Raw genomic sequence first — 57076 nt, forward strand, 5'->3', positions numbered from 1 at the left:
GACGAGATCGCGGCTCGCGTCGATGACCTGCTCGTCCGGCTCAGGCTCGACCGGCTCGCCGAGGCGAACCCGTACACGTTGTCGGGCGGCGAGAAGCGGCGGCTCACGGTCGCTGCCACCCTCGCGACACGCCCCCGCGTGATCGTGCTCGATGAGCCGACGTTCGGTCAGGATGCCGTGACCTGGGCCGAACTCGTCGCGATCATCGCCGAGCTGAGAGACGATGGCACGGCCGTCGTCGTCGTCACGCACGACGCCGCGGTGCTCGACGCCCTGCACGCCCGACGCTTCGAGCTCGGGGCCTCGGCATGAGTGCGACCGTCGGCATCCGGAGTGGCCCGATCGCCAGCATCAATCCGGTCGCCAAGCTCGCGGCCGCCCTGCTGATCGCGGTGCCGCTCGTGCTGACGATCGATGCGGTCTCGGCGGCGACCGCGCTGACGCTCGAGCTCGTCCTGTTCGCCCTTTCGGGTCTGCGATGGCGCGAGTTCTGGGTGCGCACGCTTCCCGTCTGGATCGCCGCACCGCTGACGGCGGTCACGATCGCCCTGTACGGCGCACCATCCGGCGCCGTCCATTTTGAGTGGCTGTTCGTGAGAGTCAGCGACGGATCTCTCGAGCTGGCGCTCGCGACATTCTTCCGTGTTCTGGCGATCGCGCTGCCCGGAGTGGTGCTCTTCGTCACGGTCGACCCGACGGATCTCGCCGACGGTCTCGCGCAGCTCGTGCGCCTGCCCGCGCGGTTCGTGCTCGGGGCGCTCGCCGGGATGCGGCTGCTCGGGCTGTTGGGCGACGACTGGCGGGCGCTCGCCCTCGCGCGCCGGGCCCGCGGCGTCGCGGATGTCGGGCGGGTGCGACGCACGCTCGGGATGGCATTCGCCCTGTTCGTGCTTTCGATCCGGCGGGGGTCGAAGCTCGCGACAGCCATGGAAGCGCGAGGGTTCGGCGGGCACATCGTCGATGCGGACGGTCGGCCCGTGCCACGCACCTGGGCTCGGCCGTCGCGCTGGGGGGCCCCAGAATGGGTGCTGCTGGCGGCGGGAGCCGCGATCTCGGCCACCGCGATCTCGATCGCTGTGGCGACGGGCAGCTGGAACTTCATCCTCGGCCCCACCTGACCCCGCCCACCTGACCCCGCCCGCCTGACCTCGCGCGTCTGCCCGCCCGCTTGCGCGCGAGACTTCACCTCTGTCACGTACCGCGCCCTCATTGGTGACATAGCTGAAGTCTCGCGCGAGGGTGGGGGGACCGCGTGTCGCGTAGGCTGGAACTGGATGCCAGCGGTTCGAAGGAGAGCGCATGCAGATCGAGAGAGCCGGAGCCCTCGTCACGGGCGGGGCGAGCGGATTGGGACTTGCCACCGCGCGACGCCTCGCCGCGGGCGGTGCCCTCGTCACGATCCTGGATCTGCCGACATCGCGCGGCGCCGAGATCGCCGCTGAACTCGGCGGGGTGTTCGCGCCGGCCGATGTGACGAGCGTGCCCGAGGTTCGCGCGGCTGTGGCCGAGGCATCCGCTCTCGCTCCTCTGCGCGTCGTCGTCGCATGCGCGGGCATCGCGACCCCCGGCAAGGTGCTGGATCGCGAGGGCAGCCCAACGCCGCTCGAGGACTTCGAACGCGTCGTGCGGATCAACCTGGTGGGCACCTACAACGTCATCTCCCAGGCCGCGGCGGCGATGGTCGCCAACGAACCGACCGAGACGGACTCGGATGCCTCGGGTGAGCGTGGCGTGATCGTCACCACCGCGAGCGTGGCCGCGTTCGATGGGCAGATCGGCCAGCCGGCTTACGCGGCCAGCAAGGGCGGTGTGCACGCGATGACGCTGCCGATCGCGCGCGAGCTGGCCCGCTACGGCATCCGCGTCGTGACGATCGCCCCCGGCATTATGGAGACGCCGCTCCTGCAGGCCCTGCCCCAGGCCGCGCAGGATTCTCTCGGCGGTCAGGTGCCGTTCCCGGCTCGGCTGGGTAGGCCCGAAGAGTTCGCGGCACTCGTCGCGCACATCGCCGAAAACGGGTACTTGAACGGCGAGACCATCCGCCTCGACGGCGCGATCCGGATGGCACCCAAGTGAGTCTTGCCGCGCGTGCGTCCACAATTCAGTCCCGCCGCATGAGGCTCGAGCTCTCGTGCCCCGCTTTCCGGGGTTCCGCCCGGTGCCCCGCTCGAATTGAATGAATTGCGAACACCTCGGCAAGGAGACCCGCGCATGAGCGACTCGATCGTCTACACCCGCGACGGTGCGCTTGCGCGCTTGACCTTCAACCGTCCCGCGTCTCTCAACGCGATGGGGTTCGAGATGGGAACTCGCTGGCGCGATCTCGCGCGTGAGATCGCCGCCGACGCCACGGTTGGTGCCGTGATTCTGGATGCCGCGGGCCCGGCTTTCTGCGCCGGGGGTGACGTCGTAGAGATGGCGACCTCGGGCGCCAGCGGCGCCGACGTGACCGCGGCCGCGCACACCATCCACGAGGGCATCCGCGCGTTCGTCGAGTCGGACAAGCCCGTCGTCGCTGTCGTGCACGGCGCCGTCGCGGGCGGCGGTCTGGGCCTCATGCTGGCGGCGGATTACATCATCGCCGGCGAGCGCGCGCGCTTCGTCAGCAAGTACGCCAACATCGGCCTCACCCCCGACCTCTCCGTGTCGACCCTGCTGCCCGCCGCGATCGGCCAGACGCGCGCGCTCCGGATGCTGCTCGATGACCTCACGATCGACGCCGCGACGGCGCTCGACTGGGGGCTCGTGACCGAGGTCGCCGCCGACCCCGCCGCCCGAGGCGAAGAGATCGCCCGGTTCTGGCTCACCGGGGCAACCGCCGCCTTCGGCCAGGCCAAGCGACTCGTGCGTGCGGGTGCGCGACGGTCGTTCGCCGACAATCTCGACGACGAAGCACGCACGATCGGCGCCGCCTTCGACACCCCCGATGCGCGCGCTCGCGTGGCCGCGTTCGCCGCGGCATCCGTCCGTCCCCCCGCACACCCCGATGCTCGTCCAGCCGCCCCGAAGGAGACCCCGTGACCGAACAGAGCCTGGCCGGCAAAACCATCCTGATGTCCGGCGGCAGCCGGGGCATCGGACTCGCGATCGCGCTGCGCGCAGCAGCGGATGGCGCGAACATCGCGCTTCTCGCCAAGACCGACACCTCGCATCCGCACCTCGAGGGGACCGTGCACTCCGCCGCCGAGCGCATTCGCGAGGCCGGGGGACAGGCCCTTCCGATCGTCGGAGATGTGCGAAACGACGACGACATCACCGAGGCCGTGTTGAAGACGACGGGCGAGTTCGGCGGGATCGACATCGTCGTCAACAACGCCAGCGCGATCGACCTGTCGGGCTCGCTCGACCTCTCGCCGAAGAAGTACGACCTGATGCAAGACGTCAACGTCCGGGGCACGTTCATGCTCTCGCGTGCGGCAGTGCCCCTGCTGCGCGAGAGTGGCAACCCGCACATCCTGTCGTTGTCGCCCCCGCTCAACCCGTCGCCGCGCTGGCTCGGCGCCCACACGGGCTACACGCTGTCGAAGTTCGGGATGACGATGGTGACGCTGGGCCTCGCCGCCGAGTTCGCGCCCGACGGGATCGCGGCGAACACGCTCTGGCCGCGCACGACGATCGCGACCGCGGCGGTGCAGAACCTGCTCGGCGGAGACCGGGTCATGGCGGCGAGCCGTACGCCCGAGATCTATGCCGACGCCGCGTATCTTGTGCTCACGGCGCCGTCGCGCGAGAACACGGGCCGTTCGCTGATCGTAGAGGACGTGCTGGAAGAGAGCGGCGTCACCGACTTCTCGGGGTACGCAGCGGTGCCGGGTACACCGGATGACCGGCTGTTCCCCGACATCTTCCTCGACTGAACGACCGAGCGACCGACGATCGAGCGACTGAGGAACGGAGCCGCGCATGCCCGTCATGAGCGCCGGGATCCTGCTGTATCGGATCACGTCGGACGCCGACGGCTTCGAGGTCCTCATCGCCCACATGGGCGGGCCGTACTGGGCTCGCAAGACCGAGGGTGCGTGGTCGATTCCCAAGGGGGAGTTCGACCCCGATGTCGAGTCGGCGCTCGATGCAGCCCGCCGCGAGTTCGTGGAAGAGCTCGGCGTGGATGCGCCCGACGTCGCATATTCCGAACTCGGCACGTTCCCCTACGCCTCGGGTAAGCGCGTCGTCGTCTTCGTCGGGGACGGCTTGGGCTTCGCCCCTGCGACCTTCACCTACGGCACTTTCGAGCTCGAGTGGCCGCCGCGGTCGGGCCGCACCGTCGAGTTTCCCGAGGTCGACGATGTGCGGTGGACGAATGCGGATGCCGCCGCCGCCCTGCTCGTGAAGGGTCAGCGCCCGGCGCTCGAGGCGCTCGCGCGCCACCTCGGCGAGGTGTCCGGCACGGGGTGAAAAGGCTCAGCGCAGCCGCTTGCGCAGGAACACCTGCTGGATGCCGTCGTCGCCGTCGACTCGCTCGCTCTCGACGTACCCCTCGCGTTCGTAGAGGCGGAGGTTCGCCTCGCTGAGTGAACCCGTGAAAAGTTCCGCCTCGACGGCCCCCGCCGCGCTCCCCGCGGCCTCGACCGCCGCGAGCAGGCGCGAGCCGATGCCCCGACCCTGCATGTCTGGGGCGATCGCGAGTCGACCGATCAGGAACACCTCGCCGTCGCGTCGTGCGCGGACGGCACCGACCATGCGGGGGCCGAGGTGCGCCACGCATCCGTCGTTCTCGACCAACTCCGCCTCGACCTCGGCCAGCGTCTGGGTGAGGGGCGGCATGTTCGGAGTGCCGTAGATCAGCGCCTCCTGCACGAAGGCCGCGCGCTGCAGAGTGAGGACTTCGCCCGCGTCCTCGGGGCGTATCGGTCGGACCGTGACGTCTTCTTCCACCTTTTCCACGGTAGCGGTCCCGTAGCCTGGAAGCATGACTGCCCTTCCCCCCGACTCTCCCGTCCGCCCGACGGGGCCGGGTCCCGTGCGCCAGGTGCGCCCGGCGACCGAGGGGTGGCAGCAGCAGAAGGATGCCTCGGGCAAACCCCTGCTGCAGTTCGCGAGCCCCAAGCGGGGCAAACCTCCCGTGCACCTCGCCGACCTCACGCCCGAAGCCCGCGCCGAGCGCGCGAAAGAACTCGGGCTCCCGGGCTTCCGCGCCAAGCAGATCGCGGCGCACTACTTCCGGCACTACACGTCCGACCCGGCGTTGATGACGGACCTGCCCTCTGCCGGTCGCGAGGGGCTCGTCGCAGGCTTCCTGCCGCCGCTGTTGACCGAGGTGCGACGCCTGCAGACCGACGGTGGCGACACGATCAAGTTCCTGTGGAAGCTGCACGACGGCGCCCTGGTCGAGTCGGTGCTCATGCGCTACCCGGGCCGCATCACCCTGTGCGTCTCGTCGCAGGCGGGATGCGGGATGAACTGCCCCTTCTGCGCGACGGGTCAGGCGGGGCTGACGCGCAACATGTCGGCGGCCGAGATCGTCGAGCAGATCGTCCGCGCCAATGCGCTGATCGCGGCGGGTGAGCTCGGCGGGAAACGCTCCGACGATCACAGCATGGAGCGGGTCAGCAACATCGTCTTCATGGGGATGGGCGAGCCGCTCGCCAACTATGCACGGGTCATGCAGGCCGTTCGCGTGATGGTCGCGCAGCAGCCCGAGGGGCTGGGCATGAGTGCCCGCGGCATCACGGTCTCGACGGTTGGGCTTGTCCCGGCGATCCTGAAGCTCGCCGAGGAAGACATCCCCGTGACGTTCGCCCTGTCGCTGCACGCGCCCGACGATGTGCTGCGCAACGAGTTGATCCCGGTCAACTCGCGATGGAAGGTCGACGAGGCCCTCGACGCCGCGCGCAATTACTTCGAGAAGACCGGTCGCCGTGTGTCGATCGAGTACGCCCTGATCAAGGACATGAACGACCACGCGTGGCGCGCCGATCTGCTCGCCGACAAGCTCAACGCCCGCGGGCGCGGCTGGGTGCACGTCAACCCGATTCCGTTGAACCCGACGCCGGGGTCGATCTGGACCGCGTCCGAGAAGTCGGTTCAGAACGAGTTCGTCCGCCGGCTGAACGATGCGGGCATCCCGACGACGCTGCGCGACACCCGCGGCAAAGAGATCGACGGGGCCTGCGGTCAGCTCGTCGCGACCGTCGAAGACGAGGCCGCGGCGGCCGCTACTCCGTAGGCTGCCGCCCTTCATCTAGCCTTCGTAGCGAGGTTGAGCTTTGTGCGGTTGTCGGTCGCTTTCCAGCTCCCTGTCGACGCGCTGTGCTACGTTTGCAACATCAGACATCGCCCCCCTCTGAGCTTCGGCTCAAGGGGGCGATTTTCATTGTGCGGTATAGGTTGAGTTGTGGAGTACACCAAAGATTTCAAGGAACGCGACGAGCTGCTGAACCAGCTCGTCGAGCGTGGACTCGAGGTTCCGGACCCACAAGCGGCACTGCAGTTCCTGACTCGCGTCGGTTATTTCCTCTCTGGAGCGTACCGATACGTTCTGCGCGAGCTCCTGCCTCCTGAGCAGATCAATCCGAAGCTTCGGCAATTCCGGTCCGACCGGTACGTGGTCGGAGCCAGTTTCGGTCACGTCGTTCAGCTCGAGGCTTTCGACTTCAAACTCGCGCGCGTCTGCCTCGAGGGACTGCTGGATTTCGAAGTACGCGTCCGCGCGGCGATCGCCCATACGCTGGCGGCGCGCGACATCTCGGCACACACCCGCGTCGACTGCCTCGACGAGAGAATGTGCAGTCGGCCCGCGAAAAATGGTACGAAGTTCGAAGCCTGGATGAAGACGTGCGACGACGCCATCACAGCCGCGGCGGAAGACGAAGACTTCATCGCGCATCACTTGCTCAAGTATCCGGAGCAGCCGGTACCGATCTGGGCGCTCACGGAAGCTCTGAGCTTCGGGAAGCTGCCATTCCTCTTCGAGCTGATGAAGACTGAGGATGCCCGAGAGGTTGCCCGGTCCTTCGGGTTCGAGCACCCGCGCCCTTTCGGGGCGGTGCTGCGCATGATGGTGGATCTCCGCAACACCTGTGCACATGGCTCCAGATTGTTCAATCGGGCCTTCAAACGGTCTTTGTCGCTGAGGGTCCACGAGACGAAGGGTGATCTGCTCGATCACGTTGTGGGCGAAGACTTCACAACCTCGCCTAAGCCGCAGCAACGTGTCTACATCTACGCAGCGGTGCTTGCCTTCATGCTTCGCTCTCATACAGCCGGCACGAACTGGCGCATGACGTTCAAGACGCAGGCGAAGAAGCTGGATATCACGCTTCACGCTCCGGACGGCATGCTCCTCGTTTCGCGAGAGAGGAACATGGGGTTCCCGGCCGGATGGGAGCAATTGGAACTCTGGGGCAGCTCGTAGGACTGCCACGCGTAGTTACTCTCGCTCACGTCGCGTTCCACAGATCGCGGTAGAAGTCCATGCGGGCCGCGTCGGGTTTGATTCCGTAACCCTCGAGCACGGCCCACTCCCACCCCGGACCGAAGTTCCACTCCGTCGACATTGCCGCGACCGCGATGTCCGCCCAGCGGTCGCCGACGCCGAGGCGTCCGAGGTCGACGTGCGCGGTCGGGTCCCCCGTGTCCGCGAGCAGGGTGTTGGGAACGCATGCGTCGCCGTGGCATACGACCAGACGGTCGACCGCGGGGGCCTGTTCGAATCCCGGATCAAGCCGGATGCCTCGGCCCGCGGCATCCGCTCTCCGCTGTTCTACGTCCCAGCGCCACGGGCACTCCGCGACGGGGAGGCTGTCGTGGAGCATCCGGAGCCCGGCGCCGACCGCATGTGCCGCGATCGCCGGGCGAGCGATCCACCCGGGCGCCACCGCGCTCTGAGCCGCGATCGTGCGAGTGACAAGCCATTCGAAGTCCTCATCGATACCGTGCGCCACGACCTCAGGGACGCGGATGAAACGCCCGGCCCATGTGAGGCGCTCGGCCTCGTCTGCCATCGACTCTTCGGCGTTCAGGGGTCCGAATTTGATGTGCACATCGCCCGCGCGATACGTCGTTCCGCCGCGCTCGTTGAGCCATACGGCTCGCCCCTCGGCATCGCCCGCGAGGTGTCGCACCCGCGCGGGAACCAGGCCGGTCTCGTGGGGGATGGACATGTCCGCCTCGGGGTGTCGTGTGCGGGGCTAGCGTAGACGAATGGTCAATTATCGCTACCTCGGCAACTCCGGCTTCAAGGTCTCGGAAATCACGTACGGAAACTGGGTGACGCACGCGTCCCAGGTCGAGAACGCCGCCGCCATCGCCACGGTTCACAAAGCACTGGATCTCGGCATCACGACGTTCGACACGGCGGATGCGTACGCCAACACGGCTGCGGAAGAGGTGCTCGGTGAGGCGCTTAAGGGGCAGCGCCGCGCGTCGCTCGAGATCTTCACGAAGGTTTACTGGCCGACCGGCCCCATGGGCCCGAACGACTCGGGACTCAGCCGCAAGCACATCATGGACTCGATCGACGGGTCGCTCGACCGCCTCGGTGTCGACTACGTCGATCTGTACCAGGCGCACCGCTTCGACTACGAGACGCCGCTCGAAGAGACGATGCAGGCCTTCGCTGACATCGTGCGTCAGGGCAAGGCGCTCTACATCGGCGTTTCGGAGTGGACGGCGGACCAGCTGCGCGCGGGTCATGCCCTCGCGAAGGAGCTGAAGTTCCAGCTCGTCTCGAACCAGCCGCAGTACTCGGCGCTCTGGCGCGTTATCGAGGCCGACGTCATCCCGACATCGGAAGAGCTCGGGATGTCTCAGATCGTCTGGTCGCCAATGGCCCAAGGCGTGCTGAGCGGCAAGTATCTGCCGGGTCAGGACGTGCCCGCGGGTTCGCGCGCAACGGACGAGAAGAGCGGCGCGGGCTTCATCAAGCGGTTCCTCGACGACGACGTGCTGACCGCTGTACAGAAGCTCAAGCCGGTGGCCGAGCAGGCCGGGCTCACGATGCCGCAGCTCGCGATCGCCTGGGTTCTGCAGAACCCGAACGTTGCGGCGGCGCTCGTGGGGGCCTCGCGCCCCGAGCAGCTCGAGGACTCGGTCAAGGCGTCCGGAGTCGTCCTCGATGCCGACACGATGGCCGCGATCGACGCAGCCCTCGCCCCGGTGGCAGAGATGGACCCGGCCAAGACCCTTGAGGTCTCGCCGACGTCGCGCCCGAGCTAGCGAATTCGCTCAACGACCGGGCGATGGCGGCCTTGGTCGTTGAGCGAGCGTAGCGAGTCGAAACGCGGGTGGCGCGGGTTGTCGTTTCGTCTCGGTCGTTGGCCTCGCTCAACGACCGGGGCAGCCTGAACCGCGCGTCATCCCGCCGAGTTTGCCGGTTGCTGCCGAGCCTGCCCGTTGTTTGCGGTGACTAAGCGGCGGTCTCGGCGCCAACCGGCGGACTCGCGCGTAAGTCGTGCACTCGCGGGCGAGGCGCCGCGGGAAGCGGGGGTCAGCGGCCGTTCTTCGGGGCTAGCGACACATCGAGCACCGGGTGCAGCCCGCCGAGAGACGACCACGCGCTCTCGACACCCTTCGCGGCGTGCTCGGACGACCGCACCGCGCGTTCGTCAGCCCACGCGTTGAGCACGTGACCCGAGTGTCCGCGGACGTGCTCGAGCACGACATCCGGCATCCCGGCCGCACGGCGGGCGTCGCGAGCCGCGATCAACTGCTCGAGAATCTCGACGTTCTTCGTGGGCGCGCCGGTCGAGGTCTTCCAGCCCCGGCGTTTGTGCCCGTCCATCCACTTCGTGTACGTGTCGATCGCGTACTTCGAGTCCGCCTGCACGACGAGTTCGGCCACGTTCGGGTGATCCTCGATCGCCTTCAGCAGCCCGAGCAGTTCGCCGATGTTGTTGGTGCCCTCGCGGATGGAGCCGGACGCCCAGTGCCCGTCCTCGCCAACCCATGCCCAACCCGCGGGGCCGGGGTTGCCCTTGCACGCGCCGTCGGTCGCGACGATGTAGCGAGAGTGTTCAGTCACTCGGGCAAGGCTACCGGCGCTCAGGCACTCAGATACTCAGGCCGCCGGGGTTGCCGCCGCGGCCAGTCGGATCCAGGTTTCGACAACAGTGTCCGGGTTGAGCGAGATCGACTCGATTCCCTGTTCCACGAGCCATTCGGCGAGATCCGGATGGTCCGACGGGCCCTGGCCGCAGATCCCGACGTACTTGCCCCGCGCCAGGCAAGCCGTGATCGCCATCGACAGCATCTTCCGCACCGCCGGGTCGCGTTCGTCGAAGGTCGCCGCGACGAGCGAACTGTCGCGGTCGAGCCCGAGGGTGAGCTGCGTCATGTCGTTGGAGCCGATCGAGAAGCCGTCGAAGTAGTCGAGGAACTCATCCGCGAGCAGGGCGTTCGAGGGCAGCTCGCACATCATGATGACCTTGAGGTCGTTCTCTCCACGGCGCAGACCGTTCTCGGCCAGCAGCTCGACGACCGCATGCCCCTCGCCGACGGTGCGGACGAACGGCACCATGATCTGCACGTTCGTGAAGCCCATCTCGTCGCGCACGTGCCGGAGCGCCTCGCACTCCATGTCGAAGCAGGGACGGAAGTCGGGCGAGATGTACCGCGAGGCGCCGCGGTACCCGAGCATCGGGTTCTCCTCGTGCGGCTCGTAGCGGTCGCCGCCCAGCAGGTTGGCGTATTCGTTGGACTTGAAGTCGCTCAGGCGCACGATCACCGGCTCCGGCCAGAACGCCGCGGCGATCATCGAGATGCCCTCCGCCACACGCTGCACGAAGTAGTCGCGCGGCGTCGCATACGCCGCTGTTGCGGTGCCGATCTGCTCTTTCAGATCCGCCGGAAGGGTGTCGAACTCGAGCAGGGCTCGGGGATGGATGCCGATCTGCCGGTTGATGACGAACTCCAGCCGCGCGAGCCCGACACCGTCGTTCGGCAGCCGCGAGAACGAGAAGGCCTGGTCGGGCGTGCCGACGTTCATCATGATCTTCACCGGAGCCTTCGGCATTTGATCCAGATGCGTCAGCTGCTCTTCGAAGTCGAGCAGCCCGCGGTACACGAACCCCGTGTCGCCTTCCGCGCACGAGACCGTGACTTCGTCACCGTCGACGAGCAACCGCGTCGCGTCCCCCGTGCCGACGACCGCCGGGATGCCGAGCTCGCGCGCGATGATCGCCGCGTGGCAGGTGCGCCCGCCGCGATTGGTCACGATCGCGCTCGCGCGCTTCATGATCGGCTCCCAGTCGGGGTCTGTCATGTCGGCGACCAGCACGTCGCCGGTCTGGAACTCGTTCATCTGCGCGACGTCGCGCAGCACCCGCACGGGACCGGCGCCGATCCGCTGGCCGATGGCGCGGCCGGCGACCGCGACCTCACCCGAGTCGTTCAGCACGAAGCGACGGATGACTCCGACATCCGTCCGCGACACGACCGTCTCGGGACGAGCCTGCACGATGTACAGCCCGCCGTCGATGCCGTCCTTCGCCCACTCGATATCCATCGGGCGGCCGTAGTGCTGCTCGATCACGAGGGCGTGGCGGGCGAGCTCGGTGATGTCGTCGTCGCTGAGAGAGAAGCGGATGCGGTCGGCCTGCGGCACGTCGACGAACGCCGTGCTCGCGCCGGCGTGACGGTCATCGGTGTAGCGCATCGCGATGGCTTTCTCGCCGACGGAGCGCTTGAGGATCGCCGGGCGGCCCGCCGCCAGCGCGACCTTGGACACGTAGAACTCGTCAGGATTGACCGCGCCCTGCACGACAGCCTCGCCGAGTCCGTACGAGCTCGTCACGAAGACCGCGCCGTCGAACCCGGACTCGGTGTCGACGGTGAACATGACACCCGCGGCGCCGAGGTCCGAGCGCACCATCCGCTGCACGCCGGCCGAGAGGGCGACGTCGTGGTGCTCGTATCCGTGGTGCGCGCGGTAGGCGATCGCCCGGTCGTTGTAGAGCGACGCGAAGACGGAGCGGATGGCGCCCAGCACGTTGTCGATGCCCGAGATGTTGAGGAACGTCTCTTGCTGACCCGCGAAAGATGCATCGGGCAGATCCTCGGCGGTGGCGCTCGAGCGCACCGCCCACGTGACGTCCTCGCCGGTGTCGGCCGTGAGGCGTTCGTAGGCGGAGCGGATGTCTCGCTCGAGATCTGCGGGCAGCGTCTGCTTTTCGATCCACGACCTGATCTCCGACCCCGCCGCCGCGAGCCCCGCGACGTCCTCGACATCGACGACGTCGATCCGTCGGCGGATGCGGCCCTCGAGGTCGTCCGCGGTGAGGAACGAGCGGTACGCGTCGGCGGTGGTCGCGAACCCACCCGGAACCTTGACACCGAGCGCGGACAGGTGCGAGACCATCTCGCCGAGCGACGCGTTCTTGCCGCCGACTCGGGCGACGTCGGCCATGCCGACCTGATCGAACCAGAGGATGTTCGTCATGGGAGAACCTTTCGAAGGGGGTGAGCGCGCGAGGCGGGACGGTCGGTGAGGAAAGTCAGGGGCGGAGGCGCAGGGATTGCATGATGACGGCCGACATCTCTTCGACGCTCTTGGTCGAGGAGTTCACGAACGGGATGTGCGCACGCCGGTAGAGGTCTTCGGCGCGGCGGATCTCGAGCGTGCATTGGGCGAGGCTGGCGTAGGTCGAGTTCGCCCGCCGCTCGTGGCGCACCTGGCTGAGGCGGAGCGGCGTCGTGGTCAGGCCGAAGCACCGCCCCCGATAGCGCTCGAGCTCGCGGGGCAGTCCCTCGGTCGGGTAGTCATCGTCGGTGAGGGGGTAGTTCGCGACCAGTAAGCCGTACTGCAGGGCGAGATACATGGTCGTCGGTGTCTTGCCGCAGCGCGACGGCGCGACGATCACGACGTCTGCCTGGTCGAGCGCGCGAAAACTCTGGCCGTCGTCGTGCTCGATCGCGTATTCGACCGCCCGCATCCGGGCGAAGTAGCGCTCGGTGTCGCCGACCGTGTGGAACTGGCCGAGCTGCTCGGATGCCGTCGTGCCGAGCGCGCCTTCCAGCTCGGTGAGGTGCCCGCTCAGCAGATCGATGTGGGTTGCCCGCGCTACCCGGATGCTCGCCCCGACTTCGTGTCCCTTGACCGTGCTGAAGACGATGGGCTCGGCTCCCGTCGCTCCCGCGGCCTCGATCTCGCGCACCACGGCCTGTGCTGCGGGCACGGAGTCGATGAAGGGGAGGGTGCGTCGCGAGAACGTGACGCCCGGAAAGTTGGCGAGCAGCGCGTTGCCGAGGGTCTCGGCCGTGATCCCCGTGCTGTCGGACACGAAGAAGGCCGTGCGATCGGGCTGCGTTGCGCTCACGCCGGTACTCACCACGGGTGCTCTCTCTCGGAGCGCGGTTGCGCCCTTCGAGTCGAACCTAGGAAACTTCGCGGGGTATCGGTGGCCGATATCGCTGAAAGATCAACGAAACTTACGGATCCGGAAGGAACGGCGCCTCGTTGTGCGTCCATGAATGCTTGCGCGGGAAGTCGGAACAGGCTTATGTATACCTGGGTGGTCGGGTTTGGGGCTTCTCGGTCACGTAGGGCTACTTGTGTATACAATAAGTCGTCTACGTCGAGGGAAGGAGTGTGCCGTGCGAGCCAGCGACCGGGCGTACGCGACTCTCCTCCGCGAGATCCAGGACGGCGACCTCGCATCCGGCGCCGTTCTGGCCGAGGTCGAACAGGCCACACGGCTGGGGGTCAGTCGTACCCCTCTGCGCGAGGCGCTCGGCCGGCTCGCCGCGGACGGACTGGTGGTTCAGCAATCGCCGCGCGTGACGGTCGTCGCGGCGATCGACAACGCGGACATCCGTGGTCTCTTCGAGGTGCGACGCGCGCTGGAAGAAGCCGCCGCGCGTCTCGCGGCTGAGCGGGGTGACGCCGCGGCCTTCGCAGACTTGGCCCGCGCCTTCGGCGAGGCCGATCTCACGGCATCCGAAAGCGTCGAGGACTATTACGCGTTGATCGGCCGGTTCGAGCGCCAACTCGACAGCTCGGTCGCGAACGACTTCTTGACCGCCGCCCTGAGGAACGTCCGCACGCACCTCGTCCGTGTGCGGCGCCTGGCGCGCGACAACCCCGATCGCCTGGCCGCATCCGTCGCCGAGCATCGACTCATTGCCTCGGCGATTGCGGCGGGGGACGCGGACCTCGCCGCCCACGCGACGCACGTGCACCTTCACAACGCGCTCGAGAGCGCGCTCTCCAGCATCACCGAACGCTCGAACACCCCCGCCACGCTTCCGGAAGGCACCTCATGACCCAGCTCCACCACGTGCGCGTCCACCGCAGTGACGAGAACCTGGCGCGCGAAGACCAGCTCGCGTGGAAGATCGCCGAGGTCGCAACCGACCCCGTTGCGGTCGAGCCCGGGGTCTCCGACATGATCATCAACCGGGTGATCGACAACGCCGCCGTCGCCGCGGCCTCGCTGACCCGCGCCCCGGTGAGCGCCGCACGCCAGCAGGCCCTCGACCACGCCGTCTCGGCGAACGGTCGCGGCGGCACGATCTTCGGATGCGCGACCGAGCGCCGAACGAGCCCTGAATGGGCGGCCTGGGCGAACGGCGTGGCGGTCCGCGAGCTCGACTACCACGACACGTTCCTCGCGGCCGAGTACTCGCATCCGGGCGACAACATTCCGCCGATCCTCGCGGTCGCGCAGCACGTCGGCGCGGATGGCGCCGCGCTCGTGCGCGGGCTCGCGACGGGGTATGAGATCCAGATCGACCTCGTGCGCGCGATCTCGCTCCACAAGCACAAGATCGACCACGTCGCTCACCTCGGTCCGTCGGCCGCCGCGGGCATCGGCACTCTGCTCGGGCTCGACGCAGAAACGATCTACCAGGCCGTCAGCCAGGCGTTGCACACGACCACGGCCACGCGGCAGAGCCGCAAGGGCGAGATCTCGACGTGGAAGGCACACGCCCCTGCCTTCGCGGGCAAGATGGCCGTCGAGGCTGTCGATCGCGCGCTGCGTGGCGAAACGAGCCCGTCCCCGATCTACGAGGGCGAGGATGGCGTGATCGCGTGGCTGCTCGATGGCAAGGATGCGTCGTACGACGTTCCGCTCCCCGCTCCGGGTGAGTCCAAGCGCGGCATCCTCGATTCGTACACGAAGGAGCATTCGGCCGAGTATCAGGCGCAGGCGTGGATCGACCTCGCGCGCAAGCTCGGCACAGAGAACCCTGCGCTACGCGATCCCGCGAACATCGAGTCGGTCATCCTTCACACGAGTCACCACACGCACTACGTGATCGGCTCGGGCGCGAACGACCCGCAGAAGTACGACCCGACGGCGTCGCGCGAGACCCTCGACCATTCGATCCCGTACATCTTCACGGTCGCCCTGCAGGACGGGGCGTGGCACCATGTCGACTCGTACCTGCCGGCGCGTGCGGCGCGTGCCGACACCGTCGAGCTGTGGAACAAGGTCACGACGGCCGAGGACGCCGAGTGGACCCGCCGATACCACTCGGAGGACCCGAACGAGAAAGCCTTCGGCGGGCGCGTCGAGATCCGCCTGACGGATGGCTCGACCGTGATCGACGAGATTGCCGTGGCGGACGCGCATCCGCTGGGTGCCCGGCCGTTCGCGCGGGCCGACTACGTCCGCAAGTTCCGTCTGCTGGCCGAGCCCGTGCTCGAGCCGGCCGAGATCGAGCGCTTCCTCGCGCTCGCCGAACGGCTGCCCGAGCTGACCGCCGACGAGGTGGGCAAGCTCACGATCGTCGCGAAGCCCGGGGTGCTCGAGGGTGCCCCGGCGCCGCGGGGGCTGTTCTGATGCTGTACTCCGCGACCCCGCCGGCCGAGAAGCGCCGCCTGTTCCGCGAGCGCCTCGCCACGGGCGAGCTGCTGCGGTTCCCCGGCGCCTTCAACCCGCTGAGTGCCCGCCTGATCGAGCGTAAGGGATTCGAGGGCGTCTACATCTCGGGAGCGGTCCTGGCCGCAGACCTCGGCCTGCCCGACATCGGCCTGACGACGCTCACCGAGGTTGCCGGCCGCGGGCAGCAGATCGCCCGCATGACCGAGCTGCCCGCAATCATCGATGCCGACACCGGCTTCGGTGAGCCCATGAACGTCGCCCGGACGATCCAGACGCTCGAGGACGCCGGAATCGCGGGCGCGCACATAGAAGACCAGATCAACCCGAAGCGTTGCGGGCACCTCGACGGCAAGGCCGTGGTCGACGAGAACACGGCGATCAAACGCATCCGTGCCGCCGTGGACGGCCGCCGTGACCCGAACTTCCTCGTAATGGCGCGCACCGACATCCGCGCTGTGGAGGGGATGGATGCCGCGACCGACCGTGCCAAGGCGCTCGTAGATGCCGGTGCCGACGCGATCTTCCCCGAGGCGATGCGCACGCTCGAGGAGTTCGCCGCGATGCGGGCCGCGGTCCACGTGCCGATCCTGGCCAACATGACCGAGTTCGGCAAGAGCGAACTCTTCACGACCGACCACTTGCGTGACGTCGGGGTGAACATCGTGATCTGGCCGGTCTCTCTGCTGCGGATCGCGATGGGTGCGGCCGGGCGAGCGCTCGACACGCTCGACACCGAGGGGCATCTCACGGGCAAGCTGGATGAGATGCAGCACCGCGCCGACCTTTACGACCTGATCGACTACGAGCAGTACAACCGCTTCGACACCAGCGTCTTCAACTTCACCATCACGAAGTAAAGAGACCCCGGTCGTTGAGCGAGGAGCGCAGCGACGAGACGAAACACGTTTCGACTCACTGCGTTCGCTCAACGACCGAAACAACGGAAGGAGGCAAGCCAATGACCGACATCGAGATCAAGAAGGGCCTAGCGGGAGTCACGGTCGATTACACCGCCGTCAGCAAGGTCAATCCCGAGACGAACTCGTTGCTGTACCGCGGGTATCCCGTGCAGGAGTTGGCGGCGACCCAGCCGTTCGAGGCGGTCGCCTACCTGCTGTGGCACGGTGAGTTGCCGGATGCGGCGCAGTTGGCCGAGTTCGAGGCATCCGAGCGCGCGCAGCGCTCCCTCGATGACAACGTCAAGCAGGCGATCGATCTGCTGCCGCTCGACGCGCACCCGATGGATGTCGTGCGCTCGGCCGTGTCGGTGCTCGGAGCGGCGGCAGCGGATGTCTCGGACAACTCGCCCGCGGCAGACCTCACCAAGGCGAAGTTGCTGTTCGCGAAGATCCCGGCAATGGTCGCCTACGACCAGCGCCGTCGCCGCGGGCAGGACGCGATCCCGCCGCGGGCGGACCTGGACTACTCGCGCAACTTCCTCTGGATGTCCTTCGGCGAGGAGCCCGACGAGGTCGTCGCGCAGGCGTTCAACGTGTCGATGATCCTGTACGCCGAGCATTCCTTCAATGCCTCGACGTTCACGGCGCGCGTCATCACGAGCACGAAGGCCGACCTGTACTCGGCGGTCGTCGGGGCGATCGGGGCGCTCAAGGGTGCCCTGCACGGCGGCGCGAACGAGGCCGTCATGCACATCTTCGACGAGATCGGCTCGGCCTCGAACGTCGTCCCGTGGCTCGATGACGCCCTTGCGAACAAGAAGAAGATCATGGGCTTCGGTCACCGCGTGTACAAGAAGGGTGACTCGCGTGTGCCGACGATGAAGACGGCTCTCGACACGCTGATCGAGCACTACGACGCGGCCGATCTGGGCTCGCTCTACGACGTGCTCGAGAGTGAATTCGTCTCGCGCAAGGGCATCTACCCGAACCTCGACTACCCCTCCGGCCCCGCGTACCACCTCATCGGGTTCGACACCCTGACGTTCACGCCGCTGTTCGTCGCGGCGCGCGTGACCGGATGGACGGCGCACATCATGGAGCAGACGGCGTCGAACGCGCTCATCCGCCCACTGTCGGCCTACAACGGGCCCGACGAGCGACACATCGAGGGGTACGAGCCGACCGAGGCGGAACAGGCGGTGGCCGAGCGGCCGGCCGAGGCCGGCTGAGAGCCTCCTCCCGGCTTCGAGGAGCGAACCGAAGGGCAGGGGCCCGCCGAATAGACTCGAGCGGAAGGAGTGGGCCCCATGAAGACGCCGCTGCCGTTCACCCGCACGGCTTGGCCGGGGGTCGCGGCGTCGAATCGGGACGCCCCGAAACCGGCGCCTCGGCGCATCCGGGGTCTCACGCGTGGTCAGTGGCTGCTCGCTGTGGCAGGTGGCGGCCTGGGGATTGTCTTCGCGACCGGCATGGTCATCGCCCTCGCCCGCTGGTTCGTCAGCCTCGACGAGGTACGCGCATTCCTCGTCACCTACCCCGGCACCTACGCATCGGCCGTCGCCGTCGCCCCCGGCTTTCCCGCCTGGGTGCAGTGGCAGCACTTTTTCAACGTCTTCCTGATGGTGCTGATCATCCGCACCGGCTGGCAGGTCCGCACCGAGAAGCGGCCTGATGCGTTCTGGTCACCGCGTTCGAACAAAAAGCGTCGCATCAGCCTGAACCTGTGGTTTCACAACGCGCTCGACCTGCTCTGGTTCGCGAACGGTGTGATCTTCGTGCTGCTGCTGTTCGTGACCGGGCACTGGGTGCGGCTGGTGCCGACGAGCCTCGAGGTGTTTCCGAACGCTGTGTCGGCGGGTCTGCAGTACGTGTCACTGAACTGGCCGACTGAGAGCGGCTGGGCGAACTACAACAGCCTGCAGCAGTTGGCGTACTTCACGACGGTGTTCGTTGCGGCACCGCTTGCCGCGGTCACGGGAGTCCGGATGTCGGGGGTCTGGCCGAAGAATGCCGCCCGACTGGACCGGGCTTTCCCGATCGAGTGGGCGCGGGCCCTGCACTTCCCGGTGATGCTGTACTTCGTCGTGTTCATCATCGTGCACGTCACCCTCGTGTTCGCGACCGGGGCGCTCCGCAACCTCAACCACATGTACGCCGGCAATGACGGCCTCGGGTGGGCGGGCTTCTGGATCTTCTCCGCCTCGACGGCCGTGATCGTCGCGGCCTGGATCGCCGCGCGACCCATTGTGATCGTGCCCATCGCGCGCCTGTTCGGCAAGGTCAAGACCCGCTGAGGCTCCTGGGCGTGCGGGGGTTATCCCCCGTGGAGTTTCCGGATGCCTCGGGCGCGCGCCGACAGGGCCCAGGCCTACCGTGGTCCTATGTCCTCTTCGGTTGTGTCCAGCACAGTCCTGACCGCCCCGGCACCCGCCGCACGCACACGGTCGCCCCTCGCCTCCCCGGGGCGCATCTCGCTCTCGGCCCTCCACCTCACAGCCCTCGGTCTCGTTGGTCCGATCGTCTTCACGATCCTGATCACCCTGCTGAGCGTCGGCCTGAGCCTCGTGCTGGTGGTCGGCATCGGCCTGATCTTCTTGCTCGCGTTCGTCTATTCGCTCTTCGCGATCGGATGGCTCGAGACGGCGCGCATCGACGGCCTCTACGGCTTCGGTCTTCCGGCGCGTCGCGCCCGGCGCAGCCCCAAGTCCGGGTTCGGCGGATTCTTGCACACGATCTGGCTCCAGTTCGTCGATCCCGGGATGTGGCGCGGGGTTGCGAACTCCGCGATCGCGTCGGTGCTGGGTCTGATCGTGCTCGGGTTCCTGGGCCTTCTGACGTCCGGCATCGTTCTCGCCTTCGCGCCGCTCTTCGCCGATGCCGGTACGGTTCCCCTCGGCAACACGGGGCTCGACGTCGCGACCGCGTGGGCCGTGCCCGCGGGCGTCATCGCGGCGATCTTCTCGCTCGCGGCGGTCATCGGACTGGCCATCCTGCAGGGTGTCATCGCCCGCGCCATCCTGGTTCCCTCCCGCGAGGCGCAGCTCGCCGAGGCGGCGCGCACCTCGAACGTGCAGCGCGCCGGTGCCGTGCGCTCCGCCGAGGTCGAGCGGACGCGCATCGAACGCGATCTGCACGACGGCGTTCAGCCCCGACTCGTCTCGGTCGGCATGACGCTGGGCCTCGCGCAGCAGAAGGTCGACAACGACCCGGCCGCCGCCAAGGCGCTCATCGCCGAGGCGCACACCTCGACCAAAGCCGCGATCACCGAACTTCGCCAGCTTGCCCGGGGCATCCACGCATCCGTCCTGGATGACCGCGGACTCGACGCCGCCCTCTCGGCGCTCGCCTCGCGCTCGCATATTCCCGTCGTGCTCGATGTGCGCCTGACCGCACGGTGCAGCAAGCCGGCCGAGGCCGCCGCCTACTTCGTCATCGCCGAATCGCTCACCAACGCCGCCAAGCATTCTCGGGCGAGCGAGGTACGCGTTCTCGTCCGAGAACGCGAGGGTGGGATGCTGTGGGCCCGCGTCGAAGACAACGGCATCGGCGGCGCACACGTCACCCCCGGCGGCGGGATCGATGGGATCTCGCAGCGCGTGATCGGGGCGGGCGGCTCGTTCCGCCTCGACAGCCCGGTCGGCGGACCGACGACCGTAGAGGTGAGTGTGCCGTGCGCATCCTGATCTGTGAGGACTCGGTCCTGCTGCGCGAAGGACTCGTGCGCCTGCTCGAAGACGCCGGTCACGAGATCGTCGCGGCCCTCCCCGACGCGTCCGAACTCGACGAGACGGTGGCGACGGATGCGCCGGAGCTGTGCATCCTGGACGTCCGACTGCCCCCGACCTTTACCGACGAGGGCATCCGTGCCGCTCTGCGCCTGCGCGCAGCACACCCCGACCTGCCCGTGCTCGTGCTCTCGCAGTACGTCGAGGAGCGCTACGCGACCGAGCTGATCGCCGGTCAGGGTGGCGCACTCGGGTACCTGCTGAAGGACCGGGTGGCCGATGTCACCGAGTTCCTCGAGACGGTCGCCCGCATCGGCGCCGGAGCCACGGTCTTCGACCCCGAGGTCGTCGCCCAGCTGCTCGGTCGCCGACGTCGGGACGAGCGGATGCGCCGGCTCACCGAACGCGAACGCTCCGTCCTCTCGCTCATCGCCGAGGGCAACTCCAACCAGGCCATCGCCCGCGCGCTGCACGTCAGCGAGGGCAGCGTCGAAAAGCACATCACGGCGGTCTTCCAGAAGCTCGATCTGGAGCAGGACGACTCCGGCAACAGGCGCGTGCTCGCAGCACTCGCTCACCTCGAACACGGCACCCCCGCGAACCACGGCGACACCCACCACGGCGACGCCCCCCAGACAGGAGCACTCCGATGACCGACCAGCTCACACCCCCGGCCCCGCCCGTCCCTCCCGCGCCACCCACCGGCCCGGAGGACGGCCCGGGACCCGTGCCCGAGAACAGCCCCAACCCTGCCTCGCAGCCGGCCTCGCAGTCAGCTAGGGTCGTCGCGATCCTCACCGCATCGCTCGGCGGCGTCATCGCCCTCGCGCTCATCGGAACCACCGTGATCTCGACGATCGCGTCGGCGTCGGTGCGCACCGAAACTCAGGTCGTCGACGCCACCGGCATCGACGAGCTCGATGTCGACGTCGCGGCCGGATCATTCCGCATCGACTTCGCCGACGTGGACGACGCGACGCTCGATGTGACCGGCGGATGGGCCGGCGGTGGGTGGACTCTCGAGCGCGACGAGGATGAGCTCATCGTGTCGGCGCCCGACTGGTCCTTCGGTGGCGCCTGGCTCTTCGGGGGCGACGTGCGGGCCACGCTAACGCTGCCGCGCGAGCTCGAAAACGCCGTACTCGATGCGCAATTCTCCGTCGCGGCCGGTGATCTCGAAGCATCCGGTCGCTTCGGCGAACTCGAGGTCGAACTCGGTGCCGGAGAGGTGAACGTTTCGGGCGAGGCGCGTGAGGTGAGCGCGGACATCAGCGCGGGCCGCGCCGAGCTCGACCTGTCGGGTGTGCAGTCCGCCGACCTCACGGTCAGCGCGGGCCAGCTCGACGGTCGATTCGACGGTTCGCAGCCGCAACTCGTCGAGGTGAACGTGAGTGCCGGATCCCTCGACCTGGCGCTCCCGGAGGGTGACTACGACGTCACATCCAACGTGTCTGCCGGCCAGCTCGACAATCGACTCGACACGTCGGCCTCGGCGTCGAACCGGGTCGCGGTGGAGCTGTCAGCCGGTCAGGTCATCCTGCGCAGCGCGGGCTGAACTCAGCGGAGAAAGGTCAGCGGACGAAGCGGACTTCGGTGATCGTCTCGCCGAGGAACGGCTCCTCTTGTGAGGCGCCGTCGAGCGTGAACCCGTTGCGGTGGTAGAAACCGTGGGCCCGCGGGTTGTCGTCCGCGACCCAGAGGTAGATCTTCTCGTCGGCTGGGACGACGGCGTCGAACAGTCGCTGACCGATGCCCGTGCCGTGCCAGGCGGCGAGCAGGTAGATGAAGTAGAGCTCGCGCGACCGCGGGGCGTCATCGTCCCGGGCGGGACCGGCGCCGGCGAAGCCCACGATCTCGCCATTCACGAGGGCGGCGTACTGGATGTAGTCGGGGCCCTGGTTCATCCAGTGGGTCCACAACTCGGCCATGCGCCGGGCGGATACGCTCTCGAGCGCAGCGCGGCTGATGAGGTGGTCGTAGGTCTCGTGCCAGCAGGTGGCGTGGACCCGACCCAACGCCTCGGCGTCTACGTCTCGAACAGGGCGGACAACGACATCGGTCTGGAGCTCGGCTTCCATGGCGAGACTCTACGTCAGCCTCTCGTGCGGGGGAAATCGGGGTGCGCCCGCGATGCGTCTCAGTTCTTGGCGCGGGACCGGTTGACGACGATGTTCACGATCGCGGCGACGATCAGCACCGGCCAGAGGATGATGTTGATCCACGCGCTCACGCCGGCATCACCGCTCATGAACTCGCTGATCGCGAAGTAGGTCAAGAGCAGCCCCGCGATGATGAGGACGATCTGCAGGGTGATGTACGAGCTCGAGCTCAGGGAAGTACGCGCCATGGTGCGACCCTATATATCGCCGCGGTGGAATCCCCTGCGTTCGGCGGACGACACGCGGGACATCGGATGTCGGGAGCCCACAACGAATCTTGACGGATTCGACGGCGGGCCCGGCCGTCGGTAGCGTCACGCTTCGTGAATGTGATCTGGCGCACCCTTCTCGTGATGCTGGCCGCGCGGCGTCGGTTGCGGCGCGACGGGCTGCTCGCGCCGACTGCGGTGGGACGCATCCGGCTGCGAACGCTTCCCACGGACATCGACGTGCTGCGGCACATGAACAACGGCCGGTATCTCTCGCTGTTCGACCTCGGGCGCTGGGACCTGCTCGTGCGCACGGGCCTCGCCGATGCGATGCGCAAGCACGGCTGGTACGCGGTGGTCTCGAGCGAGACGATCACCTTTCGCAAGTCGCTCGGGCTCTGGCAGCGCTTCACGCTCGAGTCTCGCCTTATCGGTCACGACGACCGGGCGATCTACCTCGAGCATCGTGCCGTCGTGGATGGCGAGATCTACGCGCGTGCCATCATCCGTGCCCGGATGCTGAAGCGCTCGGGCGGTTCGCTCGGTCACGAGGAGCTGTTCGCGGCGGTCGGGCGTCCCGAGGGATTGCCCGAGGTGCCGGACTGGGTGCACGAGTGGGCCGCGGCATCCACCCTGCCCTCGCCTCGGTCTGCGGCGCCAAGCGACTGGTCCTGACCCCTCTCGCAGATCGACGCGCCGAGGTGAGCCGGGCCCGGCCGAGGGCACGGACATAGGCTGAGGAAATGCCTGAGCTCGAGCCGAATGACGCCTCGTCCGAGCGGACGGATGCGCGCGAATCAGAGGCCGTGCGCCTGGCCGAGAAGTGGGTCGCGGAGTCCGCCGAGGGTGCTGTCGACCCGGCGGCGCGCCGCCTGGCCGGGATCCTCGGTGACCGCAATGGGTTGCCCTTCACCGTGGGGTTCGTGGACGGCGTCATGCGCCCCGAAAGCCTGGTGGCCGCGGCATCCCACCTGCACCGAGTCGCCCCGCTCGTGCCCGAGTTCTTGCCCTGGTACCTCCGCGCCGCCGTGCGCCTCGGCGGTCAGGTCGCGCCCGCCCTGCCGAGCCCGGTCGTGCCGATCGCGCGGCGCGTGCTGCGCGAGATGGTGGGCCACCTCGTCGTCGACGCGCGCCCGGCGAAGCTGGGTCCCGCGATCGAGCGGCTACGCGCCGACGGGTCGCGTCTGAACCTCAACCTGCTGGGCGAGGCGGTTCTGGGTGAGGCCGAGGCGCGGCGGCGGCTCGATGGCATTCACGAGTTGATCCTCCGCCCGGACGTCGACTACGTCTCGGTCAAGGTCTCGGCGATCGTCTCCTCCGTATCGATGTGGGCGTTCGACGACACCGTCGAGCGGGTCGTGGAGCGCCTGCTGCCGCTCTACCTCAGTGCGGCACAGGATGGCACCTTCATCAATCTCGACATGGAGGAGTACCGCGACCTCGACCTGACGATCGCGGTGTTCACGCGCCTGCTGGAGGACCCGCGCCTGACCTCGCTCGAGGCGGGCATCGTGCTGCAGGCCTACCTGCCGGATGCCCTTCCTGCCCTGCGCGAGTTGACGGCGTGGGCCCGTGTCCGCGTCGCGGCGGGGGGTGCGCGCATCAAGGTGCGCCTGGTCAAAGGCGCAAACCTCGCCATGGAGCGGGTGGATGCCGTGATGCACGGCTGGACGCTGGCCACCTACGACAGCAAGCTCGACACCGACGCCAACTACCTGCGCTGCCTCGACGAGGCTCTCCGCCCCGAGGCGACGGCCGCCGTGCGGCTGGGAATCGCCGGGCACAACCTGTTCGACATCGCCTACGCCTGGCTGCTCGCCGGCGAGCGCGGTGTGCGGGACGACGTCGACGTCGAAATGCTGCTGGGGATGGCGCAGGCACAGGTCAAGGCGGTCGAGCGCGAAGTGGGGCGGGTGCTGCTCTACGTTCCCGTCGTCCGCCCCGACGAGTTCGACGTCGCGATCAGCTACCTCGTCCGTCGCCTGGAAGAGAGCGCGTCGAGCGAGAACTTCCTCTCCGCCGCTTTCGACCTCCACCACGACCCGGCCCTGTGGCAGCGCGAACGAGCGCGCTTCGGATCGTCCATCGCGCGTGCATCCGAGGCCTCCCTGCCGACCGGTCCGCGCCGTCGTCCGCGGGCCGACCTTGTCACCCGTGAACCCTCCGTTCCCGGTGATGTGGACCTGGACGAAACTCTGCCGGCCATTCGTCGCCCCGCGCCCGCGGAACCCGAAGCAGGGCTCACGCAGGTCGTGCTCGGCATCGCCGAGGGGGCGAACGCGGGCACGCTCGGCGAGTTCGACGCCCTCGCGCCTTCGCCCTTCCGGTTCAGCGACGACCTCATCGAGACCGCCGTCTACGCGCCGCGTGAGAAGGACGCGGATGCGGCGGCTCTCGGAATCTCGAATGCGCGGTTCTCGAACGCCCGAGACTCCGACCCGTCCCTCCTCGAGACGCGCCTGTGGGCGGCTGACATCCTGGCCCGCGTACCCGGCTCCGAGGCAGGAATCCGCACGATCCTCGCCGCCCGGGTCGACTCCGAACCGCGGCTCGACGATCTCGTCGCTCGGACGCGCGACGCGGGCGGCGCCTGGGGCGCACGGTCTGCCGCTGAGCGCGCCGCGATTCTGCAGCGCGCCGCATCCGTTCTCGAAGCCCGTCGCGGGGACCTGATCGAGGTCGCCGCCTCCGAGACGGGGAAGGTGTTCGCGGAGGCGGACGTCGAGGTCAGCGAAGCCGTCGATTTCGCCCGCTATTACGCCGCATCCGCCCGCGAACTCGACGCCGTCAGCGGCGCCGTCTTCGTGCCCGCGCGGTTGACCCTGGTCGCACCGCCCTGGAATTTTCCGCTCGCGATCCCCGCCGGTGGTGTGCTTGCGGCGCTCGCCGCCGGATCCGCCGTGGTGTTCAAGCCGGCGCCCCAGGCGCGGCGCTGCGCCGCTGTGCTCGCCGACGCCCTCTGGGACGCCGGGGTTCCCCGTGACGTGCTCGCCCTCGTCGATATCGAGGAGGGCGAACTCGGGCGGCAGCTCGTCACGCACGACGGCGTCGATCGGGTCATCTTGACGGGTTCGTGGGAAACGGCGGCGCTCTTCCGTTCGTGGCGCCCCGATCTGCCCCTGCTCGCGGAGACGAGCGGCAAGAACGCGATGATCATCACGTCGACCGCGGATCTGGATCTCGCGGCACGCGACCTGGTGCGGAGCGCATTCGGTCATGCCGGACAGAAGTGCTCGGCCGCGAGCCTCGCGATTCTCGTCGGCCCGGTCGCGCGGTCCCGTCGGTTCGCCCGCCAGCTCGTCGATGCGACTGCGTCGCTGCGGATCGGGATGCCGGAGGACCCGCGCTCCGATGTCGGACCCCTGATCGAGCCCCCGACGGGCAAGCTCGACTGGGCACTGACGACACTCGACGACGGCGAGCGCTGGCTCGTGCAGCCACGGCCGCTCGATGCCGAACGGCGGCTCTGGACCCCCGGCATCCGTACCGGTGTGGAAGCGGGGTCGCGCTTTCACCGTGAGGAGTTCTTCGGCCCCGTCCTCGGAATCATGCGCGCCGGGTCGCTCGAGCAGGCGATCGAGCTGCAGAATGCCGTCGACTACGGGCTGACGGCCGGGCTCTACACGCAGGACCCGGCCGACCTGCAGCGGTGGCTCGAGAGTGTCGAAGCCGGCAACCTGTACGTCAACCGCGGCATCACGGGCGCGATCGTGCGGCGCCAACCGTTCGGTGGCTGGAAGCGCTCGTCGGTCGGCGCCGGAACGAAGGCCGGCGGACCGAACTATCTGGTGGGCCTCGGGTCGTGGCGTCCGTCGGCGGGCGGTGCGCGCTCGACGTCGCTGCACCTGCGCGGGCTCGACTCGCGCCTGACCGCGATCATCGAGGCGGCTCAGGCCACGCTCGACTACGAGGCCTTCGAGTGGGTGCGCCGCGCAGCCCTGTCGGATGCCATCTCGTGGGATCGCGAGTTCGGGCAGGTGCGCGATGTCTCGCGCCTCGGCGTCGAGCGCAACCTCTTCCGATACCGCCCCGTCCCCGTCGCCGTACGCGCGGCGGGCGACGCCGACTGGCGTGCCGTGCTGCGCGTGGTGCTGGCCGGTGTTCGTGCTCGGTCACGCTTCTCGCTGAGCGTCCCAGTCGCGCTACCGCCGGCCGTTCGTCGTGTCCTGTCCGAGCTGGATGTGGAGGTGCGCGTCGAAACCGACGAGCAGTGGATCGAGCGGATGGCGAAGCGCGCGGCCGAGGTCGTGGCGGCGTCTCTGCTTTCGGCGGGCGCGGACGACGTGGCTGTCGCCCCGGAGCCGCGCGCGCGTCTGGTCGGATCGCCGGGGGCGGTCGCGTCCCTCACCGCGGCCCTCGCGGAAGCCACGGGCGGCTACCCGGACCTGGCCGTGTATGCCGACGAAGTGACGACCGCGGCCCGGATCGAGTTGCTGCCGTTCTTGCGTGAGCAGTCGATCTCGATCACGGCCCATCGCTTCGGAACGCCCGACCCGTGGAGTGAAGCCGTCATCTAAGGCTTCTCAGCGCGGGGATCGCGAAAAGATAAAGAATTTATCTTTCTAGACCTTGCTCCGATCACCCACAACTATTGCTGTGGGGGGATGAGTAACGCCGTCCGGATTCGGGCTCGACGGCGGGTCTCTCTCGCTGAGTGATCAGCGACCCCGGCCGCCCGCAATCTGAGTCGGGCGGCCGGGGGACGCTCTCAGGCTCGAGCGGATCCGTCGGCGGGATCCTCGAGCGGAACGGTGAAGCCCTCGATCATGCCGAGGATGCTGATGCCGAACAGTGTCCACTCGCCGCTCGGTACGTCCGCCCCCTCGGGGATGTCGTATGTCGGATGGTTCAAGCCCTCCGCGGCGCGAATGGCGAAGCCCTCGCCGAGCGCCGCCATCGCCTCCGTGAAGTCGACGATCGTCAGGGGCTCACGCATCCGTCGTCCGTAGTGGCGAAGCAGCGCGCCGTAGAACTCGGCGAACGCGTCGATCGATTCGCGATGGCGAACGGCGCTCGCCGCACGGAGCTCGGGCCAGGCGCCCGCCGCGGTTCGGAGGGCGAGGGCCGTGATGAATGCGTGGGAGTCGCGGGATTCGGGCTCGAGGTGGAACTTGGACGAATAGGTGACCTGGTCGAGCGCCGCCGCGCGCACGACCTCTTCAAGTGGCCCGTTTGCGGCCACGATGTCCTTGATGGCGATCGTCGCGCTCGTGACCGGCGGGGCGAACCGCACGCCGACCATAGCGACGGCGAGATCGCGGTGAAAGTCGTCTTGATCGGTCCAGATCCGGTACGCCGCGCCTGTGGTGAGGCCGACGGAGCGCAGCACCTCTTGCAGTCGGACGTGCTGCACGCCCGCGGTGACCCCTCGTTCGAGCAGCAACTGGATGGCTGCCTCGAGGATGAGGGCCCGAGTTTCGTCGGCGGTACGGCGCGGCATCTTCATAGCCTGGCAGGATTTCGGGTCGGTTTCCGTCTCGCTCTCGGCGCATGTCAAGAAAACTTGACATGCGATGCGCGGTCACAGTACCGTGACGATGTCAACAATTCTAAACATCGGAGCGGATCGTGGTCTACGAAGAACGCAACACTTGGGTCGGGCTCATCGTCAGCGTGATCGGCGTGGGGGTCTACGTATTGCTGGTGCTGCAGCAGGCCGGCGACGGTCCGCTGACCGACGTCGTGTGGTGGCCGATCATGCTGTGGACGATCCTCGGGAGCATCGTCGCCTCCATCGTGATCAGCATCCTGTGGGGGGTCCTCGCCGGCATGCGCGATCGCGACGGCGTCGGAAAATCCGATCAACGCGATCGAGACATCGCCCACATGGGCGGCCGCGTCGGACAGGCGTTCATGGTGGTCGCAGGACTCGGCGTGATCGTGCAGAGCGCGCTCCGGGTGGATTGGTTCTGGATCGCGAACACGATGTTCGCAGGATTCGCCCTCTCGGCTTTCGTCGGGGGAATCGCGAGCATCATCGCCTATCGGCGGGGGCTCGTCTGATGGTGAAACCCACGCGGGTGACGAACTCGATCCGGATCATCCGCGAGGGGGCAGGTCTCACCCAGGCCGAACTCGCCGCACAGATCGGGGTGACGCGACAGACCCTCATCGCGATCGAACAGGGCAAGTACTCACCGAGCCTCGAACTCGCATTCCAGATCGCGCGCGTCTTCGCGGTCGGACTCGACGACATCTTCCAGTACCCCGCCGACCCCTCTGCGAAGGAAAGATCATGACGGATCCATCGGTCCCTGAAACGATGACGGCTTGGCGTCAGCCGGCCTACGGCGGCCCCGAGACCGTGCAGTCGGCGCGCGTCCCGGTGCCCGAGCCGGGCGCGGGCGAGGTTCTCGTGCGCGTTCGGGCCACGGCCCTACACGCGGGCGACGTCCACATCATGCGCGGCGAGCCGCTGCTGGTCCGGGCCTTCTTCGGGCTGCGCGGACCGAAGATCGCGACGCGCGGGATGGATGTCGCGGGCACGGTCGCTGCGATCGGGCCGGGGGTGGACGCTCCCGCTGTCGGCGATGAGGTCGTCGGCGAGCTGCCGGGCGGCGGGCTTGCCGAGTACGCGATCGCGCCGGCCGGTCGCGTCGTGGCTCGACCGGCGGCGATCGATGCGGTCGCGGCTGCCGCGCTGCCCGTCTCTGCAGGGACGGCCTGGCAGGCCCTCGACCTCGCGGGCGGTCGGGTGGGGGCTGGCCGCCGCGTGCTGGTGGTCGGGGCGAGCGGGGGAGTCGGCACCTATACGGTTCAGCTTGCCGCACTCCGGGGCGCCGAGGTGTGGGCGATCTGCGGGGCCCGTAACGAGCGACTCGTCGCCGATCTCGGGGCCGCGCGCACGTTCGACTACGTGCGGGTCGACGCCGGGGCTTCACCGGCCGAGTTGCCCGCGGCATCCTTCGACGCCGTCATCGACATCGTGGGCCGCGCCCCGCTGCGTGCCCTTCGCCGCCTTGTCACTCCCGGGGGCAGCGTCATCCTGGTGTCGGGCGAGGGTGGCCGGGTTCTCGGACCCCTCGGACGGATGCTCCGCGCCGGGCTGCTCTCGCTCACGCCAGGCCCGCGACTCAAGCCTCTCGCGGCGACCGCCAAGCCTGACATCACCCGTCAGCTTCTCGCGCTGGTCGTCGAGGGTCGGTTGCGTCCGGTGATCGAGCGGACGTATGCCCTGGCCGACGCTCGCGCACGTCGACGCGGGGCACACGGTCGGCAAGGTCGTCGTCATGGCCGGGTGAGCGGTCGCGCGACGGGAGTCATGTCCCACTTTTCCTCGCTTTCGGCCCGCTATAGCGGGAGAAAGTGGGACATCAGCTTCAGGGATGTCCCACTTTGCGGTGATTCCGCCCGCCATACCGAGCGGAAGTGGGACATGGACGCTGGGGGTGGTGATCGCGCGCGGAACGCCCGGGGTGAGAGAATGCCCGTGGCGTGTTCGTGCCGACCTTTCCTCGCCGTTCCCCGGGAACCCGAGTCGAAGGGCCGCCGAACCTCAGGACAGCGTCCGCCGCACCTCTACAAGGAGCAGAGATGTCGACGCACCCCCTTTCCCCCGCAGCGGAAGCCGCCCACACGCAGGCCCCGCGCATCGTCCGCACCGCGCAGCACCGCCGATACCTGATGTGTCGGCCCGACCACTTCACGGTCAGTTACAGCATCAATCCGTGGATGGAGCCCAGCCGCCCGACCAACACCGAGACGGCGCTGCGGCAGTGGCAGACCCTCTACGACACGTACATCGCGCTCGGCCACGAGGTCGAGCTGATCGATCCCGTGCCGGGGCTGCCCGACATGGTCTACACGGCCAACGGCGGATTCCTGATCGACGGCGTCGTGTACGGGCCGAAGTTCCACTTCGTCGAGCGGGCACCCGAAGCCGCGCATTTCAACGCCTGGTTCGCCGCGAACGGGTTCGAGCTCGCCGAGGCCGTCGAGGTCAACGAGGGCGAGGGCGACTTCCTGCTCGTCGGTGAGACGATCCTCGCCGGAACGGGTTTTCGCTCGACGGGCGACAGTCACCGCGAGGTGGGCGACGTCTTCGGGCGCGAGGTTGTGAGCCTGACGCTCACCGACCCCCGGTTCTATCACCTCGACACCGCGATCGCCGTGCTCGACCCCGTGCAGGGTGCCGAGCGTGGAGGACCCGACCACGCCACCATCGCCTACCTGCCCCAGGCGTTCGACTCCGCGAGCCAGGCGATTCTCGCCGAGCGGTACCCTGACGCCATCCGCGTCTCGGAGGCGGACGGTGATGTCTTCGGCCTGAACTCGGCGAGTGACGGACTGAACGTGCTGATCTCGCCCCGCGCGACGGGCTTCGAGGCCCAACTGCGCGAGCGGGGTTACAACCCGATCCTGATCGACCTGTCCGAACTGCTGCTCGGCGGCGGCGGGATCAAGTGCTGCACGCTGGAACTTCGCGCTGCAGACAAGCAGAGGGGCCGCGCATCATGACGAATCTCGACACCGCCAGCATCCGCGTCGTCGCGCTCGAAGACGAACGCCTCGCCCACAACTACCACCCGCTGCCGGTCGTCATCGCGCGGGGCGAGGGGGCGTGGGTGACGGATGTCGAGGGCAAACGCTACCTCGACCTGCTTTCGGCCTACTCGGCGCTCAACTTCGGCCACGGACATCCGGCGATCCTCGAGGCCGCGCACGAGCAGCTCGATCGCCTGACGCTGACCAGTCGGGCGTACCACAACGACCGGCTCGGTCCCTTTGCCGCGGCGCTCGCCGAGCTCGCGGGCAAAGACATGGTGCTGCCGATGAACACGGGTGCCGAGGCCGTCGAGACCGGCATCAAGGTCGCGCGGGCCTGGGGGTATCGGGTCAAGGGCATCACCCCGGATGCGGCAACCATCATCGTCGCGGACGGCAACTTCCACGGCCGCACCACCACGATCGTCGGCTTCAGCGACGACCCGCAGGCGCGCGATGACTTCGGGCCGTTCGCGCCCGGCTTCGTGCACGTTCCGTTCGGCGACGCGGCCGCGATCGAGGCCGCGATCGACGAGAGCACCGCGGCCGTGCTGATCGAGCCGATCCAGGGTGAGGCGGGCGTGATCGTGCCGCCGGAGGGCTACCTGCGCGCCGTGCGTGAGATCACGGAGCGCCACGGGGTGCTCATGATCGCGGACGAGATCCAGTCCGGCCTCGGCCGTGTCGGCACGACGTTCGCGTGCGATCGTGAGGGCGTTGTACCCGACGTGTACCTGCTCGGCAAGGCGCTCGGTGGCGGCATCCTGCCGCTTTCTGCTGTCGTCGCGAACGCCGACGTGCTGGGAGTCATCCGGCCCGGCGAGCACGGGTCGACGTTCGGCGGTAACCCGCTGGCCGCCGCGGTCGGTCTGCGGGTCGTCGAGATGCTCGCGTCGGGTGAGTTTCAGGAGCGTGCCCTCGCGCTGGGTGAACACCTCGGGGTGAAGCTCGCCGAGCTGGTCGGCTCCGGCGTGACCTCCGTGCGCCGGGCGGGACTGTGGGCCGGTGTCGACATCGATCCGGCGTTCGGCACGGGCCGCGAGGTCGCCGAACGCTTGCTTGCGCGCGGGGTGCTCGTGAAGGACACGCACGGACAGACCATCCGGATCGCCCCGCCGCTCGTTGTCCGGGCGACCGAGCTCGACTGGGCGGTCGAGCAGCTGCGGGTCGTTCTCGCGGGCTGAGCCCCGTCGCTTCGAGACTCAGCTCACGTTGATGCTCAGCTCGTCCCAGCCCGTCGCGCCATCGGGCACGACGCCCTGCACGTCGCTCGTCTGCGTTTCGCCGTCGACGTTCGTCGCGCGGCAGCGGATCGTGTGTTCTCCGGATGTCGCTGCCCACGGCAGACTCCACTGCACCCACGTGTCGTCCGAGATCGCGGTGGCAAGCGTCGCGTCCTGCCAGTCGCCGCCATCGATCTGGACCTCGACACCCGCGATACCGACGTGCTGCTGCCACGCGACCCCGGCGATAACCGTGTCACCGGCCGCGAGTACCGAGCCACTGCGGGGGACATCGATGCGCGACTGCAGCTTGATGGGGCCGAGTTCGGACCACCCGCGGTCGGTCCAGTACGCGGTCGCGTCGGCGAAGGTTGTGACCTCCATCTCAACGACCCACTTCGTCGCCGAGACGTAGCCGTAGAGGCCCGGGACGACCATCCGCACGGGGAAACCGTGCTCGGCGGGCAGGGGGTTGCCGTTCATCCCGACCGCGAGAATCGCGTTGCGGTCGTCGGTCAGTGCCTCGATCGGGCTGCTCGCCGTGAAACCGTCGACGGAGCGCGAGAGCACCATGTCGGCACCGGCCTGTGGGCGTGCGCGCTCAAGCAGGAGGCGGATCGGATAGCCAAGCCACAGGGCGTTTCCGATCAGGTCTCCGCCCACCTCGTTCGAGACACAGGTCAGCGTCGTGACGCTCTCTTCCAGGGGAAGCGCGAGCAGCTCGTCCCAGCCGATCGTCACCTCTTCTTCGACCATCCCGTGGATGCGCAGCGACCACTCGGCAGGGTCGACCTGTGGCACGATCAGCGCGGTGTCGATGCGGTAGAACTGGTCGTTCGGCGTGATGACGGGGGTGAGGCCCTCGATGTTCAGCTCGGCGCTCGTCGGCACCGGTGCCGCCGTGGTCGCCGGAGTCGGAAGACGGATGGCGTCACGAACGGCCGTCGAGGCACGGCTGCCCGAGCGCACCACGGTGGAACCGACGGCAGCAAAGCCTCCGATCACCGCGGCCCCGACGCTCCAGACAAGGAACCGGCGTCGGTCCGGATCGGCACCGTCCCGCACAGGAGTGCTCGGCGCATCCGTGCCCGCCGTACTCGCCGGGGTCCGCCACGGGAGCCGCCGGACGATCATGCCGAGCGCGATCGCGGCCGCCGCGGCCGAGATCACCGAGGGCAGCCACGAGATCCCCGTCGCGTTCGCCCGGGTCATGGCGGCCAGGACACCGAACGCGCCGAGAGCCAGAACGATGACGCGGCCCCAGGGCGGTCGTCGCGTGTCGATCAGACCCGCCGCGGCGGCGACGAGCGCGAGGACCACAGCGATGCCGGTGAGCAGCGCGATCTTGTCGAGGGTGCCGAAGAGAGCGATCGCCAGATCCTTGGCCCACGGTGGGGCGAGGTCGATCATGAGGGAGCCGATGCTCGCCGTTGGGCTGGCCGTGGGGGAGGTGATCGCCGCTGCCAACTCGCCGAGACCTGCCCCGAATGCGACGGCGGCGATGCCGGCCCAACCCGCCGAAACACGGCCCGGTTGCCGCTCGCTCTGCGTCATGGTCAGAGCCTACGTGCGCCCACTCCGCGGCGGGCGGGGCTGAGCAGTGCATTCGCTATGAGGCATCGCCGACCTGTGCGGGCCGCGCCGGGACTGAAACATCGCGGCAACACGGCCCGGACTAGGCTCAGGGCATGGGTGACCTTTTCGACGGCTACGGCTCGACTCTTGCGCCGCGGAAGACAGCCGGAGGCCTTCCCGCCTACGACGAGATGTTCGGCGGGCCGGAGCATCCGGGAGCCCTCGCAGAGTCTCGCCAGGCGTACCGCGAGCTCTATCAGGCTCTCGCGCGGATGACTCAGGAAGAGCTGCGCGGACGCACCGACTCCCTCGCGAGCTCGTATCTGGCGCAGGGCGTGACGTTCGACTTCGCGGGCGAGGAGCGACCGTTCCCCCTGGATGCCGTTCCGCGCATCATCGACTTCGACGAGTGGTCGCATGTCGAAGCGGGAATCAAGCAGCGCGTCCGTGCTCTCGAGGCGTTCCTGGACGACGCCTACGGTCGGCAGAACTGCGTCCGCGACGGGGTCATCCCGGCTCAGCTGATCGCCTCGTCACAGTACTTCTATCGCCAGGCCCACGACATCCATGCCGCCAACGGCGTACGCATCCAGGTCTCGGGAATCGATCTGATCCGCGACGAGCACGGCCAGATGCGTGTGCTCGAAGACAACGTCCGTGTACCGAGCGGTGTCAGCTACGTCATCTCGAACCGCCGGGTCATGGCACAGACGCTGCCGGAGCTGTTCGTCTCGATGCGGGTCCGACCGGTCGGCGACTACCCGAACAAGCTGCTCGCTGCGCTCCGGGCATCCGCCCCGCCCGGAATCGACGAGCCGAACGTCGTCGTCCTCACCCCCGGCGTCTACAACTCGGCGTACTTCGAGCACACGCTGCTCGCCCGGCTGATGGGTGTGGAGCTCGTCGAAGGCCGAGACTTGCTGTGCGCCGGCGGCAAGGTCTTCATGCGGACGACCCGGGGTCCGCGTCGGGTCGATGTCATCTACCGCCGCGTCGACGACGACTTCCTCGACCCCCTGCAGTTCCGGGCCGACTCGATGCTCGGCTCCCCCGGCCTCATGCTCGCCGCGCGGCTCGGCAACGTCACGATCGCGAACGCCGTCGGCAACGGCGTCGCCGACGACAAGCTGCTCTACACCTACACACCCGACCTGATCCGCTATTACCTCTCGGAAGAGCCGATCCTGCCGATCGTCGACACGTGGCGCCTCGAAGACCCGGGCGCGCTCGAAGAGGTGCTCGATCGACTGCCCGAGCTGGTTGTGAAGCCCGTGGACGGGTCGGGCGGCAAGGGCTTGGTCGTGGGGCCGGATGCCTCGCGCGCCGAACTCGATCAGCTCCGCAAGCGCCTCATCGCCGACCCCCGCGGCTGGATCGCGCAGCCCGTGATGATGCTGTCGACCATCCCCACGCTGGTCGAGGACGGGATGCGTCCGCGTCACGCCGACCTGCGGCCCTTCGCGGTCAACGACGGCGACGACATCTGGGTGCTGCCCGGCGGGCTGACCCGCGTGGCGCTGCCCGAGGGTGAACTCGTCGTCAACTCGAGCCAGGGCGGCGGATCGAAGGACACCTGGATCGTCGGCGGCTCCGCCCCGACCCACATCGAATATGGCCAGGGACACGGCATGGCCGGACTGGTCGCCGACCAGGCATCCACCATCACCGAGTCGATCTCGATCATCTACGCCGAGGACGGCGACGAGGAGCAGTCCGAGGTCACGCATTCGCCGCAGGATCGCCCGCGCAACCGCTCCGAACAGCAGGAACAGCAGCAGCAGAGCGGGGAGGAAGCGCCATGCTGAGCCGCATCGCCGCACTTCGACACGCGCCCTGCGGGCGCTGCTCAGTGACCGGAAAGGACGGCTCATGCTGAGCCGCATCGCCGAGAGCCTGTTCTGGATCGGCCGCTACATCGAGCGCAGTGACGGAACCGCGCGCATCCTCGACGTCCACCTGCAGCTCCTGCTCGAAGACCCCTGGATCGACGAAGAGACGGCCTGCCGCGCCATGCTCACGGTCATGGGTTCGACGGCGCCGGCAGCCGCCGAGAGCGTCCGCCGCGAAGACGTGCTTTCGCGACTCGCCGTCGACCGCATGAACCCCGCGAGCATCGCCTATTCGCTCACCGCGGCTCGGGAGAACGCCCGTCGTGCCCGCGAGATCGTCTCGACCGAGCTCTGGGAGGTTCTGAACACCACGAGCGCCCGGATGCCTCGCCGCCTGCAGACCGACAAGGTGCACGAGTTCTTCCAGTGGGTGCGCGAGCGCGCGGCCCTCGCGACCGGTATCGTCGACTCGTCGACCAGCCGAGACGAGTCGTGGCAGTTCTTCACGCTCGGGCGGAGCATCGAGCGCGCCGACATGACGGCACGTCTGCTCGCGACGCGGTCTCTGACCGAGGCGTCCGGTCCGTCGTGGACGACGATCCTGCGATCGTGCGGCGCCTACGAGGCGTATCTGCGGACGTACCGCGGCATGCCGAGTGCGAAGAACGCCGCCGAATTCCTTCTGCTCGACCGCCTGTTCCCGCGGTCGATCATCTACTCCATCCAGCGTGCCGAGGACTGCATGAGCGCCATCGACCCCCGCGAAGATCGCGTCGGCCACTCCAACACGGTGCTGCGGGCGCTCGGGCAGATCCGTAACGACCTCGAATACCGGCCCATCGGCGAGATCCTCGGAGAACTGCCGCGGCACATGGATCGGGTGCAGCGCGTCACACGGGAGGCGTCCGAGGCGATCCGCGCCCGGTTCTTCCCGACGCAGGCGGAGCCGAGCTGGATCGGAGAGATCTCGTGAAGCGCCTGAGGATCGAGCACGCGACCGGCTTCTCATACAAGGGGGATGTCTCGGCGTCGTACAACGAGGCTCGGATGCTTCCCGGCACCACGGATAGCCAGTTCGTGCTGAGCTCGTCGCTCGATATCGAGCCCTCGACATCCGTCAACACCTACGTCGACTACTTCGGCACCCGGGTGAGCGCCTTCGACGTGCTCTCGCCCCATGCCGACCTGCAGATCACCGCTCGCAGCCTCGTCGAGGTCCGCCCGCGGCCCATCGAGCACAGTGGCATCACGTGGGAGCGGCTCGCGGTCGAGGCGGCTCGATCGATCGAAACGGTCGAGCAGCTGACCCAGACGAACCGCACGATGCCCCATCCGGATGTCGCCGAGATCGCTCGGACCATCGCCTCCCAGCACGATGACCCGGGCCGAGCGGCACACGACATCGTCGTCGCGATCGGCGACGCGGTGGAGTACATGTCCGGCGTGACCGGGGTGCACTCGACGGGCGCCGAGGCGTGGGAGGCCCGCAAGGGCGTCTGTCAGGACATGGCGCACATCGCTCTCGGGGCGCTGCGCTCCGTCGGGATCCCCGCGCGGTACGTGTCGGGATACCTGCACCCGAAGCCCGACGCTGCGGTCGGTGTCGCCGTCACGGGCGAATCTCACGCCTGGGTGGAGTGGTTCGCCGGCGAGTGGCAGGGGTTCGACCCCACCAACAACATCGAGATCGGCGACCGTCACGTGCTCGTCGGGCGTGGCCGCGACTACAACGACGTACCGCCGCTGCGCGGTGTGTACGCGGGACCGTTCAAGAGCCAGCTGTTCGTGCGCGTCACGATCACCCGCGAAGCCTGATCCAAGGCCTCGGGCCTCCGACTTGCGTCCTGTGGTCGTTATCCGAGCCGAATTTCGACCATAAGATGCAATTCGCGCGTCGGCGGGTCAGGCCCGGGTCGGGTTCGCGTCCGTGACGACCGAAATGGGACGCGTGTGGTCGAGCGACAGGCCGAACCGGCGCGTGCGGTGGCGGTGCAGACGGCCCGAGGCCAGCAGCCAGGTCACCCCGATGATGAACGCCGTCAGACCTGCGGCGGAGCCGACGAGGATGGCCGCGCGCGGGCCGAGTTCGGCCGCGACCCAGCCGACGATCGGTGCGCCGATGGGTGTGCCGCCCATGATGACCGCGAGGTAGAGGGCCATGACGCGCCCGCGCAGGCTCGGTTCGGTCGTCGTCTGCACGTAGCCATTGGCCGTCGTCAGCATCGTCACGATCGACAGGCCCACCAGGATCTGGGTCGCGGCGTACGTCCAGTACGTGGGCATCAGGACGGATGTCGCGGATGCCAGGGCGAATCCGATGGTCGCCAGCACGATGACCCGGAGGCGTGCCCGGTCGCGCCGGGCGGCGAGCAGCGCGCCGGCCACAGAACCGATCGCGAGGATCGACGAGAGAAGACCGAAGCCGTCGGCTCCCTGACCGAACTCGAGCGCCATGGTGGACGCGAAGATCGGGAAGTTCATGCCGAACGCGCCCACGAGGAAGACCATCACGAACACGACGATCAGATCGGGCCGGCCGCGCACGTAGCGGAAGCCGTCGGCGATTCGCGATCCGGCGCGCGATACGGCGCGGGGCACGAGTTCGCCCTGGCGGATCAGCAGGAGGGCGATCACGGTCGCGAGGAAGGTGACCGCGTTGACGAGGAACACCCATCCCGTGCCGACCGCGACGATCATCAGTCCGGCCACGGCGGGGCCGATCAGGCGGGCGCCATTGAACGAGGCCGCGTTCAGGGCGACGGCGTTCGAGGTGTTCTCGCGCGAGACCAGGTCGGTCACGAACGTTTGACGTGCGGGATTGTCGAAGGCCATGACGACGCCGAGCGCGAGCGCGAAGGCGTACATCAGGGGCAGGGTCATGGCGCCGACGAGGAGTAAGACTCCCAGCGCGATGGCGAGCAGCAACAGGATGCTCTGGGTGAGCATGAGCAGCCGCCTCCGCTCGAACCGGTCGGCCACCCATCCCGTCACGCTCACGAGCAGCAGGGGTGGTCCGAACTGCAGAGCCATCGTGATGCCGACGGCGGTGGCGTCGTTGTCGGTCAACTGTGTCAGGACGACCCAGTTCTGGGCAGTCGACTGCATCCACGCCCCGACATTGGAGACGAGTGCGCCGATGAACCAGACCCGGTAGTTGAAGATCGAAAAAGATCGGAACATCGCGCTCATCGTTCGGATATCCGTGCCAGCAGCGCTGCGGCCTGCGCGAGTGTCTCCCGTTCGGCGGGCGTGAATTCCGAGAGGGTCGCCTCGAGCCAGGCGTCACGCAGACGCGCGGTTTCGGTGATGACATCGTGCCCGGCATCGCTGAGGGCGATATTGACCTTGCGGCGGTCGTCCTCGTCGGGCGTGCGTGTGACGTATCCCCACTCTTCCAGGCAGTTGACCGTGCGATTCATGGATGGGGCGGACACCCGTTCGCGCTCAGCGAGTTCGCCCAACGTGTGCGGACCCTTCATGCGCAACCAGCCGAGCACAGCGATCTGTCCGTCGCTCATCGTGTCGACCGCGCGCTCCGCCCGGAGGCGGCGCGAGAAGCGCATCACGGACATGCGTAGCGCGGAGGCCTCTTCGTAGAGGCCGGGCGACGTCGTGGTGAGGTCGTCACGGGGGGCGGCGGAATCGGTGGTGGCCATTTCAATAGTTAGCCTAGCTCATTACCCATGCTAACGATATCGAGGAACGGCTCGAGTGGCCGGCGAGGGCCCCCGGTAGAGTCGGGCGCATGCCGGAGTTCATCGACGCGCACGGCGTCGCGATCGTCTATGACGTCCATCCCGCGACCACCGCCCCGCGCGCCGTCGTCCAACTGCTCCACGGAGTGGGCGAACATGCGGGTCGATACGGCACCCTGATCGCTCAGCTCACCGCCAACGGGTACATCGTGTACGCCGACGATCACCGCGGCCACGGCCGCACGGGGATTCGTCAGCACGGGGACCCCGCTCGGCTCGGTCGGCTCGGGCGCGGGGGAATGCCCGCGACCGTCGCAGCGCTCAGGCAGTTCACCGAGCTGATCCGCGCCGAGAACCCCGATCTTCCCCTCGTGCTGCTGGGCCACTCGTGGGGCTCCTTCCTCGCCCAGATCCTCGTGAACGACGACCCCGAGGCATACGACGCCGTTGTGCTCACGGGCACCGCCCTGCGGTGGCCGGGGTCGCTCAACGCCGGTGCGCTCAACGCACCCTGGAAGGGACCGGATGCGACGGGGCGCGAGTGGCTGTCGTCGGATCCCGCGGTCGGTGCCGCGTTCGGAGAGGACCCTCTGACGACGGACCGACCGCTGCTGGCGCTGTTCGGCCCGATCGATGCCGCCCGCCTGTTCGGTCGCCCCGCGCGAGGGCTTCGCGAACGTCGGACGGCTGACCTGCCCGTGCTGATCATGGTGGGACGTGAGGACACGGTGGGCGGCGCCGCATCCGCTCATCGCCTGGCACGTGCCTATCGTGACCGCAGCGGCCTCGACGACATCACGACGCTCATCTACCCCGGTGCCCGGCACGAGGTGTTCAACGAGGTGCAACAGGCCGATGTCCGAGCCGACCTGCTGGCCTGGCTCGAGAAGCGCTTTCCCGTTCGCGCCTAGTCTGGAGCCATGCACGGCGAATACAAGGTTCCGGGCGGCAAGCTCGTCGTCGTCGACCTCGAGGTGCGCGATGGCCTGATCTCGGACTTCCACCTGGCCGGTGACTTCTTCCTCGAGCCGGACACGGCCCTCGAAGCGATCGACGCTGCCGTGCGAGGGCTACCCGATACGGCGGATGTCACGACGATCGCAAAGGCGGTGCGCGCGGCTCTCCCGCCCGAGACGCAGATGCTCGGCTTCACGCCCGAGTCCGTCGGCACGGCGGTGCGGCGGGCGCTCGTGACGGCTCCCGGTTGGAGCGACTTCGACTGGGAGGTCGTGCACGAGCCGGCCGTTTCACCGCGCATGAACCTCGCGCTCGATGAGGTGCTCACGGCGCGTGTCGGCGACGGGCGGCGGCGACCGACCCTGCGCATCTGGGAATGGGACGAATCCGCGGTCGTGATCGGATCGTTCCAGTCGTTGCGCAATGAGGTCGACCCCGAAGGAGCAGCCCGGCACGGCTTCGACGTCGTCCGTCGGATCTCGGGCGGCGGGGCGATGATGATGGCCGCGGGCCAGATCATCACGTACTCCCTCTACGTTCCGGCGGCTCTCGTCTCGGGCATGACGTTCGCCGACTCGTATGCGTTCCTCGACGACTGGGTGCTGCAGGCGCTTCGCTCGCTCGGCATCGAGGCGACCTACCAGCCGCTGAACGACATCGCGAGCCCCACGGGCAAGATCGGCGGGGCGGCCCAGAAACGTCTCGCGAATGGCGGGGTGCTGCACCACGCGACGCTCAGCTACGACATCGACGGCCAGATGATGACCGAGGTGCTGCGCATCGGTCGCGAGAAGTTGAGCGACAAGGGTACGGTATCTGCCGCGAAGCGGGTCGACCCGCTTCGTCGGCAGACCGGGCTCGCCCGCGACGTCGTGATCGAGCGTTTCATCGAAACTTTCACGCGCCTCTACGGTGCCGAGCCCGGGCATATCACGGCCGAGGAATATACCGAGGCTGAGGAACTCGTCGAGTCCAAGTTCGCGACCGACGCCTGGCTGCGCCGGGTGCCGTGACCGACGCGGCGCCGGACGCGGTCGTCGTCGACGCGGAGCCCGGAGCATCCGTCGTCGTCGTCGAGGGCGACAACCTCGCGGCGATGGCAGCGATGCCGGATGCCTCGTACGCACTCGTCTATCTCGACCCGCCGTTCAACACGGGTCGGGTACAGGGCCGAGCGGTTCACACGTCCCGTCCCCTCGTGACCGAGAACCCCGCTGGGCCGCAGCCCATCGAGGGAGGCGGTGTGGCAAGCACCGCCCCGGTCTTCCGCGGTTTTCACGGCCGCGACTACGAGCGGGTCGTCGGGCTTCTTCGCTCGTACGACGATCGCTTCACCGACTACTGGGACTTCCTGGCGCCGCGCCTCGCCGAGGCCTGGCGTCTTCTGGCGGCGGACGGCACGCTGTACCTCCACCTCGACTACCGCGAGTCGCACTACGCCAAGGTCGCGCTCGATGCGCTCTTCGGGCGGGACTGCTTCTTGAACGAGATCATCTGGGCGTACGACTACGGGGCGAAATCGCGCAGCCGATGGCCGACCAAGCACGACACGATCCTCGTCTACGTCAAGGATCCGTCGAACTACGTCTTCGATTCCGACGCCGTCGACCGCGAGCCGTACATGGCGCCGGGACTCGTCACCCCCGAGAAGGTGGCGCGTGGGAAGCTTCCGACGGATGTCTGGTGGCACACGATCGTGCCCACCACCGGTCGCGAGAAGACCGGCTATCCGACGCAGAAGCCCGAGGGGATCCTGCGGCGCATCATCTCGGCATCGACGCGGGTGGGGGATGCCGTGCTCGATCCCTTCGCGGGCAGCGGCACGACGGGCGCGGTCGCCGGTGGGCTGGGGCGGCGTGCGGTGCTGATCGATCACAACCCCGACGCCATCGAGGTGATGGCGAGACGGATGCCGGGGGCCGAGATCCGGCGTCAGCCGAGCGCGATCACCGAGGCGTAGGCGTCCGAGACGACGTCGGGAGATGAGCTTCCGACGTCGAACACCCGCGCGGCGCCGCGTCTGCCGTTGGATGTTGCTGCCCACCCGGGTTCCCCGTCGCGCATGAATTCCACCGCGGCTCCGTGGATCGAATCGGCGAGTGCGCGCGGGGGAGCGTCCCCGGCGATGGCGCTCACCCGCGGTGCATCCAGTACGTCGAAGAGGAAGGGCACATCGAGGCAGTGCAGGGCGATGCCGTGGGTCGGCGAGACCCACGAGAGTCGGTACAGCCAGGTGCGGGCGGTCGGCGCATCCGTGCTCCCCGCTGCGATGGCTCGGGCGTCGGCGACGCGCGCCACGCCCGCGCGGAACGTGTGGTCGGTCACGTACCGGCCCACCAGCCGCCCGGCCCCCCGTTTGCGAACCGCACGATTGCCTTTCAGGTAGCCCGAGGCAACCCGCCGGCTCGCGCCGAGAGCTCGCAGGGCGAGGCGCGCCGGGACGAACCGCAAGATCTTCGAACCCATCGTGATCATGGTGAACTCGTCGTCGTTCGCGCCGATGACGAGTGGCTTATCGGCGCCGACTCCCGTGCGGAGGGATTCGAGCGTCGGTCGGGGAATCAGGTCGCCGTCGACGACCGGGCCGAAGCCGACACCGTCGCGCAGCAGGCCGCGGGCGACGGCGAGCCCCTTCGCGTCCGGCTCTTGCGTGGCGCGTTCCTGGGCGTCGACGATCACCTCGGGGTCGACCGTGGCGAAGCCCTCTCGGTCGGGCGCAACACCGAGGTGCTCGGCGAGGCGAGCACCGATCGCGCGAGCACGATCCACCGCGATGTCGCCGAGGGCGGGGGAGGAGCACCAGACCTGGTGGAACAAATGTTGTGCCGACGGCATCCCGAGCAACGTCAGGACGGCACCGCCACCCGCCGACTGCCCGGCGATCGTGACACGGTCGGGGTCGCCGCCGAAGAAGCCGATGTTCGCACGTATCCACTCCAGGGCCGCGAGCCAGTCGCGCACGGCGCGGTTCTGCGGTGCTCCGTCGATCCATCCGAAGCCGTCGAAACCGAGCCGGTACGAGAGCGTGACCGTCACGACCCCGTCGCGGGCGAATGCCGCACCGTCGAACCAGGGGCTGGCAGGCGAACCGGTCGTGTACCCGCCGCCGTGAATCCAGACCCACACCGGCAGGCGCGAGCCGGGATCGGCTGCCGGGGTGAAGACGTTGACGTTCAAGGTGGCATCGCCCGGGACGGGCGGTTCGGGAATCAGGGTCGTGTCGGCGAAGTCGTGCCGCAGGGGAGTGGGGCCGTAGGCGGATGCATCACGCACCCCGGCCCAGGGGCGGGGAGCTGCGGGGGCGGCGAAGCGCAGGTCGCCGACGGGCGGTTCGGCGAACGGGATACCGAGGTAGGCCTCGCCGGTGCCGCCGGCCGTGCTGTGACGAATGCCACGCACGGCTCCCTGCAGCGTGCGTGCTTCGGGGGCGGCCGGGCTCATCGCGTGGTCTCCTGTCGGGGGTCGAGGGCGCCGAGGAGGGCGTCGATCGTTCCCGCCATGTCGAGGTTCGGATCGAGCAGCCAGTGCGTCTGCAGACCGTCGGCGAGAGCGTGCACGACCGTCGCGAGGGTGGCAGCCGGGATGGTATCGACGATCCGCCCCTCGGCCTGGAGAGTCGTGATCGCCGGGATCAGGAGCTCCCCGAGGTAGCGCTGACGGTCGAGGAAGAACTCGTGCGCCGGATGCTCGGGCGCTGCTGCGTCGACCGAGATGTGCGCGAACAGCTGCACCAGGCCCGGTACATCCGCGTTGTGCCGAACGATCTCGAGGAAGGATGCCAGCACTGCTTCGGCAGCATCACCGGGTGCCCCCTCGCTCTCCGGCCGGGGCGCATGCGCCGCGTGGTCGACCTCGTCGCGCTTGCGGAGGATCGCGGTGTACAGCTCTTCCTTGCTGTCGAAGTAGTGCAGCAGTCCCGCTTGACTCAGGCCAGCGGCGTCCGCCAGCTCTCGAACCGACGTGCGGCGCAGGCCTTCGCGAGCGATCACGTCGAGCGCTGTCGTGAGGATCTCTTCGCGTTTGGCAACGCCCTTCGCGTAGGAGCCTCGTCGATTCATGGGTAGAGCGTAGACCGGATGCCTCTTGCCAATAAAAACCGAGCGGCATACGCTTTTGATGACGCATGAAGTTCGCACGCCATCCACGAGGGAGTGAACATGTCCGATTCCGTCACCCAGCCATCCGTCGCCGACCTGACTCTCGAAGAGAAGGCGTCGCTCACGAGCGGGGCGGATTTCTGGACCACCACGGCCATCGATCGTGCCGGCGTACCCAGCATCATGATGACCGACGGGCCGCACGGCCTGCGCAAACAGGCCGACGGCAACGATCATGTCGGCCTCGCGAACAGCGTGCCCGCGACCTGCTTCCCGCCCGCCGTCGGGCTCAGCGCGACCTTCGATCCCGAGCTCGCGGTACGGGTCGGCGAAGCGTTGGGTGTCGAATCCGCCATCGAGAATGTCGCCGTCATTCTCGGCCCCGGCATCAATATCAAGCGCTCGCCGCTCTGCGGCCGCAACTTCGAGTACATGTCCGAAGACCCGATCGTCTCGGGTGTGATGGGTGGCGCGCTCGTCCGCGGCATCCAGACGCGCGGGGTCGGGGCGTCGCTCAAGCACTTCGCCGCGAACAACCAAGAGACCGACCGTCTGCGCGTCTCGAGCGATGTCGACCCGCGCCCGCTGCGCGAGATCTACCTCCGCGGGTTCCAGATCGCCATCGAGGGCGCACAGCCGTGGACGGTGATGTGCTCGTACAACCGCATCAACGGGGTCTATGCGTCCGAGGACCCGTGGCTGCTGACGAGCGTCCTCCGCGACGAGTGGGGATTCGAGGGGCTCGTGGTCTCGGACTGGGGTGCCGTCAACGATCGCGTCGCCGGAGTCATCGCGGGACTCGATCTCGAGATGCCCTCGAGCGGCGGAGCAACCGACGCGCAACTCGTCGCGGCCGTGCGGGACGGATCGCTCGACGAGGCCGCGCTCGATATCGTTACGCGCCGCGTGCTCGACCTGGTGCAGAAGGCCGGTCGGCGGCCCGCTATCGACGGTCACCTCGACATCGATGCGCATCATGCGTTGGCCCGCGAGGTCGCCGGACGGGCGATCGTGCTGCTGAAGAACGATGACCGCGTGCTGCCGCTCGCCGCCGAGCAGAAGGTCGCTGTCATCGGTGCCTTCGCCGAGACGCCGCGCTTCCAGGGCGCCGGGTCATCGCTCATCAACCCCACCCGGCTCGACAGTGCCCGGGATGGCTTCGCCGAATACGCGGCTGAGGGCGCCGTGACGTACGCGGCGGGCTTCGCCCTCGATGGTTCGGGTGATGCCGACGTGCTCCGCGCCGAGGCTGTTGCCGCGGCATCCGCGTCGGAGGTCGCCGTCGTCTTTCTCGGTCTTCCCGCGTCTGCTGAGTCGGAGGGCTTCGACCGCGAGCACATCGATCTGCCGGCGGATCAGCTCGCACTGCTCGACGCCGTCCTGGTGGCGAACCCGCGCACGGTCGTCGTTCTGTCGAACGGCGGGGTCGTGGCGTTGCCCTTCGCCGACCGGGTTCCCGCGATCATCGAAGGATGGCTGCTCGGTCAGGCCGGCGGCTCGGCCACGGCGGACGTGCTCTACGGCGCGGTGAACCCGTCGGGGCGCCTCGCCGAGACCATCCCGGTGCGGCTCGAGCACAACCCCTCGTACGGCAACTTCCCGGGCGAGCACGGTCACGTGCGCTACGGCGAGGGCTTGTTCGTCGGGTACCGCTGGTACGACGAGCGCGGCCTCGACGTGACGTTCCCCTTCGGGCACGGCCTGTCGTACACGACGTTCGCCTACGGCGACGCCCACGCATCCGTTCGCTCCGACGGCGACATGGCTGTGCGTATCGCCGTGACCAACACGGGTGAGCGGGCGGGGCGCGAGCTGGTTCAGGTCTATACGGCACTGCCGGGATCGGCCGTGCAGCGGGCGCCGCGCGAGCTCAAGGCCTTCCAGAGCGTCGCACTCGAGGCGGGCGAGACGCGTGAGGTCGAGCTGATCGTGCGGCGCGATGACCTGGCGTACTGGGATGTGCGCGTGGACCGCTGGGTCGTCGAGGGGGGCGAGTACGAGGTGCACGTCGGTGCCTCGAGTCGCGACATCCGTTCGGTTGCTTCGGCCGAGGTCGCGGGGGACGAACTCGTTCTCCCGGCCTCGCTCAACTCATCCATCACCGAGCTTCTGGCGCACCCCGTGCTGGGTGAGCGGATGCGTGCGCTCGTCGCCGCCGCGTTCGGGCCGGGAGCGGAGTCCGAGGGAGCGCTTCAGGTTCTCGGATCGTTCCCGATCGGTCGGCTCGCCGCCTTCCCCAATGTGCCCGCGACGCGGGACGAGATCGAGCGGATGATCGCTCAGGCCTGACCCGCGGGGGTCAGCCACAGTCGCCGAAACACCCCGCGTGCGCCGAAACACCCCACGACACGGGGTTTTTCGCGGCACACGGGGTGTTTCGCGGGATGTGGCGGGGCGACCGGCGCGCCGGTCGGGCGGAGCGGATGCCGAAGGTCAGGCGTCGCGACCGGCCCCACGAGAGGGTGTCACCGTGAAGATGTGCGGTGCGGCGTAGCCGCGCTCCGCGAAAGCGGAGGTCGCGGCATCCGTCACCGCACCGACGAGGTCGTCGGCCACGAGGGCGATCGCGGCGCCGCCGAACCCGCCGCCCGTCATCCGCGCGCCGACCGCACCGGCCGCGAGTGCGGCATCGACCGCGGTATCGAGTTCGGGTGTCGAGATTTCGAAGTCGTCGCGCATCGAGGCGTGCGAGGCGACGAGCAGGTCGCCGATCGCGTGGGGTCCGCTTTCGCGCAGGGCCCGCACGGTGTCGAGCACGCGATAGTTCTCGGTGACGATGTGACGGACGCGCCGGAATGTGACGTCGTCGAGCAGCGCCTGGGCCCGAGGGAGGTCGTCGAGCGTCAGATCGCGCAGCGCGGGCACACCCATCGAGGCCGCGCCCAGCTCGCACGACGCGCGCCGCTCGCCGTAGCCGCCGGTCGCGTGCGAGTGCTTGACCCCTGTGTCGATGACGAGCAACCGGAGACCCGCCGCGTCGAACCCGAGGTCGATGCTCTCGGTCGCGAGCGTCCGGCAATCCAGGAACGTTGCGGCGTCGGCGCGCCCGAGCATCGAGGCGACCTGGTCCATGATGCCCGTGGGGGCGCCGACCGCATCGTTCTCGGCCGTCCGGCCGATCTTCGCGAGCTCGAGCGGAGAGAGGCCCAGGGCCCAGAGATCATTCAGCGCACTCGCGGTCGCACCCTCGATCGCGGCCGACGACGACAGGCCCGCCCCGATCGGCACGTCTGACGAGAATGCGAGGTCGAGGCCCGGGAGTTCGCGCGCATCGATGCCGGTCGCCCGGAGCGCGGCCCAGGCGACCCCGAGCGGATAAGCGGCCCACTCCGGGATGCCGTGGTCCGGGTGGTCGAAGAGCGACGGCAGGTCGTCGAGTGCCGCCTCGACCGGCGTCGGATCGAACGTCGACGTCACGCGGATGATGCCGTCATCGCGGCGGGACGCTTTTGCGCGGGTGCGGTACTCGATGGCGAACGGCAGGACGAAGCCCTCGTTGTAGTCCGTGTGCTCGCCGATCAGGTTGGCGCGCCCCGGGGCCGACCAGACGCCGGAGTCGCTCGCAGGTGTGGGGATCATCGCTCGATTGCCTCTCGGATGCGGGCGGCGGCGTCCTCGGGGGCGATGTCACCGATCCATGCGCCCATCGCCGCCTCGGAACCCGCGAGGTACTTCAATTTGTCCGCCGCGCGCCGCGGGGAGGTGAGCTGCAGGTGCAGACGCACGGTGTCGCGCCCGGTGTGAACGGGCGCCTGGTGCCAGGCCGCAATGTACGGAGTCGGGGTTTCGTAGAGGCGGTCCACACCGCGCAAGAGGCGCAGATAGACATCCGCCAACTCGTCGCGCTCTTCCGGGCTCGTGGCGGCGAAGTCGGGTACGTGCCGTTTCGGTGCGAGATGGATCTCGACGGGCCAGCGTGCCGCGAACGGCACATACGCGATCCAGCGGTCCGATTCGAGGACGACACGGGGTCCCGCGGTCTCGAACGCGATGATCCGCTCGAACAGATCGGGCCCCTCGCGATCGATGGATGCGAGCAGGGTCGATGTGCGGGGGGTGATGTAGGGGTACGCGTAAATCTGACCGTGAGGGTGGTGCAGCGTCACGCCGATCTCTTCGCCGCGGTTCTCGAACGGGAAGACCTGCTGGATGCCGGGAAGTGCCGAGAGCGCCGCGGTGCGATCTGCCCACGTCTCGATCACGGTGCGGGCGCGCGTCGTCGTCTGCGTGCCGAAGGATCCCTCGTGTTCGGGGCTGAAGCACACCACCTCGCAGCGACCGACGGACGAGCGGGTGCGGCCGAGTCCGGGGGCGACGAGGTCTGCCAGACCGTGTGGGGGATCGTCGGCGCGGGGGGCCGTGTCGGTGGGTTCGGCGAGTCCGGGTCCGAACGACGGCGACTTGTTCTCGAAGACCGCGACGTCGTACAGGGACGGGATCTCGGAGGGATTGGTGGGGGTTTGCGGCGAAAGCGGATCGAGGTGCGCGGGTGGCAGGAAGGCCCGGTTCTGTCGCGCGGCGGCGACCGAGATCCAATCGCCGGTCAACGCATCGCGGCGCATGGTCGCCGTGGCGGGGCGCTCGCCGAGGGCGCGGGAATCGATGGCGCGCTCGGAGCCGAGCGTGGTGCCCGGGTCGTCGTAGTAGAAGAGTTCGCGGCCGTCCGCGAGGAGGGTGGCGCGGCGGACGATCCCGCCCGAGAGGGGCAGGGCGTCGTCAGGGAGCATGTTCACGATAACACGCTATATTCCAGGGCTGATATCGTCAACATCGGAGGCACAATGGCGAATTCGCAGCGACCGTCGATGGCCGATGTCGCGGCTCTCGCCGGGGTCTCGGCTCAAACGGTGTCGCGGGTCGTGAACGCGAGCCCGCGCGTCGACCCCGAGACGCGCCACCGCGTCGAGGCGGCGCTGGCCCGATCCGGGTATCGCGTCCACCGCGCCGCCCGCGCCTTGCGAACGGGTCGGACCGGCATCATCGGTGCCGTGGTTTCCACCCTCGCCACGGTCGGCAACTCGCTCATGCTGCAGTCGGTCGTCGACGAAGCATCCGTCCGCGGATACTCGGTCGTCATCGCCCGGATCGGCACGGACGGACCCGCCGAGGCGTTCGAGCGGCTGCGCGAGCAGGGGGTAGACGGTGCGATCGTGGTGAACGAGGCATCCGCCCTGCTCCGGGACGTAGCGTTGCCCGACGAGTTGCGCCTCGTCGTCGTCGATTCGCCGCCCGACCCGCGCTACGCCGGAATCGAGACGGCGCACGCCGACGGTTCCGCCGCGGCGACACGTCACCTCCTCGAACTCGGCCACCGCACGATTGCGCACATCGCCGGGCCCGACTCTTCGTATGCCGCCGCCGAGCGCGAGCGTGGCTGGCGCGAAACGCTCACGGCCGCGGGGTGCGCCCCCGGCCCTCTGGTGCGGGCGCAGTGGACCTCGGCATCGGGATTCGAGGCGGGGGGATCGCTCATGGATGTCGGCACGGCGACCGCTGTCGTCGTCGCCAACGATCAGATGGCGCTGGGGGTGCTGCGCGCGGCGACCGAACGCGGCATCCGGGTGCCCGAGCGGCTCAGCGTGGTCGGGTTCGATGACGTCGACGACGCCGCGAACTACAGCCCCGCGCTCACGACCGTCCACCAGCCCTTCGATGAGCTCGGACGCCGTGCCGTGGCTGCCGTCCTGGGCGATGCCGAGCCGGGCTCGCGCGAGGTCGTGGCCGCGCCCCTCGTCGTGCGCGCCAGTACGGGAGCGATCAGCGCACGCGCGTGAGTTCCAACAGCGTCGCAAGTGACCGCCGCGAGAGAATGGGCAGATGCCCCGGATCGTGATGGCGCCCGACAGCTTCAAGGGCACGCTGACCGCGACGGATGCTGCGAACGCCCTGGCCGACGGTTGGCGCTCGGTACGCCCGGGCGACGAGATCGTGTTGGCGCCGATGGCCGATGGTGGCGAGGGGACGCTCGACGCCCTGGCGGCGGCCGTCGCCCGCGCGGTGCGTGTGCCGGTCACGGTGCATGGCCACGATGGAACCCCTATCGAGGCCATGTGGCTGCAACTGCCTGCACCGGACGGTGCGGGAGACGGTGCTGCGGGCGGTGTGGGCGTCGTCGAGCTCGCGCAGACCGCGGGCATCGAGCTCCTCGGCGGCCGGCTCTCTCCGTGGACGGCGTCCACGCGCGGGTTCGGCGTCGCGATAGCGGACGCGCTCGCGGCCGGGATCTCACGTCTCGTGCTCGCGATCGGCTCCAGTGCGTCGACGGACGGCGGGGTCGGTGTGCTGCGGGCCCTGGGAGCCCGCTTCACGGACTCTGCGGGTGCCTCGATCGGCGACGGCGTCGCGGGGTTGGAGCACCTCGTCGCGGTCGACCTCGAAGGGCTCGCCGAACTTCCGCCGGGCGGCGTCCGGGTGCTCACCGACGTGACGAACCCCCTGCTCGGTCCCCAGGGGGCGGCGTCGGTGTTCGGGCCGCAGAAGGGCTTGGATGCGGAGGGCGTCGTCCGCGCCGACGTGGCGCTCGCGCGGTTGGCGAGCCTGGTGCCGAGCTTCGACCCCGCAACCCCGGGTGCGGGTGCCGCCGGAGGCACGGGTTGGGCGTTGGGTGCGTGGGGCGCTGAGCTGGTCGCCGGGGCGCCCGAGATCGCGGCGCTCACGGGCTTGGCCGACCGGGTCGCGTCCGCTCAGCTCGTGATCACGGGCGAAGGGTCGTACGACCCGCAGTCCGCGGCGGGCAAGGTCCCGGCTTACGTAGCCTCACTCGCGCACGGCCGCACGGCCCTCGTCGCGGGCCGTATCGACCCGGACGCCGATACATCGTCGTTTGCGGCATCCGTCTCTCTCGCCGACCTGGCGGGTTCTCTCGAAAGCGCGATCAAGGATCCTGCCGTCTGGCTCCGCGCCTCGGGGGCCCACCTCGCGCGGGAACTCGGCCCCCGGCTCGCGGACGACACCTGACTCAGTACGTCGAGCTCGAGCGCTGGACGTCAGTCGCCGAGGGCTGCCGCGACGACCGCGCGGGCCTCTTCTTGCACCTCTGCGAGGTGCCCGGGCCCTCGGAGTGACTCCGCGTAGAGCTTGTAGACGTCTTCCGTGCCGGACGGGCGTGCGGCGAACCACGCGTGCTCCGTCTGCACCTTCAGCCCGCCGATCGCCGCACCGTTGCCGGGAGCGTGCGAGAGCTTCGCCGTGATCGGCTCTCCCGCGAGTTCGGTCGCCGAGACGTCGTCGGGGAACAGCTTCGCGAGCGTCGCCTTCTGCGCGGGCGTCGCGGGCGCGTCCACCCGCTGGTAGGCGGATGCGCCGAATTCGGCTTCGAGTTCGGCATACCGCGCCGACGGGGTCTTGCCGGTGACGGCGAGGATCTCGGCGGCGAGCAGGGCGAGCAGGATCCCGTCCTTGTCGGTCGTCCACACTGAGCCATCCGTCCGCAGGAACGAGGCGCCGGCGGACTCCTCGCCACCGAAGGCGACCGAGCCGTCGAGCAGCCCGGGCACGAACCACTTGAAGCCGACCGGCACTTCGAGCAGGCGACGACCGAGCGATTCGGTGACCCGGTCGATGATCATCGATGACACGAGGGTCTTGCCGACGGCCGCTTCGGCCGACCAGCCGGGTCGGTGCGAGAAGAGGTAGTCGATCGCGACGGCGAGGTAATGGTTGGGGTTCATCAGGCCGGCGTCGGGCGTGACGATTCCGTGGCGGTCGGCATCCGCATCGTTGCCGGTCAGGATGTCGTACTCGTGGCGGCGGGCGACGAGCGATGCCATCGCGTTCGGTGAGGAGGGATCCATGCGGATCTTCTCGTCCCAGTCGAGGGTCATGAATTTCCACGTCGGGTCGACATCGGGGTTCACGACCGTGAGGTCGATCCCGTAGACCTCGGCGATCAGAGCCCAATACTCCACCGACGCCCCGCCGAGGGGGTCGGCGCCGATGCGGACGCCCGCGTTCTTGATCGCATCGATGTCGATGATGTTCGCGAGGTCCCGTACGTAGGCGTCACGGAAGTCGTAGCGTCCGAGCCCGTCGATGTCGATGTCGGCGTGGCGGACGCGCGCGACCCCTTCGAGGCCGGCCGTGATCAGCGCGTTGGCGCGGTCCGCGATCCAGGACGTCGCGTCGGTGTCTGCCGGACCGCCGTGCGGCGGGTTGTACTTGAAGCCGCCGTCGCGCGGCGGGTTGTGGCTCGGCGTGACGACGATGCCGTCCGACCGACCCGCGTCATCCGCCGCAAGCGCGCGGTTGTAGGCGAGGATCGCGTGGCTGAGGGCCGGCGTCGGCACCCAGGAGTCGCGCGAATCGACCCGCACATCGACGCCGTTTGCGACGAGAACCTCGATCGCCGTCCGCTCGGCGGGCAGCGAGAGCCCGTGCGTGTCGCGGCCGAGGAAGAGGGGGCCCGCGATGCCTTGAGACGTGCGGTAGTCGACGATCGCCTGGGTCGTGGCGAGGATGTGGTCTTCGTTGAAGCTCGTCGACAACGATGAGCCTCGGTGGCCGCTCGTGCCGAACGCGACGCGTTGTTCCGGGACGGAGACATCCGGCTTCAGGTCGTAATAGGCGGCGATCAACGCATCGACGTCGATCAGATCGGATGCTTCGGCTGGCTGTCCTGCGCGGCTCATCGTCCTAGTCTGCCTCGCCCGAGTGGCCGACGGCACCCTGCGGCGGATGTGGATATGGTTCGAGGACGTACGGTGCGACGAAAGTGGAGCTGATGGCGGACCAGACGCGGGTCGCGATCGTCGACGACCACGAGCTCGTGGCGATGGCGGTGCGCGGAATCATCGACGACACCCCGGGGCTGGTGTTCGCCCGGCACGAGATGTCTATGGCCGCGATGGTCCGGCGTGGGCGAGACGCAGACCTCGTCGTGCTGGACCTGAGTCTGGGCGATGACACCACGCCCGCCGAAAACGTCGACGCCGCCGCACAGTGGGGAGCGTCGGTCCTGATCCTGACGGCCGCCGAAAACCCCTACCTCGTCCGTGAGGCGTCTCGGACCGATGCCCTCGGTATCGTGCGCAAGTCCGCTCCGCCTCGCGTGATCGCCGACGCGCTCCTCGCTGCGGCGAGGGACGAGTACGTGCCCACGACGGAATGGGCATCCGCGCTCGACACTGACCCGCTGTTGCACGCCGCCCCGCTCACCGCTCGCGAGCGCGAGGTGCTCGGACTGTACGCCGTAGGCATGGGTGCGAAGGAAGTCGGGGCCGCGCTCTTCGTGAGCGAAAACACCGTGAACGACCACCTGCGTCGCATCCGGACGATCTACCACCAGCTCGGTCGCCCCGCAGCGACGAAGGTCGAGCTTTACCAACGCAGCCTCGAAGACGGGTTCCTGCCGGCTCCGCGCAGTGGCTGATCCGCCCTCCGTGGTGCACAACGATGCTGTGTCGCACCCCGCCGAAGTATCGACGCTTCGCCTTCTACTCATCGGCGTGGCCGTCTCTGTGGCCGTGTCGGTCATCGTGACGCTCGCCGTCGCGGACGCGCGCGGCCGTGTGCCGGTGCCGGGTTGGTTCAGCATCCTGCTCGCGGCGGCCTTCGCGGCGCTCGTGGCGGTGGGCGCCGCCGCACCCTGGCTCCGTGCTCGCGCGCTGAGGCGCGGCGCAGCGGTCGGGGTCATTCTGTTCTTCGCAGCCCTTGTGCTGTTTGCGCCCGCCAGCGGTGCACTCGGCGGAACTGCATCGAGTGGCACCCTGCCCTGGGCGTTGACGTCGTTCGGCGGCATCGTCGTGGCCGCGGTCGTCGTCGGCGGTGCTCGGCTCGGTTGGTCGTTGATCGTCGCGTGGATCGTCATCGTGGCGTCATTTCGGGCGATTCTCGGCGGCTACTCGCTCATCGGCCTCGCAAACGACGCGCAGGCCCTGACAACCGCCGCGACCCTGTGTGTGATCGCTGTCCACGCTCTAAGGGCGAGCCGCGAACTCGACGCCGCGTCTTCCCGCGCCGAAGCCGTTCGTGCCGAGCAGGGTGCGGCCCACGGTCGCCTCGCGGCGCGTGCGCGGGTCGCAGCCTTCGTGCACGATGAGGTGCTCGCGGCGCTTCGCGGTGCCGCGGACGCCGCGCCCGAGCAGGCGGACGCCGTGCGAGCCCAGGCCCAGCGAGCCACAGCCGTGGTCGGCGCGGACCGAGGGGCGAGCGACTGGGTGGAGAAGCTTCGCGCGATGGCGGATGCCGCGGGTGCCGAGCTGCGGATCGTCCGCCTTCCGCGCGCTGTTGTGCCGAGCGCTCTGGCCGTCGAGGCTCTTCTGATCGCGGCGCGTCAGGCGCTCGACAACAGTGTCCGGCATGCCGGCCCGTGCGATCGTCGGGTCCTTCTCAAGATTGATGAATCCGGAGTATCGCTCGTCGTCGTCGACGATGGCGTCGGCTTCTCGCCGGGTTCCGTGCCGCCGGGGCGCCTGGGTATTGCCGTCAGCATCGAGGGCGCGATGCGCGACGTGGCCGGCGGAACCGCCCGCGTGACGGCGAGCCCCGGTCGCGGCACGAAGGTTGAACTTCGATGGGCTGACACCCCGCATATCGAGGCAGACTTCGTGGAACGGCCGCCGCTGCCGTCCCGTCGTGGCGCCCGGGCGGACGTGGTCGTCGCTGTGTCCCTTTTCGTCGTCGCCCAGTCGCTCGTCGCGGGGGTGGCGTCGGTTTTGGGTCCCGGCAGCGGCGCGGTGCCGTTGCTTGTGCTCGCGGGCATCCTCGTTTCTGCCGCTTTGACCATTCCCGCACCGCCCATTCGGGGGCCGTTGTCCCTCCGGCAGCGCGCAGTGATCGCGGTCGTCCTCGTGTGCGTCACTGTTCTCGTCGGGTTGCTCGGAACGCCGGCACCGTTGACCTACGGGAGTGCCTGGTTCGTGCCCGCCGCCGGGTTCGTGCTCGTTGCGGTGGCGCTCAACGCGCGTCCGGTGTTGGCGATCTCCGGGCTCACGCTGCTGCTGGTCATGCTCGTTGTGGATGCCGTCGTGCGCGGAGGCGACCCGGTGCAGCTCGTCAGCATCGTTGTGCGGACGGCGACGATCGTGGGCCTCGGAACGCTCCTGTCGGTCGCGATCGTGCGCATGCGTCGGTCGACGCGCGACTATGCCCGGCGCGCGGTGCGGACCGTGGAGCAGCGGGAGTGGGATGCGGCCGCTCGCCGGGAACTGGAGGAGCACACGGCGGCGCTGGACGAACTCGCCGGTCCCTTCCTTCTGCGTGTTGCCGCGGGAGAAGAGCTCGATGCCGCGGATCGCGCTCACGCGCGCGCTATCGAGGGACGTCTGCGGGACGGCTATCGCGCGGGGCGGCTGTTGCACGAGCCGCTCATCGAGGCGGCGATGCGCGCCCGCACGCGCGGTGTCGACGTCGTGCTGCTCGACGACTCGGGCGAGGGAGGAATCGAGCCGGCGCTTACCGTCGAGATCGCCGACTGGATGACGGAGCGGCTGGACGCGGCTGACGAGCGCTTCGTGGGTCGATTGCTCCCGCCCGGGCGCCCGTTTGCCGCTCAGGTTGTCGTCGACGGACGCGCGCTGACGTCGTCGGGTAGGTGAGCAAACTCTCATCTTTTCGGCGCGATTAGGGCCTGATTTCGGGGGTTTTCGGGGTTCGGATGTCGGTGGCAGTCCGTAGAGTTTCGAACATGCATTCGAATTGTGATGACGTCGAGACGACGGGGGTGGACGCGATCGCGCGCGAGCTCGCCGGGGAGGGCATCGAAGTCTGGCGTGCGAATGCGCGTACCGAAGCCGCGATGGCGCGATTGTTCGCGAAAGCCGCGCACGTGGGTGCGCGCCGGGTTGCGGAACTCGCCTCTCCCTCGTCCCGCGAGGCTGAGTTGCCGTTTCGTGCTTTGGCGGCAGAGCTCGGTGCGGCGATGAACATGTCCGACCGCACCGTGCAACGCCGCATGAACGACGCCGCCGTACTTGATGAGGCGTTCGCGGCCACGTTCGAGGCGTGGGAAGAGGGAAGGATCGCCGGTGGCCATGTCGCGGTGATCATGGAACACGGGCTACCTCTGAGGGATGTCGAGGCGCGGGCGGAGTTCGAACGCGAGGCGCTGGTGCGAGCCGAGGGAACGACGCCCGGGCGGCTCGGGGCGTCGTTGGCGCGGTTGGCGGAGTCTTTGCAGCCGCGGCCCTTGGCGGAGCGCCATAAGGAGGCTCGTGCGGCGCGGGGTGCGTGCGTGCGCGACATCGGAGACGGCATGGCGGAGTTCATCTCCACCCAACCCGCCGTGCTCGCCCACGCAATGCACGACCGGATCACGCAACAAGCCCAGGCGTTGAAGAACGCGGACCCGACGGACACGCGGACTCTGGATCAGATCCGGGCCGACCTGGTGGCGGACATGCTGCTCACCTCGGCGCCCTCCGTGGAAACCGGTGCCGGAATGACGGACGGGGTCGGTGGTCTCGGGGCGATCCGGGGGATCGTGAACGTCACCGTGCCTGCCCTCGCACTCGCCGGGGTGACC

The 57076-nt window shown here is 68.6% G+C and carries 52 protein-coding genes (2 of these 52 cut by a window edge); 36 read left to right on the forward strand and 16 right to left on the reverse strand.

Features of this window, described 5'->3' with window-relative positions:
* From CGU34_RS16455 to CGU34_RS16480, 6 genes are all read left to right on the forward strand, one after another.
* Positions 1-312: the end of an ABC transporter ATP-binding protein gene (locus CGU34_RS16455; protein ID WP_232711720.1), read on the forward strand. 1209 nt of this gene lie to the left of the window's left edge; only the last 312 of its 1521 coding nucleotides appear in the window; its start codon lies beyond the left edge, outside the window; it ends in the stop codon at positions 310-312.
* Positions 309-1118, forward strand: coding sequence for an energy-coupling factor transporter transmembrane component T family protein (locus CGU34_RS16460; protein ID WP_100814726.1), 810 nt, complete (start codon positions 309-311; stop codon positions 1116-1118). Before CGU34_RS16455 ends, CGU34_RS16460 begins: the two co-directional genes overlap by 4 nt.
* 181 nt (positions 1119-1299) lie before the next feature.
* Positions 1300-2076, forward strand: a complete 777-nt coding sequence (locus CGU34_RS16465; RefSeq protein ID WP_100814727.1) for an SDR family NAD(P)-dependent oxidoreductase — start codon at positions 1300-1302, stop codon at positions 2074-2076.
* Between the two features lie 135 nt (positions 2077-2211).
* Positions 2212-3021 carry an enoyl-CoA hydratase/isomerase family protein gene (locus tag CGU34_RS16470; protein ID WP_100814728.1) on the forward strand — a complete coding sequence of 270 codons (810 nt, stop codon included), beginning with the start codon at positions 2212-2214 and terminating at the stop codon, positions 3019-3021.
* Complete coding sequence (locus CGU34_RS16475; protein WP_100814729.1) at positions 3018-3857, forward strand: SDR family oxidoreductase; 840 nt, start codon at positions 3018-3020, stop codon at positions 3855-3857. Before CGU34_RS16470 ends, CGU34_RS16475 begins: the two co-directional genes overlap by 4 nt.
* 46 nt (positions 3858-3903) lie before the next feature.
* Positions 3904-4395 carry an NUDIX domain-containing protein gene (locus tag CGU34_RS16480; protein ID WP_100814730.1) on the forward strand — a complete coding sequence of 164 codons (492 nt, stop codon included), beginning with the start codon at positions 3904-3906 and terminating at the stop codon, positions 4393-4395.
* 6 nt (positions 4396-4401) lie between these two features.
* Here the strand turns inward: CGU34_RS16480 and CGU34_RS16485 are convergent, their stop codons facing one another.
* A complete protein-coding gene (locus CGU34_RS16485) occupies positions 4402-4911 on the reverse strand; it encodes a GNAT family N-acetyltransferase (protein ID WP_100814731.1) in 510 nt (169 codons plus the stop codon).
* On the opposite strand from CGU34_RS16485, the gene rlmN reads away from it, so the two are divergent.
* Together rlmN and CGU34_RS16495 are read left to right on the forward strand one after the other, a co-directional pair.
* Entirely contained in the window at positions 4910-6166 is a 1257-nt protein-coding gene (rlmN, locus tag CGU34_RS16490) for a 23S rRNA (adenine(2503)-C(2))-methyltransferase RlmN (RefSeq protein ID WP_100814732.1), read from the forward strand. The genes CGU34_RS16485 and rlmN overlap by 2 nt on opposite strands.
* A 168-nt stretch (positions 6167-6334) precedes the next feature.
* Positions 6335-7354, forward strand: coding sequence for an Abi family protein (locus CGU34_RS16495; RefSeq protein ID WP_100814733.1), 1020 nt, complete (start codon positions 6335-6337; stop codon positions 7352-7354).
* Between the two features lie 25 nt (positions 7355-7379).
* On the opposite strand, the gene CGU34_RS16500 is transcribed toward CGU34_RS16495, so the two are convergent.
* Positions 7380-8102: an aminoglycoside 3'-phosphotransferase gene (locus CGU34_RS16500; protein WP_036300640.1), complete on the reverse strand. Its 723-nt coding sequence runs from the start codon at positions 8100-8102 to the stop codon at positions 7380-7382.
* Positions 8103-8142: 40 nt separating this feature from the next.
* Between CGU34_RS16500 and CGU34_RS16505 the strand changes: the two genes are divergently transcribed.
* Complete coding sequence (locus tag CGU34_RS16505) at positions 8143-9156, forward strand: aldo/keto reductase family protein (protein WP_036300643.1); 1014 nt, start codon at positions 8143-8145, stop codon at positions 9154-9156.
* Positions 9157-9427: 271 nt separating this feature from the next.
* Here the strand turns inward: CGU34_RS16505 and CGU34_RS16510 are convergent, their stop codons facing one another.
* From CGU34_RS16510 to CGU34_RS16520, 3 genes are read right to left on the reverse strand one after another with little or no spacing between them, the layout of a single operon-like run.
* Positions 9428-9961, reverse strand: coding sequence for a ribonuclease H family protein (locus CGU34_RS16510; protein ID WP_036300645.1), 534 nt, complete (start codon positions 9959-9961; stop codon positions 9428-9430).
* Positions 9962-9997: 36 nt separating this feature from the next.
* Complete coding sequence (gene ppsA, locus CGU34_RS16515; RefSeq protein ID WP_036300649.1) at positions 9998-12376, reverse strand: phosphoenolpyruvate synthase; 2379 nt, start codon at positions 12374-12376, stop codon at positions 9998-10000.
* A gap of 55 nt (positions 12377-12431) precedes the next feature.
* Positions 12432-13253, reverse strand: coding sequence for a pyruvate, water dikinase regulatory protein (locus CGU34_RS16520; RefSeq protein ID WP_036300686.1), 822 nt, complete (start codon positions 13251-13253; stop codon positions 12432-12434).
* Positions 13254-13530: 277 nt separating this feature from the next.
* Between CGU34_RS16520 and CGU34_RS16525 the strand changes: the two genes are divergently transcribed.
* The 8 genes from CGU34_RS16525 (at position 13531) to CGU34_RS16560 (ending at position 21943) form a co-directional block, all read left to right on the forward strand.
* Positions 13531-14199: a GntR family transcriptional regulator gene (locus CGU34_RS16525; protein ID WP_036300653.1), complete on the forward strand. Its 669-nt coding sequence runs from the start codon at positions 13531-13533 to the stop codon at positions 14197-14199.
* Positions 14196-15722 carry an MmgE/PrpD family protein gene (locus CGU34_RS16530; RefSeq protein WP_036300656.1) on the forward strand — a complete coding sequence of 509 codons (1527 nt, stop codon included), beginning with the start codon at positions 14196-14198 and terminating at the stop codon, positions 15720-15722. The genes CGU34_RS16525 and CGU34_RS16530 overlap by 4 nt, the downstream gene beginning before the upstream one ends.
* A complete protein-coding gene (gene prpB / locus CGU34_RS16535; protein WP_036300658.1) occupies positions 15722-16621 on the forward strand; it encodes a methylisocitrate lyase in 900 nt (299 codons plus the stop codon). The genes CGU34_RS16530 and prpB overlap by 1 nt, the downstream gene beginning before the upstream one ends.
* A gap of 101 nt (positions 16622-16722) precedes the next feature.
* Positions 16723-17892 carry a bifunctional 2-methylcitrate synthase/citrate synthase gene (locus CGU34_RS16540; protein ID WP_036300661.1) on the forward strand — a complete coding sequence of 390 codons (1170 nt, stop codon included), beginning with the start codon at positions 16723-16725 and terminating at the stop codon, positions 17890-17892.
* A gap of 78 nt (positions 17893-17970) precedes the next feature.
* Positions 17971-18957: a cytochrome b/b6 domain-containing protein gene (locus CGU34_RS16545; RefSeq protein ID WP_051513899.1), complete on the forward strand. Its 987-nt coding sequence runs from the start codon at positions 17971-17973 to the stop codon at positions 18955-18957.
* An 87-nt stretch (positions 18958-19044) separates the two neighbouring features.
* Positions 19045-20346: a sensor histidine kinase gene (locus tag CGU34_RS16550; RefSeq protein ID WP_051513902.1), complete on the forward strand. Its 1302-nt coding sequence runs from the start codon at positions 19045-19047 to the stop codon at positions 20344-20346.
* Complete coding sequence (locus tag CGU34_RS16555) at positions 20334-21041, forward strand: response regulator transcription factor (protein WP_051513905.1); 708 nt, start codon at positions 20334-20336, stop codon at positions 21039-21041. Before CGU34_RS16550 ends, CGU34_RS16555 begins: the two co-directional genes overlap by 13 nt.
* Positions 21038-21943: a hypothetical protein gene (locus CGU34_RS16560; protein ID WP_051513908.1), complete on the forward strand. Its 906-nt coding sequence runs from the start codon at positions 21038-21040 to the stop codon at positions 21941-21943. Before CGU34_RS16555 ends, CGU34_RS16560 begins: the two co-directional genes overlap by 4 nt.
* A gap of 16 nt (positions 21944-21959) precedes the next feature.
* Here CGU34_RS16560 and CGU34_RS16565 read toward each other — a convergent pair whose 3' ends face one another.
* Positions 21960-22466, reverse strand: coding sequence for a GNAT family N-acetyltransferase (locus CGU34_RS16565; RefSeq protein WP_036300662.1), 507 nt, complete (start codon positions 22464-22466; stop codon positions 21960-21962).
* 59 nt (positions 22467-22525) lie between these two features.
* The gene (locus CGU34_RS16570) at positions 22526-22735 is read right to left on the reverse strand and encodes a hypothetical protein (RefSeq protein WP_036300665.1); all 210 of its coding nucleotides are present in this window, start codon (positions 22733-22735) and stop codon (positions 22526-22528) included.
* Positions 22736-22870: 135 nt separating this feature from the next.
* Between CGU34_RS16570 and CGU34_RS16575 the strand changes: the two genes are divergently transcribed.
* Complete coding sequence (locus CGU34_RS16575) at positions 22871-23431, forward strand: thioesterase family protein (RefSeq protein WP_036300667.1); 561 nt, start codon at positions 22871-22873, stop codon at positions 23429-23431.
* A 68-nt stretch (positions 23432-23499) separates the two neighbouring features.
* Positions 23500-27273 carry a proline dehydrogenase family protein gene (locus tag CGU34_RS16580; RefSeq protein WP_100814734.1) on the forward strand — a complete coding sequence of 1258 codons (3774 nt, stop codon included), beginning with the start codon at positions 23500-23502 and terminating at the stop codon, positions 27271-27273.
* 191 nt (positions 27274-27464) lie between these two features.
* Here the strand turns inward: CGU34_RS16580 and CGU34_RS16585 are convergent, their stop codons facing one another.
* Entirely contained in the window at positions 27465-28196 is a 732-nt protein-coding gene (locus tag CGU34_RS16585; RefSeq protein ID WP_036300696.1) for a hypothetical protein, read from the reverse strand.
* 128 nt (positions 28197-28324) lie between these two features.
* Between CGU34_RS16585 and CGU34_RS16590 the strand changes: the two genes are divergently transcribed.
* Genes CGU34_RS16590 through rocD form a run of 5 tightly spaced genes read left to right on the forward strand, consistent with a single transcriptional unit; the run spans position 28325 to position 32424 of the window.
* A complete protein-coding gene (locus CGU34_RS16590; RefSeq protein WP_036300673.1) occupies positions 28325-28759 on the forward strand; it encodes a hypothetical protein in 435 nt (144 codons plus the stop codon).
* Entirely contained in the window at positions 28759-28995 is a 237-nt protein-coding gene (locus tag CGU34_RS16595) for a helix-turn-helix transcriptional regulator (protein ID WP_036300676.1), read from the forward strand. Before CGU34_RS16590 ends, CGU34_RS16595 begins: the two co-directional genes overlap by 1 nt.
* Positions 28992-30380, forward strand: a complete 1389-nt coding sequence (locus CGU34_RS16600) for an NAD(P)-dependent alcohol dehydrogenase (protein WP_232711722.1) — start codon at positions 28992-28994, stop codon at positions 30378-30380. The genes CGU34_RS16595 and CGU34_RS16600 overlap by 4 nt, the downstream gene beginning before the upstream one ends.
* Entirely contained in the window at positions 30380-31213 is an 834-nt protein-coding gene (gene ddaH / locus CGU34_RS16605) for a dimethylargininase (protein WP_373457234.1), read from the forward strand. Before CGU34_RS16600 ends, ddaH begins: the two co-directional genes overlap by 1 nt.
* A complete protein-coding gene (gene rocD / locus CGU34_RS16610) occupies positions 31210-32424 on the forward strand; it encodes an ornithine--oxo-acid transaminase (RefSeq protein ID WP_036300679.1) in 1215 nt (404 codons plus the stop codon). The genes ddaH and rocD overlap by 4 nt, the downstream gene beginning before the upstream one ends.
* An 18-nt stretch (positions 32425-32442) precedes the next feature.
* Here the strand turns inward: rocD and CGU34_RS16615 are convergent, their stop codons facing one another.
* A complete protein-coding gene (locus CGU34_RS16615) occupies positions 32443-34017 on the reverse strand; it encodes a molybdopterin-dependent oxidoreductase (RefSeq protein ID WP_051513914.1) in 1575 nt (524 codons plus the stop codon).
* Positions 34018-34151: 134 nt separating this feature from the next.
* Between CGU34_RS16615 and CGU34_RS16620 the strand changes: the two genes are divergently transcribed.
* The 3 genes from CGU34_RS16620 to CGU34_RS16630 all read left to right on the forward strand — a co-directional run bounded on the left by CGU34_RS16620 (position 34152) and on the right by CGU34_RS16630 (position 37682).
* Positions 34152-35843 (forward strand): circularly permuted type 2 ATP-grasp protein, encoded by a 1692-nt coding sequence (locus CGU34_RS16620; protein WP_100814735.1) that lies wholly within the window; start codon positions 34152-34154, stop codon positions 35841-35843.
* 64 nt (positions 35844-35907) lie between these two features.
* A complete protein-coding gene (locus tag CGU34_RS16625; protein ID WP_036300707.1) occupies positions 35908-36840 on the forward strand; it encodes an alpha-E domain-containing protein in 933 nt (310 codons plus the stop codon).
* Complete coding sequence (locus tag CGU34_RS16630) at positions 36837-37682, forward strand: transglutaminase family protein (protein ID WP_036300709.1); 846 nt, start codon at positions 36837-36839, stop codon at positions 37680-37682. Before CGU34_RS16625 ends, CGU34_RS16630 begins: the two co-directional genes overlap by 4 nt.
* An 87-nt stretch (positions 37683-37769) precedes the next feature.
* On the opposite strand, the gene CGU34_RS16635 is transcribed toward CGU34_RS16630, so the two are convergent.
* Together CGU34_RS16635 and CGU34_RS16640 are read right to left on the reverse strand one after the other, a co-directional pair.
* Positions 37770-39056: an MFS transporter gene (locus CGU34_RS16635; protein WP_051513916.1), complete on the reverse strand. Its 1287-nt coding sequence runs from the start codon at positions 39054-39056 to the stop codon at positions 37770-37772.
* The gene (locus tag CGU34_RS16640) at positions 39053-39523 is read right to left on the reverse strand and encodes a MarR family transcriptional regulator (RefSeq protein WP_100814736.1); all 471 of its coding nucleotides are present in this window, start codon (positions 39521-39523) and stop codon (positions 39053-39055) included. The genes CGU34_RS16635 and CGU34_RS16640 overlap by 4 nt, the downstream gene beginning before the upstream one ends.
* Before the next feature lie 89 nt (positions 39524-39612).
* Here CGU34_RS16640 and CGU34_RS16645 point away from each other — a divergent pair, with 89 nt between their 5' ends.
* From CGU34_RS16645 to CGU34_RS16655, 3 genes are read left to right on the forward strand one after another with little or no spacing between them, the layout of a single operon-like run.
* Positions 39613-40473 carry an alpha/beta fold hydrolase gene (locus tag CGU34_RS16645; protein WP_100814737.1) on the forward strand — a complete coding sequence of 287 codons (861 nt, stop codon included), beginning with the start codon at positions 39613-39615 and terminating at the stop codon, positions 40471-40473.
* 9 nt (positions 40474-40482) lie between these two features.
* Positions 40483-41532 (forward strand): lipoyl protein ligase domain-containing protein, encoded by a 1050-nt coding sequence (locus tag CGU34_RS16650; protein ID WP_100814738.1) that lies wholly within the window; start codon positions 40483-40485, stop codon positions 41530-41532.
* Positions 41511-42479 (forward strand): DNA-methyltransferase, encoded by a 969-nt coding sequence (locus CGU34_RS16655; protein WP_370651871.1) that lies wholly within the window; start codon positions 41511-41513, stop codon positions 42477-42479. The genes CGU34_RS16650 and CGU34_RS16655 overlap by 22 nt, the downstream gene beginning before the upstream one ends.
* Here CGU34_RS16655 and CGU34_RS16660 read toward each other — a convergent pair.
* Both CGU34_RS16660 and CGU34_RS16665 read right to left on the reverse strand, forming a co-directional pair.
* Positions 42452-43960, reverse strand: coding sequence for a carboxylesterase/lipase family protein (locus CGU34_RS16660; protein ID WP_100814739.1), 1509 nt, complete (start codon positions 43958-43960; stop codon positions 42452-42454). The two genes, CGU34_RS16655 and CGU34_RS16660, sit on opposite strands and share 28 nt — an antisense overlap.
* Positions 43957-44577 carry a TetR/AcrR family transcriptional regulator gene (locus CGU34_RS16665; protein ID WP_100814740.1) on the reverse strand — a complete coding sequence of 207 codons (621 nt, stop codon included), beginning with the start codon at positions 44575-44577 and terminating at the stop codon, positions 43957-43959. The genes CGU34_RS16660 and CGU34_RS16665 overlap by 4 nt, the downstream gene beginning before the upstream one ends.
* A 99-nt stretch (positions 44578-44676) precedes the next feature.
* On the opposite strand from CGU34_RS16665, the gene CGU34_RS16670 reads away from it, so the two are divergent.
* Positions 44677-46905: a glycoside hydrolase family 3 C-terminal domain-containing protein gene (locus CGU34_RS16670; RefSeq protein WP_100814741.1), complete on the forward strand. Its 2229-nt coding sequence runs from the start codon at positions 44677-44679 to the stop codon at positions 46903-46905.
* A gap of 144 nt (positions 46906-47049) precedes the next feature.
* On the opposite strand, the gene galK is transcribed toward CGU34_RS16670, so the two are convergent.
* Both galK and galT read right to left on the reverse strand, forming a co-directional pair.
* On the reverse strand, positions 47050-48195 hold the full coding sequence (galK, locus tag CGU34_RS16675) for a galactokinase (protein WP_100814742.1): 1146 nt from the start codon (positions 48193-48195) through the stop codon (positions 47050-47052).
* Complete coding sequence (galT, locus tag CGU34_RS16680; protein WP_100814743.1) at positions 48192-49343, reverse strand: galactose-1-phosphate uridylyltransferase; 1152 nt, start codon at positions 49341-49343, stop codon at positions 48192-48194. Before galT ends, galK begins: the two co-directional genes overlap by 4 nt.
* A gap of 54 nt (positions 49344-49397) precedes the next feature.
* Here galT and CGU34_RS16685 point away from each other — a divergent pair, with 54 nt between their 5' ends.
* On the forward strand, positions 49398-50390 hold the full coding sequence (locus CGU34_RS16685; protein ID WP_100814744.1) for a LacI family DNA-binding transcriptional regulator: 993 nt from the start codon (positions 49398-49400) through the stop codon (positions 50388-50390).
* A gap of 43 nt (positions 50391-50433) precedes the next feature.
* Complete coding sequence (locus tag CGU34_RS16690) at positions 50434-51573, forward strand: glycerate kinase (RefSeq protein WP_100814745.1); 1140 nt, start codon at positions 50434-50436, stop codon at positions 51571-51573.
* 29 nt (positions 51574-51602) lie between these two features.
* Here the strand turns inward: CGU34_RS16690 and pgm are convergent, their stop codons facing one another.
* On the reverse strand, positions 51603-53243 hold the full coding sequence (gene pgm / locus CGU34_RS16695; RefSeq protein ID WP_100814746.1) for a phosphoglucomutase (alpha-D-glucose-1,6-bisphosphate-dependent): 1641 nt from the start codon (positions 53241-53243) through the stop codon (positions 51603-51605).
* A gap of 92 nt (positions 53244-53335) precedes the next feature.
* On the opposite strand from pgm, the gene CGU34_RS16700 reads away from it, so the two are divergent.
* The 3 genes from CGU34_RS16700 to CGU34_RS16710 all read left to right on the forward strand — a co-directional run.
* Positions 53336-53983, forward strand: coding sequence for a helix-turn-helix transcriptional regulator (locus CGU34_RS16700; RefSeq protein ID WP_100814747.1), 648 nt, complete (start codon positions 53336-53338; stop codon positions 53981-53983).
* Positions 53976-56150, forward strand: coding sequence for an ATP-binding protein (locus CGU34_RS16705; protein WP_100814748.1), 2175 nt, complete (start codon positions 53976-53978; stop codon positions 56148-56150). The genes CGU34_RS16700 and CGU34_RS16705 overlap by 8 nt, the downstream gene beginning before the upstream one ends.
* Positions 56151-56239: 89 nt before the next feature.
* Positions 56240-57076: the 5' portion of an HNH endonuclease signature motif containing protein gene (locus CGU34_RS16710; RefSeq protein WP_157811361.1), read on the forward strand. Its footprint extends 447 nt past the window's final position; 837 of the gene's 1284 nt are visible here — the first part of the coding sequence; it begins with the start codon at positions 56240-56242; its stop codon lies beyond the right edge, outside the window.

The sequence above is a fragment of the Microbacterium lacus genome (assembly GCF_002812805.1).
Classification (GTDB): Bacteria; Actinomycetota; Actinomycetes; order Actinomycetales; family Microbacteriaceae; genus Microbacterium; species Microbacterium lacus_A.

Coding starts and splice junctions, on each gene's coding strand:
- CGU34_RS16580 (WP_100814734.1), top strand. CDS start 23,500: ATGCCTGAGCTCGAGCCGAATGACGCCTCGTCCGAGCGGACGGATGCG.
- CGU34_RS16665 (WP_100814740.1), bottom strand. CDS start 44,577: ATGAATCGACGAGGCTCCTACGCGAAGGGCGTTGCCAAACGCGAAGAG.
- CGU34_RS16470 (WP_100814728.1), top strand. CDS start 2,212: ATGAGCGACTCGATCGTCTACACCCGCGACGGTGCGCTTGCGCGCTTG.
- CGU34_RS16585 (WP_036300696.1), bottom strand. CDS start 28,196: ATGCCGCGCCGTACCGCCGACGAAACTCGGGCCCTCATCCTCGAGGCA.
- CGU34_RS16645 (WP_100814737.1), top strand. CDS start 39,613: ATGCCGGAGTTCATCGACGCGCACGGCGTCGCGATCGTCTATGACGTC.
- CGU34_RS16570 (WP_036300665.1), bottom strand. CDS start 22,735: ATGGCGCGTACTTCCCTGAGCTCGAGCTCGTACATCACCCTGCAGATC.
- CGU34_RS16540 (WP_036300661.1), top strand. CDS start 16,723: ATGACCGACATCGAGATCAAGAAGGGCCTAGCGGGAGTCACGGTCGAT.
- CGU34_RS16620 (WP_100814735.1), top strand. CDS start 34,152: ATGGGTGACCTTTTCGACGGCTACGGCTCGACTCTTGCGCCGCGGAAG.
- CGU34_RS16625 (WP_036300707.1), top strand. CDS start 35,908: ATGCTGAGCCGCATCGCCGAGAGCCTGTTCTGGATCGGCCGCTACATC.
- CGU34_RS16465 (WP_100814727.1), top strand. CDS start 1,300: ATGCAGATCGAGAGAGCCGGAGCCCTCGTCACGGGCGGGGCGAGCGGA.
- CGU34_RS16650 (WP_100814738.1), top strand. CDS start 40,483: ATGCACGGCGAATACAAGGTTCCGGGCGGCAAGCTCGTCGTCGTCGAC.
- pgm (WP_100814746.1), bottom strand. CDS start 53,243: ATGAGCCGCGCAGGACAGCCAGCCGAAGCATCCGATCTGATCGACGTC.
- CGU34_RS16560 (WP_051513908.1), top strand. CDS start 21,038: ATGACCGACCAGCTCACACCCCCGGCCCCGCCCGTCCCTCCCGCGCCA.
- CGU34_RS16640 (WP_100814736.1), bottom strand. CDS start 39,523: ATGGCCACCACCGATTCCGCCGCCCCCCGTGACGACCTCACCACGACG.
- CGU34_RS16685 (WP_100814744.1), top strand. CDS start 49,398: ATGGCGAATTCGCAGCGACCGTCGATGGCCGATGTCGCGGCTCTCGCC.
- CGU34_RS16500 (WP_036300640.1), bottom strand. CDS start 8,102: ATGTCCATCCCCCACGAGACCGGCCTGGTTCCCGCGCGGGTGCGACAC.
- galK (WP_100814742.1), bottom strand. CDS start 48,195: ATGATCCCCACACCTGCGAGCGACTCCGGCGTCTGGTCGGCCCCGGGG.
- rocD (WP_036300679.1), top strand. CDS start 31,210: ATGACGAATCTCGACACCGCCAGCATCCGCGTCGTCGCGCTCGAAGAC.
- CGU34_RS16615 (WP_051513914.1), bottom strand. CDS start 34,017: ATGACGCAGAGCGAGCGGCAACCGGGCCGTGTTTCGGCGGGTTGGGCC.
- rlmN (WP_100814732.1), top strand. CDS start 4,910: ATGACTGCCCTTCCCCCCGACTCTCCCGTCCGCCCGACGGGGCCGGGT.
- CGU34_RS16670 (WP_100814741.1), top strand. CDS start 44,677: ATGTCCGATTCCGTCACCCAGCCATCCGTCGCCGACCTGACTCTCGAA.
- CGU34_RS16545 (WP_051513899.1), top strand. CDS start 17,971: ATGAAGACGCCGCTGCCGTTCACCCGCACGGCTTGGCCGGGGGTCGCG.
- CGU34_RS16480 (WP_100814730.1), top strand. CDS start 3,904: ATGCCCGTCATGAGCGCCGGGATCCTGCTGTATCGGATCACGTCGGAC.
- CGU34_RS16635 (WP_051513916.1), bottom strand. CDS start 39,056: ATGAGCGCGATGTTCCGATCTTTTTCGATCTTCAACTACCGGGTCTGG.
- CGU34_RS16660 (WP_100814739.1), bottom strand. CDS start 43,960: ATGAGCCCGGCCGCCCCCGAAGCACGCACGCTGCAGGGAGCCGTGCGT.
- CGU34_RS16595 (WP_036300676.1), top strand. CDS start 28,759: ATGGTGAAACCCACGCGGGTGACGAACTCGATCCGGATCATCCGCGAG.
- ppsA (WP_036300649.1), bottom strand. CDS start 12,376: ATGACGAACATCCTCTGGTTCGATCAGGTCGGCATGGCCGACGTCGCC.
- CGU34_RS16600 (WP_232711722.1), top strand. CDS start 28,992: ATGACGGATCCATCGGTCCCTGAAACGATGACGGCTTGGCGTCAGCCG.
- CGU34_RS16690 (WP_100814745.1), top strand. CDS start 50,434: ATGCCCCGGATCGTGATGGCGCCCGACAGCTTCAAGGGCACGCTGACC.
- CGU34_RS16530 (WP_036300656.1), top strand. CDS start 14,196: ATGACCCAGCTCCACCACGTGCGCGTCCACCGCAGTGACGAGAACCTG.
- prpB (WP_036300658.1), top strand. CDS start 15,722: ATGCTGTACTCCGCGACCCCGCCGGCCGAGAAGCGCCGCCTGTTCCGC.
- CGU34_RS16550 (WP_051513902.1), top strand. CDS start 19,045: ATGTCCTCTTCGGTTGTGTCCAGCACAGTCCTGACCGCCCCGGCACCC.
- CGU34_RS16700 (WP_100814747.1), top strand. CDS start 53,336: ATGGCGGACCAGACGCGGGTCGCGATCGTCGACGACCACGAGCTCGTG.
- CGU34_RS16485 (WP_100814731.1), bottom strand. CDS start 4,911: ATGCTTCCAGGCTACGGGACCGCTACCGTGGAAAAGGTGGAAGAAGAC.
- CGU34_RS16460 (WP_100814726.1), top strand. CDS start 309: ATGAGTGCGACCGTCGGCATCCGGAGTGGCCCGATCGCCAGCATCAAT.
- CGU34_RS16565 (WP_036300662.1), bottom strand. CDS start 22,466: ATGGAAGCCGAGCTCCAGACCGATGTCGTTGTCCGCCCTGTTCGAGAC.
- ddaH (WP_373457234.1), top strand. CDS start 30,380: ATGTGTCGGCCCGACCACTTCACGGTCAGTTACAGCATCAATCCGTGG.
- CGU34_RS16505 (WP_036300643.1), top strand. CDS start 8,143: ATGGTCAATTATCGCTACCTCGGCAACTCCGGCTTCAAGGTCTCGGAA.
- galT (WP_100814743.1), bottom strand. CDS start 49,343: ATGCTCCCTGACGACGCCCTGCCCCTCTCGGGCGGGATCGTCCGCCGC.